This is a genomic window from Roseateles sp. P5_D6 (assembly GCF_054049415.1).
The window spans coordinates 220,890-274,725 of the sequence record NZ_JBFUMK010000005.1; the positions used below are offsets into that span (position 1 = coordinate 220,890).

The 53,836-nt window shown below is 68.3% G+C and carries 58 protein-coding genes, 1 tRNA gene and 1 riboswitch (1 of these 60 running past the window's edge); of the genes, 33 read left to right on the top strand and 26 right to left on the bottom strand.

Going from position 1 to position 53,836, the window contains the following annotated elements; translation table 11 throughout:
* The 5 genes from recN to ACXJKM_RS08725 all read left to right on the top strand — a co-directional run.
* Positions 1-106, top strand: partial view of a DNA repair protein RecN gene (gene recN / locus ACXJKM_RS08705; protein ID WP_457351669.1) — the 3' end only. It extends 1,589 nt beyond the left edge of the window; only the last 106 of its 1,695 coding nucleotides appear in the window; its start codon lies off the left edge, out of view; the stop codon is at positions 104-106.
* Positions 103-1,017, top strand: a complete 915-nt coding sequence (rapZ, locus tag ACXJKM_RS08710) for an RNase adapter RapZ (protein ID WP_457351671.1) — start codon at positions 103-105, stop codon at positions 1,015-1,017. Before recN ends, rapZ begins: the two co-directional genes overlap by 4 nt.
* A 77-nt stretch (positions 1,018-1,094) precedes the next feature.
* Entirely contained in the window at positions 1,095-1,484 is a 390-nt protein-coding gene (locus ACXJKM_RS08715) for a BlaI/MecI/CopY family transcriptional regulator (protein WP_457351673.1), read from the top strand.
* On the top strand, positions 1,481-3,202 hold the full coding sequence (locus ACXJKM_RS08720; RefSeq protein ID WP_457351675.1) for a M56 family metallopeptidase: 1,722 nt from the start codon (positions 1,481-1,483) through the stop codon (positions 3,200-3,202). Before ACXJKM_RS08715 ends, ACXJKM_RS08720 begins: the two co-directional genes overlap by 4 nt.
* A gap of 2 nt (positions 3,203-3,204) precedes the next feature.
* Entirely contained in the window at positions 3,205-4,332 is a 1,128-nt protein-coding gene (locus ACXJKM_RS08725; protein ID WP_457351677.1) for an FAD-dependent oxidoreductase, read from the top strand.
* Here the strand turns inward: ACXJKM_RS08725 and ACXJKM_RS08730 are convergent.
* The 4 genes from ACXJKM_RS08730 to mutM all read right to left on the bottom strand — a co-directional run bounded on the left by ACXJKM_RS08730 (position 4,329) and on the right by mutM (position 8,377).
* Positions 4,329-6,074, bottom strand: a complete 1,746-nt coding sequence (locus tag ACXJKM_RS08730; RefSeq protein ID WP_457351679.1) for a methyl-accepting chemotaxis protein — start codon at positions 6,072-6,074, stop codon at positions 4,329-4,331. The genes ACXJKM_RS08725 and ACXJKM_RS08730 overlap by 4 nt on opposite strands.
* 78 nt (positions 6,075-6,152) lie before the next feature.
* Positions 6,153-6,455, bottom strand: a complete 303-nt coding sequence (locus ACXJKM_RS08735) for a hypothetical protein (protein WP_057300647.1) — start codon at positions 6,453-6,455, stop codon at positions 6,153-6,155.
* A 3-nt stretch (positions 6,456-6,458) separates the two neighbouring features.
* A complete protein-coding gene (mutY, locus tag ACXJKM_RS08740) occupies positions 6,459-7,481 on the bottom strand; it encodes an A/G-specific adenine glycosylase (RefSeq protein ID WP_457351681.1) in 1,023 nt (340 codons plus the stop codon).
* Positions 7,478-8,377, bottom strand: coding sequence for a bifunctional DNA-formamidopyrimidine glycosylase/DNA-(apurinic or apyrimidinic site) lyase (mutM, locus tag ACXJKM_RS08745; RefSeq protein WP_457351683.1), 900 nt, complete (start codon positions 8,375-8,377; stop codon positions 7,478-7,480). Before mutM ends, mutY begins: the two co-directional genes overlap by 4 nt.
* Positions 8,378-8,419: 42 nt before the next feature.
* Between mutM and ACXJKM_RS08750 the strand changes: the two genes are divergently transcribed.
* The 6 genes from ACXJKM_RS08750 (at position 8,420) to ACXJKM_RS08775 (ending at position 13,479) form a co-directional block, all read left to right on the top strand.
* Positions 8,420-10,165, top strand: coding sequence for a tetratricopeptide repeat protein (locus ACXJKM_RS08750; RefSeq protein WP_457351685.1), 1,746 nt, complete (start codon positions 8,420-8,422; stop codon positions 10,163-10,165).
* Positions 10,162-10,674 carry an outer membrane lipoprotein LolB gene (locus ACXJKM_RS08755; protein ID WP_457351687.1) on the top strand — a complete coding sequence of 171 codons (513 nt, stop codon included), beginning with the start codon at positions 10,162-10,164 and terminating at the stop codon, positions 10,672-10,674. The genes ACXJKM_RS08750 and ACXJKM_RS08755 overlap by 4 nt, the downstream gene beginning before the upstream one ends.
* On the top strand, positions 10,671-11,564 hold the full coding sequence (gene ispE / locus ACXJKM_RS08760; protein WP_457351688.1) for a 4-(cytidine 5'-diphospho)-2-C-methyl-D-erythritol kinase: 894 nt from the start codon (positions 10,671-10,673) through the stop codon (positions 11,562-11,564). Before ACXJKM_RS08755 ends, ispE begins: the two co-directional genes overlap by 4 nt.
* Before the next feature lie 41 nt (positions 11,565-11,605).
* Positions 11,606-11,682: transfer RNA gene (locus ACXJKM_RS08765), tRNA-Gln, on the top strand.
* Positions 11,683-11,746: 64 nt separating this feature from the next.
* Positions 11,747-12,709 (top strand): ribose-phosphate pyrophosphokinase, encoded by a 963-nt coding sequence (locus ACXJKM_RS08770; RefSeq protein ID WP_056193791.1) that lies wholly within the window; start codon positions 11,747-11,749, stop codon positions 12,707-12,709.
* A gap of 149 nt (positions 12,710-12,858) precedes the next feature.
* Entirely contained in the window at positions 12,859-13,479 is a 621-nt protein-coding gene (locus ACXJKM_RS08775) for a 50S ribosomal protein L25/general stress protein Ctc (RefSeq protein WP_056193788.1), read from the top strand.
* A gap of 51 nt (positions 13,480-13,530) precedes the next feature.
* Here ACXJKM_RS08775 and ACXJKM_RS08780 read toward each other — a convergent pair whose 3' ends face one another.
* The 4 genes from ACXJKM_RS08780 to ACXJKM_RS08795 are packed head-to-tail and all read right to left on the bottom strand — an operon-like array spanning position 13,531 to position 22,591.
* On the bottom strand, positions 13,531-14,922 hold the full coding sequence (locus ACXJKM_RS08780; protein WP_457351690.1) for an efflux transporter outer membrane subunit: 1,392 nt from the start codon (positions 14,920-14,922) through the stop codon (positions 13,531-13,533).
* 3 nt (positions 14,923-14,925) lie between these two features.
* Positions 14,926-18,033: a multidrug efflux RND transporter permease subunit gene (locus ACXJKM_RS08785; RefSeq protein ID WP_457351692.1), complete on the bottom strand. Its 3,108-nt coding sequence runs from the start codon at positions 18,031-18,033 to the stop codon at positions 14,926-14,928.
* Positions 18,030-21,149 carry an MdtB/MuxB family multidrug efflux RND transporter permease subunit gene (locus ACXJKM_RS08790; RefSeq protein ID WP_457351694.1) on the bottom strand — a complete coding sequence of 1,040 codons (3,120 nt, stop codon included), beginning with the start codon at positions 21,147-21,149 and terminating at the stop codon, positions 18,030-18,032. Before ACXJKM_RS08790 ends, ACXJKM_RS08785 begins: the two co-directional genes overlap by 4 nt.
* Positions 21,150-21,151: 2 nt before the next feature.
* Positions 21,152-22,591: an MdtA/MuxA family multidrug efflux RND transporter periplasmic adaptor subunit gene (locus tag ACXJKM_RS08795; protein ID WP_457351696.1), complete on the bottom strand. Its 1,440-nt coding sequence runs from the start codon at positions 22,589-22,591 to the stop codon at positions 21,152-21,154.
* A gap of 82 nt (positions 22,592-22,673) precedes the next feature.
* On the opposite strand from ACXJKM_RS08795, the gene pth reads away from it, so the two are divergent.
* From pth to ACXJKM_RS08865, 14 genes are all read left to right on the top strand, one after another.
* Complete coding sequence (gene pth / locus ACXJKM_RS08800) at positions 22,674-23,306, top strand: aminoacyl-tRNA hydrolase (RefSeq protein ID WP_457351698.1); 633 nt, start codon at positions 22,674-22,676, stop codon at positions 23,304-23,306.
* On the top strand, positions 23,303-23,713 hold the full coding sequence (locus tag ACXJKM_RS08805; protein WP_457351700.1) for a hypothetical protein: 411 nt from the start codon (positions 23,303-23,305) through the stop codon (positions 23,711-23,713). Before pth ends, ACXJKM_RS08805 begins: the two co-directional genes overlap by 4 nt.
* A riboswitch (cobalamin riboswitch) is annotated at positions 23,709-23,946 on the top strand. (Overlaps the previous gene by 5 nt.)
* A 77-nt stretch (positions 23,947-24,023) precedes the next feature.
* A complete protein-coding gene (locus tag ACXJKM_RS08810; protein WP_457351702.1) occupies positions 24,024-25,904 on the top strand; it encodes a TonB-dependent receptor domain-containing protein in 1,881 nt (626 codons plus the stop codon).
* Between the two features lie 168 nt (positions 25,905-26,072).
* A complete protein-coding gene (cobU, locus tag ACXJKM_RS08815) occupies positions 26,073-26,624 on the top strand; it encodes a bifunctional adenosylcobinamide kinase/adenosylcobinamide-phosphate guanylyltransferase (RefSeq protein WP_056193770.1) in 552 nt (183 codons plus the stop codon).
* Positions 26,617-27,471: an ABC transporter substrate-binding protein gene (locus tag ACXJKM_RS08820; protein WP_457351704.1), complete on the top strand. Its 855-nt coding sequence runs from the start codon at positions 26,617-26,619 to the stop codon at positions 27,469-27,471. Before cobU ends, ACXJKM_RS08820 begins: the two co-directional genes overlap by 8 nt.
* The gene (locus ACXJKM_RS08825) at positions 27,471-28,451 is read left to right on the top strand and encodes a FecCD family ABC transporter permease (protein WP_457351706.1); all 981 of its coding nucleotides are present in this window, start codon (positions 27,471-27,473) and stop codon (positions 28,449-28,451) included. The genes ACXJKM_RS08820 and ACXJKM_RS08825 overlap by 1 nt, the downstream gene beginning before the upstream one ends.
* Complete coding sequence (locus ACXJKM_RS08830; protein ID WP_457351708.1) at positions 28,448-29,206, top strand: ABC transporter ATP-binding protein; 759 nt, start codon at positions 28,448-28,450, stop codon at positions 29,204-29,206. Before ACXJKM_RS08825 ends, ACXJKM_RS08830 begins: the two co-directional genes overlap by 4 nt.
* Positions 29,203-30,492, top strand: a complete 1,290-nt coding sequence (locus ACXJKM_RS08835; RefSeq protein WP_457351710.1) for a cobyrinate a,c-diamide synthase — start codon at positions 29,203-29,205, stop codon at positions 30,490-30,492. The genes ACXJKM_RS08830 and ACXJKM_RS08835 overlap by 4 nt, the downstream gene beginning before the upstream one ends.
* A gap of 3 nt (positions 30,493-30,495) precedes the next feature.
* Complete coding sequence (gene cobO, locus ACXJKM_RS08840) at positions 30,496-31,065, top strand: cob(I)yrinic acid a,c-diamide adenosyltransferase (RefSeq protein ID WP_457351712.1); 570 nt, start codon at positions 30,496-30,498, stop codon at positions 31,063-31,065.
* Positions 31,062-31,400, top strand: coding sequence for a DUF1636 family protein (locus tag ACXJKM_RS08845; protein WP_457351714.1), 339 nt, complete (start codon positions 31,062-31,064; stop codon positions 31,398-31,400). Before cobO ends, ACXJKM_RS08845 begins: the two co-directional genes overlap by 4 nt.
* Positions 31,397-32,308 carry an adenosylcobinamide-phosphate synthase CbiB gene (cbiB, locus tag ACXJKM_RS08850; RefSeq protein ID WP_457351716.1) on the top strand — a complete coding sequence of 304 codons (912 nt, stop codon included), beginning with the start codon at positions 31,397-31,399 and terminating at the stop codon, positions 32,306-32,308. The genes ACXJKM_RS08845 and cbiB overlap by 4 nt, the downstream gene beginning before the upstream one ends.
* The gene (locus tag ACXJKM_RS08855) at positions 32,305-33,279 is read left to right on the top strand and encodes a pyridoxal phosphate-dependent aminotransferase (protein WP_457351718.1); all 975 of its coding nucleotides are present in this window, start codon (positions 32,305-32,307) and stop codon (positions 33,277-33,279) included. Before cbiB ends, ACXJKM_RS08855 begins: the two co-directional genes overlap by 4 nt.
* A 73-nt stretch (positions 33,280-33,352) precedes the next feature.
* The gene (locus ACXJKM_RS08860; protein ID WP_457351720.1) at positions 33,353-34,795 is read left to right on the top strand and encodes a cobyric acid synthase; all 1,443 of its coding nucleotides are present in this window, start codon (positions 33,353-33,355) and stop codon (positions 34,793-34,795) included.
* Positions 34,796-34,806: 11 nt separating this feature from the next.
* On the top strand, positions 34,807-35,814 hold the full coding sequence (locus tag ACXJKM_RS08865; protein ID WP_457351722.1) for a S1/P1 nuclease: 1,008 nt from the start codon (positions 34,807-34,809) through the stop codon (positions 35,812-35,814).
* Here the strand turns inward: ACXJKM_RS08865 and ACXJKM_RS08870 are convergent.
* The 4 genes from ACXJKM_RS08870 to hisF all read right to left on the bottom strand — a co-directional run bounded on the left by ACXJKM_RS08870 (position 35,774) and on the right by hisF (position 37,993).
* Positions 35,774-36,061: a YfhL family 4Fe-4S dicluster ferredoxin gene (locus tag ACXJKM_RS08870; protein WP_056193738.1), complete on the bottom strand. Its 288-nt coding sequence runs from the start codon at positions 36,059-36,061 to the stop codon at positions 35,774-35,776. The two genes, ACXJKM_RS08865 and ACXJKM_RS08870, sit on opposite strands and share 41 nt — an antisense overlap.
* A gap of 124 nt (positions 36,062-36,185) precedes the next feature.
* A complete protein-coding gene (gene coaD, locus ACXJKM_RS08875) occupies positions 36,186-36,686 on the bottom strand; it encodes a pantetheine-phosphate adenylyltransferase (RefSeq protein WP_056193735.1) in 501 nt (166 codons plus the stop codon).
* On the bottom strand, positions 36,683-37,231 hold the full coding sequence (gene rsmD / locus ACXJKM_RS08880) for a 16S rRNA (guanine(966)-N(2))-methyltransferase RsmD (protein ID WP_457351724.1): 549 nt from the start codon (positions 37,229-37,231) through the stop codon (positions 36,683-36,685). Before rsmD ends, coaD begins: the two co-directional genes overlap by 4 nt.
* On the bottom strand, positions 37,232-37,993 hold the full coding sequence (gene hisF, locus ACXJKM_RS08885; protein ID WP_457351726.1) for an imidazole glycerol phosphate synthase subunit HisF: 762 nt from the start codon (positions 37,991-37,993) through the stop codon (positions 37,232-37,234).
* A 120-nt stretch (positions 37,994-38,113) separates the two neighbouring features.
* On the opposite strand from hisF, the gene ACXJKM_RS08890 reads away from it, so the two are divergent.
* Positions 38,114-38,719 carry a CHRD domain-containing protein gene (locus tag ACXJKM_RS08890; protein ID WP_457351728.1) on the top strand — a complete coding sequence of 202 codons (606 nt, stop codon included), beginning with the start codon at positions 38,114-38,116 and terminating at the stop codon, positions 38,717-38,719.
* A 7-nt stretch (positions 38,720-38,726) separates the two neighbouring features.
* Here ACXJKM_RS08890 and hisA read toward each other — a convergent pair whose 3' ends face one another.
* From hisA to ACXJKM_RS08925, 7 genes are read right to left on the bottom strand one after another with little or no spacing between them, the layout of a single operon-like run.
* Entirely contained in the window at positions 38,727-39,476 is a 750-nt protein-coding gene (gene hisA, locus ACXJKM_RS08895) for a 1-(5-phosphoribosyl)-5-[(5-phosphoribosylamino)methylideneamino]imidazole-4-carboxamide isomerase (RefSeq protein ID WP_457351730.1), read from the bottom strand.
* Positions 39,477-39,536: 60 nt separating this feature from the next.
* Positions 39,537-40,184: an imidazole glycerol phosphate synthase subunit HisH gene (gene hisH / locus ACXJKM_RS08900; RefSeq protein ID WP_457351732.1), complete on the bottom strand. Its 648-nt coding sequence runs from the start codon at positions 40,182-40,184 to the stop codon at positions 39,537-39,539.
* Complete coding sequence (locus ACXJKM_RS08905; protein ID WP_457351734.1) at positions 40,181-40,771, bottom strand: hypothetical protein; 591 nt, start codon at positions 40,769-40,771, stop codon at positions 40,181-40,183. Before ACXJKM_RS08905 ends, hisH begins: the two co-directional genes overlap by 4 nt.
* Positions 40,772-40,779: 8 nt before the next feature.
* Positions 40,780-41,394 carry an imidazoleglycerol-phosphate dehydratase HisB gene (gene hisB / locus ACXJKM_RS08910; protein WP_056193714.1) on the bottom strand — a complete coding sequence of 205 codons (615 nt, stop codon included), beginning with the start codon at positions 41,392-41,394 and terminating at the stop codon, positions 40,780-40,782.
* Complete coding sequence (hisC, locus tag ACXJKM_RS08915) at positions 41,382-42,458, bottom strand: histidinol-phosphate transaminase (protein WP_457351736.1); 1,077 nt, start codon at positions 42,456-42,458, stop codon at positions 41,382-41,384. The genes hisB and hisC overlap by 13 nt, the downstream gene beginning before the upstream one ends.
* Positions 42,455-42,883 carry a PIN domain-containing protein gene (locus ACXJKM_RS08920; RefSeq protein WP_457351738.1) on the bottom strand — a complete coding sequence of 143 codons (429 nt, stop codon included), beginning with the start codon at positions 42,881-42,883 and terminating at the stop codon, positions 42,455-42,457. The genes hisC and ACXJKM_RS08920 overlap by 4 nt, the downstream gene beginning before the upstream one ends.
* A complete protein-coding gene (locus ACXJKM_RS08925; protein ID WP_056193705.1) occupies positions 42,883-43,101 on the bottom strand; it encodes a hypothetical protein in 219 nt (72 codons plus the stop codon). Before ACXJKM_RS08925 ends, ACXJKM_RS08920 begins: the two co-directional genes overlap by 1 nt.
* A 109-nt stretch (positions 43,102-43,210) precedes the next feature.
* Between ACXJKM_RS08925 and ACXJKM_RS08930 the strand changes: the two genes are divergently transcribed.
* Positions 43,211-44,524 (top strand): GNAT family N-acetyltransferase, encoded by a 1,314-nt coding sequence (locus ACXJKM_RS08930; RefSeq protein WP_457351740.1) that lies wholly within the window; start codon positions 43,211-43,213, stop codon positions 44,522-44,524.
* Between the two features lie 14 nt (positions 44,525-44,538).
* Here the strand turns inward: ACXJKM_RS08930 and hisD are convergent, their stop codons facing one another.
* Genes hisD through ACXJKM_RS08955 form a run of 5 tightly spaced genes read right to left on the bottom strand, consistent with a single transcriptional unit; the run spans position 44,539 to position 48,450 of the window.
* Positions 44,539-45,846 carry a histidinol dehydrogenase gene (hisD, locus tag ACXJKM_RS08935; protein WP_457351742.1) on the bottom strand — a complete coding sequence of 436 codons (1,308 nt, stop codon included), beginning with the start codon at positions 45,844-45,846 and terminating at the stop codon, positions 44,539-44,541.
* Positions 45,843-46,499, bottom strand: a complete 657-nt coding sequence (gene hisG, locus ACXJKM_RS08940; RefSeq protein ID WP_457351744.1) for an ATP phosphoribosyltransferase — start codon at positions 46,497-46,499, stop codon at positions 45,843-45,845. Before hisG ends, hisD begins: the two co-directional genes overlap by 4 nt.
* Positions 46,496-46,738 (bottom strand): BolA family protein, encoded by a 243-nt coding sequence (locus tag ACXJKM_RS08945; RefSeq protein ID WP_056193694.1) that lies wholly within the window; start codon positions 46,736-46,738, stop codon positions 46,496-46,498. Before ACXJKM_RS08945 ends, hisG begins: the two co-directional genes overlap by 4 nt.
* 39 nt (positions 46,739-46,777) lie before the next feature.
* Positions 46,778-47,533, bottom strand: coding sequence for an ABC transporter permease (locus tag ACXJKM_RS08950; protein WP_457323447.1), 756 nt, complete (start codon positions 47,531-47,533; stop codon positions 46,778-46,780).
* Complete coding sequence (locus ACXJKM_RS08955) at positions 47,530-48,450, bottom strand: ABC transporter ATP-binding protein (RefSeq protein WP_056193688.1); 921 nt, start codon at positions 48,448-48,450, stop codon at positions 47,530-47,532. Before ACXJKM_RS08955 ends, ACXJKM_RS08950 begins: the two co-directional genes overlap by 4 nt.
* Before the next feature lie 143 nt (positions 48,451-48,593).
* Between ACXJKM_RS08955 and ACXJKM_RS08960 the strand changes: the two genes are divergently transcribed.
* The 5 genes from ACXJKM_RS08960 to ACXJKM_RS08980 all read left to right on the top strand — a co-directional run bounded on the left by ACXJKM_RS08960 (position 48,594) and on the right by ACXJKM_RS08980 (position 51,456).
* Positions 48,594-49,259, top strand: coding sequence for a TetR/AcrR family transcriptional regulator (locus ACXJKM_RS08960; RefSeq protein WP_457351746.1), 666 nt, complete (start codon positions 48,594-48,596; stop codon positions 49,257-49,259).
* Positions 49,260-49,273: 14 nt separating this feature from the next.
* Positions 49,274-50,047, top strand: coding sequence for a hypothetical protein (locus ACXJKM_RS08965; RefSeq protein WP_457351748.1), 774 nt, complete (start codon positions 49,274-49,276; stop codon positions 50,045-50,047).
* 127 nt (positions 50,048-50,174) lie between these two features.
* Positions 50,175-50,516, top strand: coding sequence for a hypothetical protein (locus tag ACXJKM_RS08970; protein WP_457351749.1), 342 nt, complete (start codon positions 50,175-50,177; stop codon positions 50,514-50,516).
* Between the two features lie 128 nt (positions 50,517-50,644).
* Positions 50,645-50,986, top strand: coding sequence for a hypothetical protein (locus ACXJKM_RS08975; protein WP_457351751.1), 342 nt, complete (start codon positions 50,645-50,647; stop codon positions 50,984-50,986).
* 110 nt (positions 50,987-51,096) lie between these two features.
* Entirely contained in the window at positions 51,097-51,456 is a 360-nt protein-coding gene (locus ACXJKM_RS08980) for a hypothetical protein (RefSeq protein WP_457325885.1), read from the top strand.
* A gap of 171 nt (positions 51,457-51,627) precedes the next feature.
* On the opposite strand, the gene ACXJKM_RS08985 is transcribed toward ACXJKM_RS08980, so the two are convergent.
* Entirely contained in the window at positions 51,628-53,067 is a 1,440-nt protein-coding gene (locus ACXJKM_RS08985) for a wax ester/triacylglycerol synthase family O-acyltransferase (RefSeq protein WP_457351753.1), read from the bottom strand.
* A gap of 97 nt (positions 53,068-53,164) precedes the next feature.
* Here ACXJKM_RS08985 and ACXJKM_RS08990 point away from each other — a divergent pair, with 97 nt between their 5' ends.
* Positions 53,165-53,416: an acyl-CoA-binding protein gene (locus ACXJKM_RS08990; RefSeq protein WP_457351755.1), complete on the top strand. Its 252-nt coding sequence runs from the start codon at positions 53,165-53,167 to the stop codon at positions 53,414-53,416.
* Positions 53,417-53,456: 40 nt separating this feature from the next.
* Here the strand turns inward: ACXJKM_RS08990 and ACXJKM_RS08995 are convergent, their stop codons facing one another.
* On the bottom strand, positions 53,457-53,783 hold the full coding sequence (locus ACXJKM_RS08995) for a polyhydroxyalkanoic acid system family protein (protein WP_457351757.1): 327 nt from the start codon (positions 53,781-53,783) through the stop codon (positions 53,457-53,459).
* Between the last annotated feature and the right edge of the window lie 53 nt (positions 53,784-53,836).

A 53,836-nucleotide genomic window follows, 5' to 3' on the forward strand; every position in this document is an offset into this window, starting at 1 on the left:
CGCCCGCATGCTGGGCGGCGAGCGCCTGTCGTCGACCAGCCTGGCGCATGCGCAGGAGATGCTGGACGCGTCCACGGCGATCAAGCCGCGCAAGGCCCGGTCATGAGCATGGACACGGATCTGCACGGCGACGTCGTGCTGCTGACCGGCATGTCCGGCGGCGGCAAGTCGGTGGCCATGCATGCCCTGGAAGACGCCGGCTATTTCTGCGTGGACAACCTGCCCGCGGAGCTGCTGCTGGACTTCCTACGCCTGGAGCAGCAACGCGGTGAACGCCGTGTCGCCATCGCGGTGGACGTGCGCTCGGCGAGTTCGCTGCCGCTGATGCTGCCGCTGCTCAAGGACCTGCGAGCCACCGGCGTGCCGGTGCGCTCCATCTTCCTGGACGCCAACAACGAGGCGCTGATGCGGCGCTTCTCCGAGACACGCCGGCCTCACCCGCTGCGCGAGGACCGCGACACCGGCTTCGGCGCGCTGGAAGGCGCGGCCGATGACAGCCACCGCCTGTTGCTGGACGCCATCAAGCTGGAGCGCGAACTGCTCGGCGGGCTCAAGGCCGAGTCCACCGTCATCGATACCAGCCAGCTGCGCCCGGCGCAGTTGCGTGCCTGGCTGGGTGATCTGGTCGGCCCGCACGTCGGCGCCAAGCTCACCCTGGTTTTCGAGAGCTTCGCCTTCAAGCATGGCGTGCCCAGCGACGCGGACTTCGTCTTCGACGTGCGCGTGCTGCCCAATCCCTATTACGACCGGGAGCTGCGCCCGCTCAACGGCCGCGATGCGCCGGTGGCGGCTTATCTCGCAGCCCAGCCCGAGGTCGGCCTGATGATGGGCCAGATCGCCGGCTTCCTGTCGCGCTGGCTGCCCAATTTCGCGGCCGACCAGCGCAGCTACCTGACCGTGGCCATTGGCTGTACCGGTGGCCAGCACCGCTCCGTGTATCTCGTCGAGATGCTGGCGCGCCAGTTCAGCCACCACGGCCATGTGCTGAAGCGCCACCGCGAGCTGGACGCAAGGTAGAGCCCCTCGCTCGGCCCGGTGGGAAGTTCAGAACAAATGTTCTAGACATCGCGTTCTAGAACGTTTATTCTGAACCCATGAGTCGAACCCCTTCCTCCAAGCCAACGGCGGCCGAGCTGGACCTGCTGCGCGTGCTCTGGCGCCTGGGCCCCGCCGATGCGAAGGCCGTGCACGAGGCCCTGCTGCCCGAGCGGCCCGACGCCACCTATGCCACCGTACTGCGCCAGCTGCAGGTGATGCACGGCAAGGGCCTGCTGACCCGCGACGAGAGCCAGCGCCCGCAGCTCTACGCCCCCGTGCACGCCCAGGACAAGCTGCAGCAGTCCCTGATGAAGGACTTCATCAGCAAGGCCTTTGCCGGCTCTGGCAAGGCCCTGGTGCTGGCAGCCCTGAAGAACCACGTCAGCGCCAAGGAGCGCGCGGAGATCCGCCAGTTGCTGGCTGGAAAGGGAGATGAAGCCAGATGAGCCTCGACATCGCCATGATTGCCTGGGGCTGGGCCCTCGTGAACTTCGTCTGGCAGGGCGTCGTCGTCGGCGCCGCCGTGGCCTTGCTGCTGGCGCTGATGCGCGGCGCATCGGCACGCTGGCGCTATGCCGTCTGCGCGGCCGGCCTGGGGCTTTGCCTGGGCCTGCCGCTGGCCCAGTGCCTGGACCTCGCACCCGCCGACGCCGAATTCATCGGCGAGCTGCCGCCGCTTGCTGAGCAGATGCCGGCCCTGGTCAGCGCCTGGGCCCTGGGCACGGCGCTGATGCTGGCGCGGCTGGCCCTGGGCCTGGCCTGGGTCGGCCGTGCGCGGCGGCGCAGTATGCCGGCACCGGCCGAATGGCAGGCGCGGCTGGACGCTCTCGCTCGACGCCTGGGCCTCAAGCGACCCGTCCCGCTGCGCCTGCTGCCCGACCTGGCCGGCCCCATCGCACTGGGCATGTTCAGGCCCTGCGTGCTGCTGCCTGCCGCCCTGCTCTCCCGCCTCCCGGTAGATCTGATCGAAGCCCTGCTGGCGCACGAGCTGGCTCATGTGCGGCGCTGGGACTACGCGGCCAACCTGCTGCAGAGCGCCGTCGAGGCCCTGCTCTTCTTTCACCCCGTCGTCTGGTGGCTGTCGGCGCGCATGCGTCATGAGCGCGAGCTGGTGGCCGACGAGATCTCGGCCGAGCTGCTCGGTGATTCACGCCGCCTGGCCCTGGCCCTGCACGCCCTTTCTGAAATGGATTGCTCCGATATGACTCCCTCTCCCGCGCTCGCCGCTCGCGGCGGCGACCTGCTTGCCCGCATCGAGCGCCTGCTCGCGCCGCGCCCCCAGGCCACGGGCTGGAAGCTGGCTCTGCCGGCCCTGCTGATCGCCGCGACCAGCTTCGTCGTGCAGGCCAAGGGCCGTGAGCCGGTCGAGCCGCCGCCCAGCCCCGTGGCCATCGAGGCCGAGGCGCCGCCGGTTCAACAACTGCGCCTGCCCGTCAATGCCAAGCACGTCGTCGTCATCGACGACGCCACCGGCAAGGTGCTGATGGCCCGTGACGCCGACACCGTCGTGCCGATCGCCTCGCTGACCAAGCTGCTGACGGCCATGGTCGTGCTCGACGCCAAGCTGGACCCGAACGAGAAGCTGCGCATCACCAGCGACGACGTCGACACGCTCAAGCACAGCCGCTCGCGGGTTCGCGTCGGCACGCAGATGAGCCGGCAGGCCGCGCTGGAGCTGGCGCTGATGGAGTCCGAGAACCGCGCCGCCGCGGCGCTGGCGCGCACCTTTCCCGGCGGAGAGGCCGGCTTCGAGAAGGCCATGCAGGCCAAGATCCGCGCGCTCGGCCTGAAGCGCACGGCCATCACCGACCCGACCGGCCTGTCGCCGGCCAATACCTCGACCGCCACCGAGATGGCGGCCATCACGGCAGCGGCGGCGCGCTACGGCGAGATCGAGCGCATCACCAGCGTCAAGAAGGCCAAGGTGCCGGTCGACGGCCGCCAGCGCGACGTGCGCAACACCAACCGGCTGGTCGGCGCCAAGGGCTGGAACATCCGCGTCTCCAAGACCGGCTATACCGAGGAAGCTGGCCGCTGCCTGGCCATGCGCATCCTGAACGGCAAGCGCCCGGTGACCGTGGTGCTACTGGACGCCGACGGCTCGGCCAATCGCCTGCGCGATGCAGCGCTGATCCGCAAGTCGCTGGCCCGCCAGGTTTTCTGATCGTGCAGCGCCGTCATTTGCTTGCGGCCAGCAGCGCCGCCCTGTCCTGGCCCGCCTTTGCGCTGGACTTCGCAGCCCCAGCGGCGCCGGCTGTGATGCGCGCCAGCGTGGACCGCATCGTCGACATCGCCGTCGGCATCCGCCCTTTTCGCGCCCAGGGGCCGCGCATCGAGGTCGAGAGACGCTTCGGCAAGACCGTCGTCCACCACTACGGCCACGGCGGAAGCGGTTGGTCACTGTCCTGGGGTTCGGCCCAGCGCGCACTGGCGCTGATCCAGTCGCGCGGCGGTCGCCCGGGTGAGCGCATCGCCGTCATCGGCTGCGGCGCCATCGGCCTGACGACGGCGCGCACCGCCCAGCAGGCCGGCTACAAGGTCAGGCTCTACGCCAAGGACCGACCACCCCGCGTGCACTCCTCGGCCGCCACCGGGCTGTGGACGCCGGACTCGCGCATCGTCACCAGCGAACACGCCAGCGAGGCCTGGACGGCCGATTGGGAAGCCATGGCGCGTGCCTCGTTCAAGGTGCACCAGAGCTATCTCGGCCTGCCCTCCGGCCCCGTCGAATGGCATGACGGCTATGTCGTCGCCGACGAGGGTTTCGATCAGGCCCTGCCCGGCCACATCGGCGAGCCCGACTATCCGGAGCTGTCGTCGCGCATCGCCGACCTGCGCCCGCAGGGCAAGGCGCTCTCGGCCGCGGAGCATCCTTTTCGCAAACCGCACGCACGCCGCTTCACGCAGCTCATCTTCAACATCCCGGCCTACCAGCGTCTGCTGCTGGACGACTTCGCCCGCGACGGCGGCGAACTCGTGCAGCGCGAGTTCCGCCAGCCGCGCGACTTTGCCCGCCTGCCCGAGCGCGTCGTCGTCAACTGCACCGGCGACGGTGCGCGCAAGCTGCTGGGCGACACCAGCATGACACCGGTGCGCGGCCAGACGGCTCGACTCATTCCACAGCCCGAGGTGGACTACGCGCTGATCTATCGCGGCCAGAACCTCGTCGTGCTGCCGCGCCGTGACGGCCTGCTGGTCGCGGCCATGGGTGAGCACGACTTCGGCAATGACGACCTGCGCCCCGACCGGGCCCAGAGCGAGGCCGCGGTGCAGCGGCTCGCCGGCCTGTTCTAGAAAGTCTCCCAATCGCCCTCGGCCTGGCTGGGCGCGGGGGCTGGCTTGGGCGCCGCAGTGACTGGTGCGGGCCTGGCTTGAACCGCGGGGCGCGGTGCAGGTTTGGGAGTCGCAGCGCGGGGCGCCGTGGCGGGTCGCGCTGCCGGCTTGGGCGTGCCGCGTGGCCCTGGCGCCGCAGCGCCCGCATCCACGCGGAAGGCCGCCACCGCCTCGGCCAGCTTGGCCGTCTGCATGCGCATGCTCTCAGCGGCGGCCGCTGTCTGCTCCACGAGAGCCGCGTTCTGCTGCGTGGCCTGGTCGAGCTGGCTGACGGCCGCGTTGATCTGGCCCACGCCTTCGCTCTGCTCTCGGCTGGAGACGGTGATCTCGCCGACGAGGTCGGTCACCTTGCGCACCTCGTTGACCATCTGGCCGATGGTTTCGCGCGCGGCCAGCACCTGGGCGCTGCCGCTCTCGACCTTGCTGACGCTGTCACCAATGAGGCTCTTGATTTCCTTGGCCGCCTCGGCGCTGCGCTGGGCCAGCAGGCGCACCTCGCCGGCCACGACGGCAAAGCCGCGGCCCTGCTCGCCCGCCCGCGCCGCCTCGACTGCCGCGTTCAGCGCGAGGATATTGGTCTGGAAGGCGATGCCGTCGATGGTGCCGATGATGTCGGAGATCTTGCGGCTGGAGGTGGAGATCGCGTCCATGGTCGTGACGACCTCACCGACAGCGGTGCCGCCGGCGCCGGCCACTTCGGAAGCATGGTTGGCAAGCTGGTCAGCCTGGCGGGCGTTGTCGGCATTGGCCTTGATCTGCGCGGCCATCTGCTCGACGGAGGCGGCCGTCTGCTCGAGGCTGGAGGCCTGGCTCTCGGTGCGCGCCGACAGGTCGGCATTGCCCTGGGCGATCTCGGCCGCTGCGACGCTGAGCTGGTCGCAGCCCAGGCGCACGCCCGACACCATGCGCGCCAGGTTCTGCGTCATCTCGTCCAGCATGGTCAACAGCTGGCCGAGCTCATCGCGCGAGCTGCTGTGCAGGCGCTGCGTCAGGTCACCGGCCGCCACAGCCTTGACTGCGTCGGAAGCGCGCTGCACGGGGCCGGTGATGGAACGGGTGATGGACAGGGCCGCCAACACGCCGATGACCAGGGCCACGAGCGATGCGATGCCGAAGATCCACAGCACGCGGCGGTAGGCACTCTCGGCGGAAGCGGTCGTCACGCCGGCCAGCTTCTCGTTGTAGTCCCACCATTTGCCGACGTTCTGGCGCAGCGGCAGGAAGACGGTGCGGGCGGCCCCATTCATCTCCCGGGCTGCCGTGCCCTGGGTCGGGTCGGCGGCACTCTCCTCTGAAGCCTTGAGGACTTTTTCCTGGCCCGCGAAATAGGCCTCGGCGCCCTCGCGCACCGTCTTCAGCAGCCCACGATCCTCGTCGTCGGCGGCCAGCAGCTCATAGTCCTTCAACCGCTGGCGGACGTCGTCGCGCGCCTTGACGATCTGGCCAGAGAGTTCCTTCTTCTGCTTGTCGTCGTCCGTCAGGATGTGCTGCTGCTCGTACCTCCGCGCGTCGGAGATCGCACCGTCGATCTGGTGAATGATGCGCAGCGACGGCAGGATGTTCTCGGGGTAGTACTCGGCGTAGTAGTTGATCGACTTCGCCAGCAACGTGCCGACAAAGGCCATCGCCAGCATCAGCGCCAGCAACACGAAGAACGCCAATCCCAGGCGCGTTCCGACGCGCAGATTCTTCAGTCCATCCACGGCTGTCCCCTTGTCGTTGTTCGAGGGACTGTGCCCCTTTCGCCGTGGGCAGGCAATGCGTGTGCAACCCCTGTTTTGTCAACTTTCAGACGGCTCGGCCTCGCCCAGCAGCAAGGCGAGCAGCACGGCGGTGCCGATGGGCATGAAAACGACGATGGCAATGAACCAAGGCATGAAGGCGCGGCCCGTACGGCGCACCAGCTGCATCATGAAAACGCAATGCATGGTGCCCGCCACGACGAGACCCAGACCCAGCAGGACGAGCCTGGACGCCGGCGGCTCGCCGTCCTGCGTGCTGCTGATGATCTGCCACAGGCACAGGCCGGCGACGAGCAGGGTGATGACTGCGTACTCGATGCCGCTCTTGATGTGTGGTTTCATGGCTCAGTCTCCCTCGATCAACTTCTTCAGCGGCGCAGGCAGCGCGTAATCCACCAGTTTCTCCCGCGCCACCCAAGTGCCGCCAGGAGTCATACCCTCAACTGCCCCGGCCCGCAGCGTGTGCAGCACCCAATCGAAGTGCGTCAGCGCGTGCTGCAGCCGCGGCAGCGTCTCCAGCTCGCCGCCCGGCAGGGCCGCTCGGGCGCTGGCCTCGTCATCAAACATCGGCAGCGTCCACAAGCCCGCCCAGACGCCGGTGTCAGGTCGCTGCTGCAGCAAGACCCGGCCCTCGACGCTCTCGACCCACAGCCACCAGTTCTCGCGACGGCCGCGCTTGAGCTTCCTGGTCTTGACCGGGAAGCGCGTCGGATCGCCCTCCTGCTGCCCGCGGCACATGGGCTGCACGGGGCAGAGCAGGCAGTCGGGCGAGCGCGTGCTGCAGATCGTCGCGCCGAGGTCCATCAGGCCCTGGGTGTAGCGGTCAACGTCGCGCTCGGGCAGCAGCTCGGTGGCACGGTCCCACAGCTTCTTCTCGGCGGCGCTGCTGGAGAGATCGCCGCTGAATGCCAGCACGCGCGACAGCACGCGCTTGACATTGCCGTCCAGGATGGCGACGCGCTCGCCAAAGCAGAAGGCCGCGATGGCTGCGGCAGTGGAGCGACCGATGCCGGGCAGCGTCTGCAGGGCTGCAGCCGTGCCTGGGAACTCGCCGCCATGCAGATCGGCCACGGCCCTGGCGCAGGCGTGGAGATTGCGCGCCCGGCTGTAGTAGCCCAGGCCGGCCCATTGCGCGAGTACTTCGTCCAGCGACGCCGCGGCCAGGTCGGTGACCTTGGGCCAGCGCGCCAGGAAGCGTTCGTAGTAGCCSAGCACSGTSGCSACCTGGGTCTGCTGCAGCATGACTTCCGACAGCCAGACGCGATAGGGGTCGCGCGTGTTCTGCCACGGCAGCGTGTTGCGACCATGGCGGCGCTGCCAGGCGACGACGGTCTTGCCGAAGTCGGCGCCCAGCGCTTCTGGTCTCATCGTTTCTGGCATTGGGGGCAGAAGAAGGTGGAACGTGCGCCTTGCACGATGCGCCTGATGGCGGTGCCGCAACGCCGGCAGGCGTCGCCTTCGCGGCCATAGACCTGCGCCTGCATCTGGAAGCTGCCGGCCACGCCATGGGCGTCGCGAAAGTCGCGCAGCGTCGTGCCACCAGCTTCCAGCGCCTGGCCGAGCACCGTGCGCACGGCCGCGGCGAGCTTGTCGGCGCGCGGGCGGCTCAGCTTGCCGGCGGGCAGACGCGGGTCGATGCCGGCCATGAACAGCGCCTCACAGGCGTAGATATTGCCCGCGCCGACGACGATGTCGCCTGCCAGCAGCGCCTGCTTGATGGACACGCGCCGGCCGCTGAGCGCGGCATGCAGGTGCAGGCCGTCGAATCGCTCGTCGAACGGCTCCAGGCCCAGGCTGCCGAGCAGCGTGGCCACCGGTTCGGCATCCAGCGACGCGCCCCAGACGACGGCGCCGAAGCGGCGCGGGTCGGTCAGGCGCAGCAGGCCATGGTCGGTATGCAGGTCGAAATGGTCATGCGCGCCTGGCGCCGGCGTTGCGTCAAGGAAGGCCAGCGACCCCGACATGCCCAGATGCATCAACAAGCCCCCGGCACTTGTCGGCCCCAAGGGCTGAGCGGCGCCCAGCCCGCCCCCCGAGGGGAGCAAGGCGATTTGGGGCGGCCCGGCATCGCCTTTTTCCAGCGGCAGCCACAAATATTTACCCCTTCTTTGCGTGCTGCCGACGCGGCTGCCGAGCAGGGTTTCGGGGTCCACGCCGAGTGGCCAGCGCAAGGGTTTTCCCAGCCGAAGGCCGGTCACCCGGGCCCCCTGGATGGCACCGGCAAAGCTGCGGCGCGTGACTTCGACTTCGGGTAACTCGGGCATGAGACGGAAATCATAATCAGGCCCTGTTCAGTCGGAGTTCGAATGCCCCTGCCCACTCGCCGCGTGATCGCCGCGGCCGCCCTGTTCGCCGCCCTGCAAGCCCACGCCCAGGATGCCGTCGCGCCGGCCACTCCCGCCGAGGCACCGACGAACTCGGCCATGGACGCGCCGCTGTTCTACCAACTGCTGATCGGCGAGCTCGAGCTGCAGAGTGGCCAGGCCGGCGTCGCCTTCCAGGTGCTGCTGGACGCCGCGCGCCGCACCGGCGACGAGGAGCTGTTCAAGCGCGTCGTCAACATCGCCGTGCAGGCTCGTGCGGGTGACCAGGCCCTGATGGCCGCACGCGCCTGGGCCGAGACAGTGCCAACCTCGGCCGAGGCGCTGCAGAACTGCGTGCAGCTGCTGGCCGTCATGAACAAGCCCGCCGAAGTACCCACGCCGCTGGCGAGCTTGCTGCGCGTTGCGCCCGCTCCGCAGCGCCCCGGGCTCATCCTCGCGCTGCCCCGTCTGTTTCAGCGCTCGCCCGATCCCAAGGCCGTGCTCATGGCCCTGCGCCCGGTGCTGCAGGCCCAGGCCGGCCCGCTCAAGCCCGCCGCCCTGTACACCGAGGCCCGCCTGTCCATCAATGCCGGCGAGAACGGGCGAGCACTTGGGCTGACCCGCGAACTCAACCAGCTCGTGCCCGACAACGACGACGCGATGCAGTTGGCCGTCGACCTCATGCCCACCGAGCCCCAGGCCGAAGGGCTGATCACCGCCAGGCTGCAGCAAACGCCCGAGCAGCATGCGCTGCGCCAAGCCTATGCCCGGGCGCTGATCCTGGCGCAGCGCCCGGCCGATGCCGCGCGCGAGTTCCGCCTGCTGACCGAGGCGACGCCCGACAACCCCGCCCCATGGCTGGCCCTGGGCGCCACCGAGCTGGAGCTCAAGCATGCCGCCGCCGCTGAGGCCGCCCTGCGCGAAGCCCTGAAGCGGCTGGACACGCCGGCCTCGGGCACCGATGCCGAGATCAAGGCCCGCGCCGAGGGCCGCCAGCAGGCCTGGCTGATGCTTTCCCAGGCAGCCGAGCAACGCGGCGACCTCAAGGCCGCCGAGGCGGCACTGCAAAAGGTGGACGGCAACGGACTGGAACTGCGCTACCGCCGCGCCAGCCTGCTGGCTCGACAAGGGAAGCTGCCTGAGGCCCGCAAGCTGCTGCAACCGGCGAGCGATGCCAGCGATGCCGAAGCCCGCGCCGCGCTGCTTGCCGAAGCCCAGCTGATGCGCGAGCAGCGCGACTACACGGCCTCACTGGCCGTCCTCAAGACTGCCACGACCCGCTTTCCCGCCGACGCCGATCTCGTCTACGAACAGGCCATGATGACCGAGAAGGCGGGCCGCTTCGATGAAATGGAGAGCCTCTTGCGCCGGGTCATCGAGATCAAACCCGACTATCACCACGCCTACAACGCCCTGGGCTATTCGCTAGCCGAACGCAATCTGCGCCTGCCCGAGGCCAAGGAGCTCATCGAACAGGCGCTGAAGCTGGCGCCGGGCGAGCCCTTCATCGTCGACAGCCTGGGCTGGGTCGAATTCCGCCTGGGCAACCTGCCCGAGGCCGCCAAGCTGCTGCGCCAGGCCCATACCGCCCGCCCCGACGCCGAGATCGCCGCCCACCTCGGCGAGGTGCTGTGGGCCAGCGGCGCCCAGGATGAAGCCCGCCGCGTCTTTGCAGAGGCCGCTCAGCGCGAACCCGGCAATGACGCCCTGCGCGAGACGCTGGACCGGCTGAAGGTCAAGCCGCGATGAGGCTGGCCGCCCTGCTCCTCGCGCTCGCCATTGCCGGCTGCGCGCAGTTGCCTCAGGCGCCGCCCGCTGGCCAGGAGTCCCGGCTCAGCGGCCGCATCAGCGTGACGGTGGCCGGCGATGCGCACAACCGTGGCACCGGCGGTGCGGCCAGCTTCGAACTGTTCGGCGGCCCGCAGGCTGGGCGGCTGGAGCTGACATCGCCGCTCGGCGCCCTGGTAGCCCGCGCGAACTGGCAGCCCGGCCGCGTCACGCTGCAGACGCCCGGCGACGAGCGCCGCTTCGACGACCTCGACGCATTGACCCGCGAGCTGCTCGGCGAGCCGGTGCCGGTTGCTGCGCTGTTCGACTGGCTGCAAGCCCGACCCTGGCCCGCCGCGCCACACCTCAAGACGACGAGCGGCTTCGAGCAACTGGGCTGGCGCATCGAACCCAAGCTGCCCGCCCTCGTCGCCACGCGCATGGCCGAACCCACCGTCACGCTGCGCGCCCGGCTGGACAGCGGCGAATGAAGGCGCTGTACGACCTGGCCGCGCCCGCCAAGCTCAACCTCTTTCTTCATGTGGTCGGCAAGCGGCCTGATGGCTACCACCTGCTGCAGTCAGTCTTTGTGCTGATCGATTGGGCGGACACATTGCATGTGGAGATTCGCTCGGACGGGCGGCTGCATCGCCATGATGTGCTCGCAGGCGCCCTGCCCGCCGATGACCTCTGCCTGCGCGCCGCTCGCCTGCTGCAAACCGATACCGGCTGCACGCTCGGCGCCGACATCCACCTGGAAAAGCGGCTGCCTGCCGGTGCCGGCATGGGCGGCGGCTCGTCGGATGCGGCGACGACGCTGCTGGCGCTGAACCGGCTCTGGGATCTGCGCCTGCCGCTGGACCGCCTGATAGCGCTCGGCCTGAAGCTCGGCGCCGACCTGCCCTTCTTCCTCGGCGGCGGCCCGGCCTTCGTCGAAGGCATCGGCGAAATCCTGCATCCACTGACCTTGCCCGAGCAGCGCTTCGCCGTGCTCAAGGGCCCGGCCGGGCTGGCAACCAAGGACATCTTTTCAAGCCAACTCTTGGCAAGGTCTGAAAACCTGGCTATAGTCGCGGGCTTTCCCGCCCTGGCTGGAACTGCAGAAAACCTGGTGAATGGCTTTGGTCACAACGACCTCCAGCCCGCCGCCGAAAGTATCAGCAGTGAAGTGCAAGACGCGGTAGCGTGCATGTCGAAGCAATTCGGCAACGCCCGAATGACGGGCTCAGGCGCTGCAGTGTTTTCAGTACTCGCCGGGAATGGAAAAGATGGCAATGACGACCAGTCCCTGGCGACATTACTGCGGGCCAGACCTGCGGAGTGGACCGGTCGAATCTGCCACAGCCTGGCTCAACACCCGCTCGCGGGCTGGGCCGGCTGACAAAGGTTTATAGGGTTCGGCCGCTCGGCCGGGTCCTGTGTAGGGGAGTCGCCAAGTTGGTYAAGGCATCGGATTTTGATTCCGACATGCGAGGGTTCGAGTCCTTCCTCCCCTGCCAAATGTTTTCCGTACTTCGCTGAACCGGCTGCGCATTCAGCGGGCCACTGACTCAAGGAAGCCCAGTGCTGCTCAACACGGTTCTCTTCACCGGCAACGCGAACCCGGTCCTCTCTCAGGAAATGGCCACCCATCTCGGTCTCGAGCTGGGCAAGGCCGTCGTCGGGCGTTTCTCGGACGGCGAAGTCGCCGTCGAGATCCAGCAGAACGTGCGTGCGCGTGACGTCTTCGTCATCCAGCCCACCTGCGCGCCGACGAACGAGAACCTGATGGAGCTGCTGATCATGGCGGACGCGCTCAAGCGCTCCAGCGCCCGTCGCATCACCGCCGTCATCCCCTATTACGGCTACGCCCGCCAGGACCGCCGCCCACGCTCCACCCGCGTGCCGATCTCGGCCAAGGTCGTCGCCAACCTGCTGGAAACCGTCGGCGTCGAGCGTGTGCTGACCATGGACCTGCACGCCGACCAGATCCAGGGCTTCTTCGACATCCCGGTCGACAACATCTACGCGTCGCCCGTCCTGCTGTCGGACCTGAAGAGCCGCAACTACAGCGACCTCGTCGTCGTGTCGCCGGACGTCGGCGGCGTGGTGCGCGCCCGCGCCCTCGCCAAACAGCTCGGCTGCGACCTGGCCATCATCGACAAGCGCCGCCCAACCGCCAACGTGTCCGAAGTGATGCACGTCATCGGCGAGATCGACGGCCGCAACTGCGTGATCATGGACGACATGATCGACACCGCCGGCACCCTCGTGAAGGCGGCCGATGTGCTGAAGGCGCGTGGCGCCAAGAGCGTGTTCGCCTATTGCACCCATCCCATCCTGTCGGGCCCGGCCATCGAGCGCATCGCCAGCTCGCAGCTGGACGAAGTCGTCATCACCAACACCATTCCGCTGACCGACGCGGCCAAGGCCTGCAAGAAGATCCGCCAGCTGTCGGTGGCCTTCCTGTTTGCCGAGACCATCCGCCGTATTTCCGACGGCGAGTCGGTCACCTCCCTTTTCTCGGAACAAAACAACAATTTCTAGCCAGTCCGAGTAGGGTCCCTCCCGCAAGCGGGGCCCTCCCAATCTCTCGGAGCAGAACAACAACTTCTGTTTCGAGTTCGCCGCGGTCGCAAGACCGCATTCCCAACGGTGCCTGGTCGCGGGTGCCGTTTCTCTTTTTGGAGAAAACCATGAAGTTCGTCGCTTTTGAGCGCAAATTGCAGGGGACCGGAGCGAGCCGCCGCCTGCGCGTGGCCGGCAAAGTGCCCGGTATCGTTTTTGGCGCTGGTGAGCCCGTCATGATCGAACTCGATCACAACGCGCTGTTCCACGCCCTCAAGAAGGAAGCCTTCCACAGCTCGCTGCTGGACATGGAACTGGCTGGCGCCACCACGCAAGTGCTGCTGCGCGATTTCCAGATGCACCCGTACAAGCCGCAAGTCCTGCACTGCGACTTCCAACGCGTGGACGCCACGACCAAGATCACGAAGAAGGTGCCGCTGCACTTCATCGGTGAAGACACGTCGCCGGCCGTCAAGACCGACCACTGCACGGTCAACCACGTCGTGACCGAGCTGCTGATCACCTGCCTGGCCAAGCAACTGCCCGAGTTCATCGAGGTGGACCTGTCTGGCTTGACCCAGGGTCACTCGCTGCACGTCAACGACATCAAGCTGCCGGAAGGCATCAAGGTCGTGACGCACGGCAAGCCGAACCCCGTCATCGCGACGCCGATCGCGCCGGTTGCTGAAGAAGTCATCGTTGCCGCCGCTCCGGTGGTCGACGACGGCAAGAAGAAGAAGAAGAAGTAATTTCTTCGAGGCTTCAAGCCAAAGACGAGGGGCTCCGCAAGGAGCCCTTTTTCATTGCGCCGGCAGCCGGCCGCCCAGGTTCTTCAGCAGCAGATTGGCCGCCACCAACTGGCGGTTGCGCGCAGACAGCAGGTTGGCTTCAGCCGATAGCAGCGAACTCTGCGCCGCACTGACGTTCAGGAAGCTGACCGTGCCGGCGCGGTACTGGGCCAGCACGATGTCGAGGTTTCGCTGGGCGGCCTCGAAAGCGTCACGCTGCAGGGCCAGCGCGGCGCCGGATTCGGCGAACTGCACGAGGTTGTCCTCGACCTCCTGGAACGCCGTCAGCACCGCCTGGCGGTAGTTGGCGGTAGCGGCATCGGCCGAGGCGCGAGCTTGGGCTGAAGCCAGCTTGCGTTGGCCGCCGTCAAAGATCGGCTGCGCCACGGCCGCACCGATGCTCCACAGCAGATTTGGCGCCGAGATCAGGTTGGACCAGGACGAGCCGCGGTAGCCGGCGCTGGCCGACAGGTCGATTGCGGGGAAGAAGGCCGCATCGGCGATGCCGATCTGCGCATACGCCGCCTTCTGGCGGGCGCGCGCGGCGGCGATGTCGGGGCGCTGGGCCAGCATCGTCGACGGCACCAGGTCGGGTACCGGCGGCAGCTCGGGCAGGTGAGAGCTGGGCAGCAGCTGGAACTGCCCCGGCAGCTTGCCGACCTGGGTGGCGATGGCGTGCTCAAGTTGCGCGCGCTCGGTGCGCATGTCGCTGAGCTGCGACTGCACGCTGCGCAGCTGGGTGCGAGCCTGCAGCACATCGGTCTGCGCGACGACGCCGCCGGCATAGCGGGCCTCGGTCAACTCCAGCGCTCGCTGGTTGGCGGTCACGGTGCGCTCCAGCAGCGCCTGCTGCGCCTCGGCGGTGCGCAACGCGAAATAGCTTTGCGTCAGCGTCGCCTGCGCCGACAGGCGCAGCGCGGCCAGATCGGCTTGGCTGGCCTGGTAGTTCGCGCCGGCGGCCTTGACGCCTTCGGCGAGGCGCCCCCAGAGATCGATCTCCCAGGCCGCGTTGGCCGTCAGCGAGTTGTTGGTCGACACGGTGCGCTGGCCGTTGCCGTTCTCGGCCGTGGCGGATCGGGTGCTGCCAGCGCCAACGGACAACGTGGGAAAAATGGCCGAGCGGCTGGCTGCAAGCACCGCGCGGGCCGATGCAACCTGGGCCAGGGCCGCGGCAAGGTTCTGGTTGCCGACGACGAGGTCGGCTTGCAGGCTGTCCAGCACCGGATCTTTGAACATCGTCCACCAGGCCTCGGGCACGGCGACCTCGGGCGCCACGCGCCGCCATTCGGTCGAGCCCGTGAAGTGCTCGGGCGGCGGGGCTTCAGCAGGCGGGTGCTGCGAGGTCACGGCGCAGCCGGCAAGCAGCAGGGCGATGGTCAAGGGAGCAAGGGCAGTCTTCAGCATGGCTTAGGTCGCGGTCTGGATGACAGCTGCACGAGCAGGCGCGCGCTTCTTGCGGCTCAGCCTGTCCATGCAGCAGAACACGACGGGCGTGGTGTAGAGGGTCAGCAGCTGGCTCAGCAGCAGGCCGCCGACGATGGAGATGCCCAGCGGCACGCGCAGCTCGGCGCCTTCGCCATGGCCCAGGGCCAACGGCACGGCACCGAAGACGGCGGCCACCGTCGTCATCAGGATAGGGCGCAGCCGCAGCAGGGCCGCGCGGTAGATGGCGGCACCCGGCGACAGCCGGCTGCCGCGCTCATCGGCGGCATGCTGGGCCGAGATGGCGAAGTCCAGCATCATGATGGCGTTCTTCTTGACGATGCCGATCAGCAGGATGACGCCGATCAACGCAATGATGGTGAAGTCGGTCTTGAAGGCCATCAGCGCGAGCAATGCGCCGACGCCCGCCGAGGGCAGCGTCGACAGGATGGTGATCGGGTGGATGAGGCTCTCGTAGAGCATGCCCAGCACCAGGTAGATGGTCACGATGGCCGCGAGGATGAGCAGGGGCTGGGACTTGAGGGACGCCTGAAAGGCCTGGGCCGTGCCCTGGAAGCTGCCGCGCACCGACACCGGCGCGCCGCTGCCGGCCACGGCGTCATTGATGGCGACGACCGCATCCGACATCGACACGCCCTCGGCCAGGTTGAAGCTGATGGTGCTGGCCGGCGTGCCGCTCTGGTGGTTGACGGACAGCGGCGTGTTGGTCGTCTCGACGCGCGCCACCGCCGACAGCGGCACCTGCTGGCCGGCGCTGCTGGTCAGCATCAGGCGGTCCAGGGTCTGCGGGCTCTGCAGCCAGACGGGCGCCAGCTCCATGACGACGCGGTACTGGTTGAGCGGGTTGTAGATGACGCCGACCTGGCGCTGGCCGAAGGCGTTGTTCAGCGTGCTGTCGAAGGCGCCCATCGTGATGCCGAGCCGTGCCAGCGCGTCACGGTCGACGACGAGCGACGTCTGCGTGCCCTTGTCCTGCTGGTCGGTATTGACGTCGGTGATCTCCGGCACCTCGGTCAGCGCGCGGCGGATGCGCGGCTCCCAGGTGCGCAGGTCTTCCAGGCTGTCCGACTGCAGCGTGTACTGCAGCGAGGCGTTGGCCTGGCGGCCGCCGATGCGGATGTCCTGCACGGGGGCCATGAACATGTTGGCGCCCGGCACCTTGGCGAGCTTGGTGCGCAGCCGGTTGATGACGGCGTCAATGCTCTCGTTGCGCTCGGCCTGGGGCTTCAGGCTGATGAACATGTTGGCGCTGTTGCGCTGGCCGCCACCGGTGAAGCCGGTGACGTTGGCCACGGCCGGGTCGGCGCGCACGATGTCGTGGAAGGTGCGCAGCTTGAGCTGCATGGACTGGAAGGAGCTGGCCTGGTCGGCCTGCACGCCACCCGTCATCAGGCCGGTGTCCTGCTGCGGGAAGAAGCCCTTGGGGATGGTCATGTAGAGATGCACGTTCAGCGCGATGACGCCGGCCAGCACCAGCAGCGCGACGGGCTGGTGGCGCAGCGTCCAGCGCAGGCTGCGGCGGTAGCCGCGCATCAGCGCGCGCTGCAGCCGCGCCAGCCGCTGGCCGAAGCGGCCCGGCTTCTTCGCCTCGGCCTGGGGTTTGAGCAGCGTTGCGGCCATCATCGGCGTGGTGGTGAGGGACACGACCATGGACACCAGGATGGCCACCGACAGCACGACGGCGAACTCGCGGAACAGGCGCCCGACGATGCCGCCCATGGCCAGGATGGGGATGAAGACGGCAATCAGGCTCAGCGAGATGGAGACGACGGTGAAGCCGATCTCTCGCGCGCCCTTCAGCGCCGCCTCGCGCGGCGGCACGCCGCGCTCGATGTGGCGCGAGATGTTCTCGAGAACCACGATGGCGTCATCGACAACAAAGCCGGTCGCCACCGTCATCGCCATCAGCGACAGGTTGTCGATGCTGTAGCCCAGCAGGTACATGAAGCCGCAGGTGCCGGCCAGAGACACCGGCACGGCCACGGCCGGCAGCAGTGCCGCGCGGAAACGCCGCAGGAAGATGAAGACGACGACGATGACCAGGCCGAAGGAGATCGCCAGCGTGCGCTGCACCTCCTTGATGCTGCCGCGGATGGTCGACGTGCGGTCCATGACCACGTCGACATTGATGGCCGGCGAGATGGAGGCGCGCAGCTGCGGCAGCAGCGCCCGCACGGTGTCGACCGTCTCGATGATGTTGGCGCTGGGCGCCTTGTTCAGGATCAGCAGCACGGCGGACTTTCCATTGGCCAGGCCATCGTTGCGCAGGTCCTGCACGCTGTCCTCGACGGAGGCCACGTCGCGCAGCTGCACGGCGGCGCCGTTCCTGTAGCTCAGCACCAGCGGCGCGTAATCGCTGGCCAGACGGGCCTGGTCGTTGGCGGTGATCTGCCAGTAGCGGTCGCCGCTCTCCAGCTGGCCCTTGGGGCGGTTGGCGTTTGTGGCAACCACGGCCGCCCGGACCTGCTCCAGCGACAAGCCCTGAGCCGACAGCTTGTTCGGGTCCAGCTCGATGCGCACCGCCGGCAGCGCACCGCCACCCACGCTGACCTGGCCGACGCCCTCGACCTGCGACAGCCTCTGCGCCAGCACCGTGGAGGCCGCGTCGTACATCTGACCGCGCGTCAGCGTGTCCGACGTCAGCGCGACGATCATGATGGGCGCGTCGGCCGGGTTGACCTTGCGATAGGTCGGGTTGCTCGGCATGCCGGTGGGCAGCAGCGCCCGCGAGGCATTGATGCCGGCCTGCACGTCACGGGCGGCGCTGTCGATGTCGCGGCTGAGGTCGAACTGCAGCGTGACGCGGCTGCTGCCCAGCGACGAGGACGAGGTGATCTCCGTGACGCCGGCGATGCTGCCGAGCGTCCGCTCCAGCGGCGTGGCCACGGTGGCGGCCATCGTGTCGGGGCTGGCGCCGGGCAGGGAAGCGCTGACCGAGATGGTCGGGAACTCGACCTGCGGCAGCGGCGCGATGGGCAGCAGCAGGTAGGCGATGGCCCCCGCCAGCGCCAGGCCGCAAGTGATCAGCGCCGTGCCGATGGGGCGCTCGATGAAGACGCGCGACAGGTTCACGCCACGGCCTCCTTCGCCTGGCCGCGGCGCTTGAGGCGCGCGGCCACCGATGCGAAGCCCAGGTAAATGACCGGCGTCGTGAACAGCGTCAGCAGCTGGCTGACGATGAGGCCGCCGACCATGACGACGCCCAGCGGGTGGCGCAGCTCGCTGCCCACGCCGGTGCCCAGCATCAGCGGCAGCGCGCCGAGCAAGGCGGCCATCGTCGTCATCAGGATGGGCCGGAAACGCAGCAGGCAGGCCTCGAAGATGGCGTCGCGCGGCGTCTTGCCATGGTCGCGTTCGGCCTCCAGCGCGAAGTCGATCATCATGATCGCGTTCTTCTTGACGATGCCGATCAGCAGCACGATGCCGATGATGGCGATGATGTCCAGGTCGAGCCGGAAGGCCAGCAGGGCCAGCAGGGCACCGAGGCCTGCAGACGGCAGCGTGGACAGGATGGTCAGCGGGTGGATGGTGCTCTCGTAGAGCACGCCCAGCACGATGTACATCGTCACGATGGCCGCGAGGATGAGCAGCAGCGTGCTCGTCAGCGACGCCTGGAAGGCCAGGGCCGCGCCCTCGAAGCGGGTCTCGACGCTGAGCGGCAGCTGCAGCGCGTCGACCTCGGTGCGGACGGCCTTCACCGCTTCGCCGAGCGACGCGCCGGGCGCGAGGTTGAAGGAGATGGTCGACGACGGGAACTGCGCGACATGGTTGACGGCCAGCGGCGCCAGCTTCTCGCTGAAGCGCGCCACCGAGCTGAGCGGCACCTGCACGCCGCCGGCGCCGGGCACATACAGGCGCCGCAGGCCGTCCAGCCCCTGGCGGTATTCGGGCGCCACTTCCAGCACGACGCGGTACTGGTTGCTCTGCGTGAAGATGGTGGAGATCAACCGTTGGCCGAAGGCGCTGTACAGCGCACTGTCGATGGCCGCCACGCTGACGCCCAGCCGCCCGGCCGCGTCGCGATCGATGTCGACATAGGCTTGGAGCCCCTTCTCCTGCTGGTCGCTGGCCACGTCGGCGATCTGGTGCAGGCCACGCAGGCGCTCCAGCACGGCGGTGGTCGAGCGGCTCAGCTCGGCGGCGTCGGGCGAGCTCAGCGTGAACTGGTACTGCGTCTTGGCGATGCGGTCCTCGATGGTCAGGTCCTGCACCGGTTGCAGGTACAGGGCAATGCCGGGCTCGTCGGCCGCCGCATTGGCAATGCGGCGCGCGACCTCGGCGGCGCTGGCACCACGCCCCTCCTTGGGCTTGAGCGAGATCTGCAGCCGGCCCTGGTTCAGCGTCGTGTTGCCGCCGTCCACGCCGATGAAGGAGGACACGCTGTCCACCGCCGGGTCCTTCAGCACGCGCTCGGCCAGGCGCTGCTGGTGCTCGGCCATGGACCCAAAGGAGGTGGACTGCGCCGCCTCGGTGATGCCCTGCAGCTGGCCCGTGTCCTGCACCGGGAAGAAGCCCTTGGGCACCAGCAGATAGAGCACGCCGGTCAGGCCCAGCGTGGCGATGAAGACGACCAGCGTCGCCGCCGAGCGGTCCAGCACCCAGTTCAACATGCGGCCATAGCCGGCAATGATGTCGTCGAAGGCCTTGCCCACGCGGCGCCACAGCCAGCCGTGGTCTTCGTCGTGCTCGTGCTTGAGCAGGCGCGCGCACATCATGGGTGTCAGCGTCAGCGACACGAAGGCCGAGATCAGGATGGACACGGCCAGCGTGATGGCGAACTCGTGGAAGAGGCGGCCGACGACGTCGCCCATGAAGAGCAGCGGGATCAGCACGGCGATCAGCGACACCGTCAGCGAAATGATGGTGAAGCCGATCTGCTTGGAGCCGGTCAGCGCGGCGTCATAGGCGCTGACGCTCTCCCCGCCCTCTTCCATGTGGCGGGCGATGTTCTCGATCATGACGATGGCGTCGTCCACCACGAAGCCCGTGGAGATCACCAACGCCATCAGCGTCAGGTTGTTGATCGAGAACCCCGCCATGTACATGACGCCGAAGGTGCCCACCAGGGACACCGGCACGGCGACGGCCGGGATGATGGTGGCCGGCAGGCTGCGCAGGAAGACGAAGATGACGCCGATGACGAGGACGATGGCGAACAGCAGTTCGTGCTGCACATCGGTCACCGAGGCGCGGATGGTGGTCGTGCGGTCGCTGAGCAGTTGCACGTCCAGCGATGCCGGCAGGCTGGCCTGCAGCTGCGGCAGCACGGCGCGCACGCGGTCCACGGTCTCGATGACGTTGGCCCCGGGCTGGCGCTGCACGTTCAGGATGACGGCCGACACGCTGGATTTGCTGGCCTGGCCGGCCCAGGCGGCCAGGCGCAGGTTCTCGGCGTCGTCCACCAGCTGGGCCACGTCCTTGAGGCGCACCGCATTGCCGTTCTTGTAGGCGATGACGAGGTTGGCGTACTCGGACGCGCTGCGTAGCTGGTCGTTGGCGTCGAGCGTCGAGGCCCGCAGCGGGCCGTCGAAGCTGCCCTTGGACTGGTTGACGTTGGCGCCCGAGATGGCCGTGCGCACATCGTCGATGGACAGGCCGAGCGAGGCCAGCGCGCCCGGGTTGGCCTGGATGCGCACGGCCGGCCTCCGCCCACCCGCGATGCCGACCAGGCCCACGCCCGGCACCTGCGAGATCTTCTGCGCCAGGCGGCTCTCGACGAGATCGTGCACGCGCGTGATGGGCAGGGTCGCGGAACTGATGGCGATGGTCAGCACCGGCGCATCGGCCGGGTTGACCTTGCTGTAGACCGGCGGCATCGGCAGGTCGCTGGGCAGCAGGTTGCTGCCGGCATTGATGGCCGCCTGCACCTCCTGCTCGGCCACGTCCAGGGCCAGGCTGAGCTCGAAGCGCAGCGTGATGACCGAGGCCCCGCCCGAGCTGGTGGACGACATCTGCGCCAGGCCCGGCATCTGGCCGAACTGGCGCTCCAGCGGGGCGGTGACCGAGGACGTCATCACGTCCGGGCTGGCGCCGGGGTAGAGCGTCGTGACCTGGATGGTCGGGTAGTCGACCTCGGGCAGGGCCGACACCGGCAGCAGCCGGTAGGCCAGCGCGCCGGCCAGCACGATGGCCAGCATCAGCAGCGAGGTCGCGACCGGCCGCGCGATGAAAAGGCGTGACGGGTTCATGCTCACTGAGCCGGAGCAGAAGCGCGGTGCTGCTGGATCCAGGTACGGCGGTCCTCAGCGCTCATGGCCTTGAGCTTGTCCACCATCTCGGGCGGCACGCGGTCTGCCCAGCGTGGGCGCTCGCCGTCGGTGGCACTGGCAGGGCTCGCACTCGCGGCGGCACCCGCCACTGCGCTGGCGGCGCTGGCACCGGCGCCGCGCCCACGGCGTCCGCCAGGGCCAGAGGCCCCAGCGGCCGGCACCTTGATGACCTCGGCCTTGCCGCCGTCACGCAGGCGGTCGGCGCCGTCGGTGACGACCTGGTCGCCCTCCTTCAGGTCGCCCTGTACGGCCGTGAAATCGCCGTCGGTGGCCAGGGTCTGCACCTTGCGCAGCGCCACCTGGCCGTCGGTCACGACGTAGATATAGATGCCCTGCGAGCCACGCTGCACGGCCGCCGTCGGCACGACGAGGACGCCCTTCAGCGTGTCCAGCTGCAGGCGCACATTGACGAACTGGTTGGGGAAGAGACCGCCGTCCTTGTTGTCGAACAGGGCCTTGACCTTGATGGTGCCGGTGGTGGCGTCGATGGCGTTGTCGGTGCTGGCGACGCGGCCCTCGGCCAGCTTGGTGCGGCGCTCGCGGTCCCAGGCCTGCACGGGCAAGGCCTGCTTGTCGCCCAGCTGCTGGCGGATGCGAGGCAGGCGCGCGTCCGGCACGGCGAAGACGACCGCGGCCGGCTGGATCTGGGCGATGGTCAGCAGCCCGTTGGCGTCGCCGGGCGTGATGTTGTTGCCGAGGTCGGCCTGCTTCAGGCCCGCCTGGCCGGCGATGGGCGCGGTGACGCGGGTGTAGGACAGCTGCAGCTTGGCGTTGTCCACCGCCGCCTGGTCCGACAGCAGCGTGGCTTCGAGCTGGCGCACGAGGGCCTGCTGGGTGTCGAGCTGCTGGCGCGGCGCAGCCTCCTTGGCGACGAGGTCCTTGTAGCGGGCAAGGTCGGCGCGGGCGTTCTCCAGCTGGGCCTGGTCGCGCGCCAGCGTGCCCTGGGCCTGGTCGCGGGCGATCTCGTAGGGCTTGGGATCGATGAGGGCGAGCACCTGGCCGGCTTTCACCGGCTGGCCCTCGTGGAAATAGATGGCCTTCAGCTCGCCGCTGACCTTGGCGTGCACCACAGCGGTGTTGGCCGAGGCGATGCTGCCGATGGCGTCGACGACGACGGCCATGTCGCGCTTCTGCACGGCGGCCACCGTGACCGGCTGCGGCCCGCTGCGGCCAAAGCGCCCGCCCGCGGGCCGGCCCGACCCGCCGGCACCGGATGCAGCGGACGCCGCACCTGCCGGCCCGTCAGCGCCGCCTTCGCCGCCCCGGCCCTTCCACCACCACGCCGCGCCCGCAATGACGATGACGACGGCTACCGCGACCCAGATCCAGGTTTTGCTGCCCTTGGATTCCTTGTTCTGCATTCGGTCCACTCCTGGTTGCAGCCAAGTTTCCCGGCCGAATGTAGCTGCAGCATTGCTGGGTCTCAAAGCTACGATCATGGTCATGATCAAGCTGATGGTGGGCCTGGGCAATCCAGGTGCCGAGTACGAAGACACGCGCCACAACGCCGGTTTCTGGTGGATTGACGGCCTGGCCCGGGGACTCAAGGTGAGCCTCGCGCCCGACAAGGCTTATCACGGGCTGGTGGCCCGCGTGAACCAGGCGCCGGGCGCCAGCGGCCCGATCTGGCTGCTGCAGCCAATGACCTATATGAACCTGTCCGGCAAGTCGGTCGCGGCGCTGGCGCGCTTCTTCAAGATCGCGCCGGAGGAGATCCTCGCCATCCATGACGAGCTGGACCTGCCACCCGGCGAGATGAAGTTCAAGAAGGGCGGCGGCGACGGCGGCCACAACGGCCTGAAGGACATGCGGGCTCAGCTTGGCAGCGGGGACTTCTGGCGGCTGCGGCTGGGCATCGGCCACCCGGGCCACAAGGATGAGGTGGCCGGCTATGTGCTGCGCAAGCCGCCGCTGGCTGAGCGCCAGGCGGTGGAGGACTGCATCGAGAAGAGCTACGGCGCCGTCGAGCTGATGTTGCGCGGCGACATGGACAAGGCGCTGGCCAAAATTCACGCCAAACCGCCGCGGCCCAAGCCGCCCAAACCCCAGCCGCCAGTAGACACTCCGGCCTCATGAAGCCTCTGCTGCTGATTCTGGCCCTCGCACTCGCACTGCCTGTTCTGGCGCAGACCCAGACGCGCCGCGCCCAGGTCTACCGCTGCGGCCTCGACGGTCGCGACCTGCGCGACTCGCCCTGCCCCGGCGGCAGCGCGGCCAGCAGCGTCGACTACGACCAGCCCAGCGCCGCCGACAGCAAGGCGGCGCGCGACCGCCACTTCGCGGACTCCCGGCAGGCTGCGGTCCTGGCCCAGTCCCGCCGTGCCAGCGAGGCCGAGGCCCGCCACCTGCGCGCCCAGGCCGTCGGCCTGCAGGCACCGCCGCCGCCCGCCCAGGCCGCCAGCGAGCCGCAAGTCACCCACCTCAAGCCGCCGAAGACGGCCAAACCGCACAAGCCTTCCGCCGCGGCCAGCCAGCCTCGATAGAATCCGCGTCGTTGGTGCTCGCGCCCGGCCTCAAGCCAGGTGCAGTTCAACGGGAATCAGGAGGGGGAGCCACCACGTGGCCAACCTAACCTGAGCTGTCCCCGCAACGGTAAGTGGACGAGGCCTTGGCGCCTCACTGTTCGACCACATAGCCACTGGTGCGTGCACCGGGAAGGCGTCGAGCAGAACTCAAGTCCATCAGCCCGGATACCGGCCAACGACGGGGCCGCCTCGCGCACTTGCGCGGTGGCCGTTTTTCAGCCTTGCTGCGGGGGTCAGCGCGGCTGGGTGTTCGTTCGCGTCTCCTCTCATGTCTCATTCCCTCCTCGCGGCCCGTCGGTCGCTGCTCGCCCTGGCCGTGCTGGCCCTGGCTTCGTCCGCCCACGCCCAGAACAAGCTCGACACCGTCGTCACCACCGCCGCGCGCACGCCCCAGCGCCTGTCGGAAGTGCTGGCCGACCTGACCGTCATCACCCGCGCCGACATCGAGCGCCAGGCCGCCGCCAGCGTGGCCGACCTGCTGCGCAACAACGGCTGTGCCGAGATGGTCCGCAACGGCGGTGCGGCGTCCACGACCAGCCTCTTCCTGCGCGGCGCCGATACGCGCCACACGCTGGTCCTCGTCGACGGCGTGCGCATGGACTCGCAGTCCACCGGCGGCGCCAGCTGGCAGGGCATCCCGGTTTCGCAGGTCGAGCGCGTGGAAGTGCTGAAGGGACCGGCCAGCGCCATCTATGGCTCGGATGCCGTCGGCGGTGTCGTGCAGATCTTCACCCGTAAAGCAGGAGGGAATGGCGGCGGCAAGATCAGCGCCGATTTCGGCGTGGGCCTGGGCACCCAGGGCACGATGAAGGCCGACGGCGGCCTGTTCGGCAGCCAAGGCATCATCGACTTCGCCTTCACCGGCGCCATCGAGGAGAGCGACGGCTTCAACTCGACGATCGACGTGCCCGGCTCCTTCAGCTACATCCCTGACCGGGACGGCTGGCGCAAGTACCAGGGCACGGCTCGCATCGGCGCCCAACTGGCCGAGGGCCATCGCGCCGAAATCATCGTCATCAAGAACCACGCGAACGCGCAATACGATTCCTCCAAGTCCCGGCCCCTCGTGGATGACCACAGCGTGCAGGACACCGACGCCACCCGTCTGGCCTGGACGGCACAATGGGCGCCGGCCGTGCAGACGCAGCTCAGCTATGGCGAATCGCGCGACCGTTACCAGACCGACCCCTCGCCCTATCTGACCATCACCAAGGTCAAGAACCTGGCGCTGACCGGCTCCTATGTGCTGGGCCAGGGCCAGCAGATCAACTTCCAGGGCGAGCGCATCGAGGACAAGCTGGAGAACAGCGGCCTCGTCACCGCCGGCGTGGGCAAGCGGCACCGCAATGCCGTCGGCGCGGGTTACCTGCTCAATGCCGGTGCCTTCAGCCTGCAAGCCCACGCCCGCCACGACAACGACAGCCAGTTCGGCAGTGTCGACACCGGCACCCTGCTGGCCGGCTATGAGGTCGTGACCGGCCTGCGCGTCGTCGGCTCCGTCGGCAATGCCTTTCGCGCACCGACCCTCTACCAGCAGGGCACGGTCTACGGGCCAGACCTCAGCAAGCCTGGCGTCAAGCCGCTCGAAGCCGAGCGCGGCCGCAATGTCGAATTCGGCCTGAAGTACGGCGTTGGCGACACCGAGCTCACGGCCACGGCCTACCGCAACCGCGTCAGCAACCTCATCATCTTCGGCGCCGCCGGCAGCTGCCAGAGCGCCTTCGGCTGCTATCAGAACGTGGCGGCGGCCCGCCTGCGCGGCGTGACCCTGGCTGGCAATACCAAGGCCGGCAGCGTGAACCTGCGCGCCACCATGGACTTCCAGAAGCCCACCGACGCCAGCACCGGGCTGCTGCTGGCTCGCCGCGCCAAGCGCCTGGCCACGGTCGGCGCCGACACCGAGCTGGGCGACTGGGTGCTGGGCAGCAGAGTGCAGGCCTCCGGCGCGCGCTGGGACAACGCCGCCAACACGCGCAAGCTGGGCGGCTATGGCCTGGTCAACTTCAACGCGCAGTACAAGATCCGCAAGGATCTGAAGCTGCAGCTGAACCTGGACAACGCCTTCGACCGCGAGACGTCGACGGCCTATGGCTATGCGTCGGCACCGCGCACGGCGTTGATCAGCCTGCGCTGGAGCCCAAGCTTGTGAGCCCCTCGCCCAAACTCGCGCCGCTGAACGCGAGCGAGTCTGGTCGGTCCCCCAAGGGGACGGCGATGCTTGCCGGATCGACCGGCAAGCACATCGCCCAAGGCGGGCCGGCTTGGGAGCGGCCCGGCGCTCAGCCCGCAAACTCCGGGTACCTGACAAACACATGAAGTGAACAACGCTCACGAACTCATCGTCGGCGGCCAGCGCAGCGGCAAGTCGCGCCGGGCCGAGAAGCTGGCTCTGGGCTGGCCCGGCCGCGTGGTGGTCATCGCCACCGCGCTGGCGGCCGACGACGAGATGCGTGAGCGCATCGCCCATCACCGTGCCTCACGGCCGGCAGGTTTCGAGACTGTCGAAGCCCCGCTGGTCCTGAGCGCGGCCCTGCAACAGGTCGACGACGCCAACACCCTGGTCGTTGTCGATTGCCTGACGCTGTGGCTCGTGAACTGGCTGATGCCGATGAGCGGCGCGCCCGATGCGGCCGGCTGGCAGGCCGAGCGCACCGCGCTGCTTGATCTGCTGCCGCGCTTGAAGTCGCCCGTCGTCTTCGTCTCCAACGAGGTCGGCTGGGGCGTGTCGCCGCTGGGTCGAGAGGTGCGCGACTACATCGACGAGCTTGGCCGCCTGAACCAGGACGTCGCGCGCCTGTGCGGCCGATTGACACTGATGGTCGCGGGCCAGGCCTGGACACGACCCGTCGAGGATTCGAACCATGCTTAGATTGCTTGCCCTGCTGCTGATCTCTGTCGTGCTGCCCGCAAGCGCTGTCGAGATCAAGGACGACCTCGGCCAGACCACCGTACTGGTCGCACCGCCGCAGCGCATCGTCAGCCTGCTGCCSTCGCTGACCGAGACCGTCTGCGAGCTTGGCGCCTGCGCGAAGCTGGTCGGTGTCGACCGCTATTCCAACTTCCCCGCCTCAGTGAACGCCCTGCCCAAGGTCGGCGGCATGGAAGACACCAATGTCGAGCTGATCGCGTCGCTCAAGCCCGATGTCGTGCTGGTGGCCGTGTCCTCGCGCGTGGCCGAGCGGCTGCGCGCCTTGGGCCTCAAGGTCGTCGTTCTGGAGCCGCGCAGCTACAAGGACGTTCAGCGCGTGCTGAACATCATCGGCCAGGTGCTCGGCGTGCCTGATGCCCAGCGCGTCTGGCGCCATATCGAGGCCGGCGTCGCCGCGGCGGCCAGCAGCGTGCCAGCGTCGGCGCGGGGCGTGCGCGTCTACTTCGAGGTCGCCCCCGGCATCTGGGCCGCCGGCGAGTCCTCCTTCATGGGCGAGACGTTGACCAAGCTCGGCGCCGGCAACATCATCCCGGCGTCGCTCGGCCCCTTCCCCAAGATCAACCCCGAGTTCGTCGTCAAGGCCAACCCGGCCTTGATCATGATCGGCCAGCGCGGCTCCGAAGGCCTGACCCAGCGCCCCGGCTGGGACCGCATCGACGCCGTCAAGCGCGGCCGCATCTGCATCTTCAAGCCCGAGGAGGGCGACATCCTCACCCGCCCGGGGCCGCGCATGGCCGAGGCGGCGCAGATCATGGCCCGCTGCCTGCGCGAGAAGGGCGCCTCGTGATGAACATCCGCCCCGGGCTGCTGCTGACGCTGCTGCTGCTCGTTGGTGCCGTCGGCGTTCTGGCCGGCGTGGCGGTCGGCAGCACCGGCTGGGCCGACCTCGGCGACGACAGCATGGGCATCATCCTGTGGGAGATCCGCCTGCCGCGCTCGTTGGGCGCCTGGTGGGCCGGCGCCCTGCTCGGCATGGCCGGTGCGATGTCGCAAGGCCTGTTCCGCAACCCGCTGGCCGATCCCTATCTGCTGGGCAGCGCCTCGGGCGCCGGCCTGGCGGTGGCCATCGCGCTGGCGCTGACCGGCATCTCGCCCCAGACCTCGTCGCTGCTGGCCCATGTGGGACTGACCGGCATCGCCTTCGTCGGCACGCTGGTTGGCGTGGGCCTGACGCTGATCCTGGCGCGCGGCGTCGAGCAGACGCTGCGCCTCTTGCTGGCCGGCGTCGTCGTCGGTGTCGTGCTGAACGCGCTGACCGGCCTGGCCACGCTGTGGGCGCCCGACATCCTGCGCGCCATGCAGGCCTTCCTGCTCGGCAACACCGGCCTGCTGGGCTGGAGCAGCGTCACGGTGATGACCGCCAGTGGCATCGCGGCCCTCGTCATCGGCCTGCTGGCCAGCCCGGCCCTGGATGCGCTGACGCTGGGCGAGGCCACCGCCGCGTCGCTGGGCGTGCGCATGGGCCTGATGCGGCTGCTGCTGATCCTGGCCTTTGCGCTGGCCACGGGTGCTGCCGTCGCGCAGACCGGCATCGTCGCCTTCGTCGGCCTCGTCGCACCCCACCTCGTGCGCAGCCTCTGCCCCATGCTTCACGGCCGGCTGATCCTGATGTCGGCCGCGGCCGGCGGCGCCCTGCTGCTGGTGGCCGATGTGATCGCGCGCGGGTTGATGCGACCGCAGGAGCTGCCCGTCGGTCTCGTCACCGCGCTGCTGGGCGGCGTCTATCTTCTTGTGCTGATGCATAGACGCGGAGCGCCCAAGCGATGAATGCCCTGCACGCCCGCATCGCCCGCGTCCGCATCGACGGCCGCGACCTGATCAGCGACATCGATCTTGCCTTGCCCCAGGGCCGTTGGACGGCCATCGTCGGCCCCAACGGCGCCGGCAAGTCGACGCTGCTGCGCGCCATCGCCGGCCTGCAGCGTTGTGAAGGCAATGTGCTGCTCGGCGGCAAGCCGCTCAATGACTGGCCGTCCCGCGAGCGCGCCCGCCAACTGGCCTGGATGGGCCAGCAGGAGACCGGCGCCGACGACCTGACGGCCCAGGACGTCGTGCAGCTCGGCCGCCTGCCGCACCGGCCGTGGCTGGCGTCGCCCACTGCCGCCGACGAGGCCGCCGTACGGGCCGCGATGCAGGCCACGCAGAGCTGGGACTGGCGCGAGCGCCGTCTCGGTTCGCTGTCGGGCGGCGAACGCCAGCGCGTGCTGCTGGCGCGCGCCCTGGCCGTCGACGCGCCGCTGACGCTGATGGACGAGCCCCTGGCCCATCTCGACCCGCCCCACCAGGCCGAATGGATGGCCCTGGTGCGAGAGCGCGTCGCCGCTGGCCACAGCGTCGTCAGCGTTCTGCACGAGCTGCATCTCGCGCTGCAGGCCGACCATCTCGTGCTGATGGCCGACGGCCGCATCGTGCACACCGGCGCACCGGCCGATGCAGCCACGCATGCAGCGCTGAAGCGCGTCTTCGGCCCCAGCCTGCACATTGCACAGATTGAAGGCCGCTGGGTCGCCCTGCCTTTATGACCTCTTGCGCCGCCCTCTTCATCAGCGCCCCGTCCTCGGGATCGGGCAAGACCTGCGTCACTGCGGCGATTGCGCGCAGCCATGCACGGCGCGGCAAGCGCGTGCGCGTCTTCAAGACCGGGCCGGACTTCCTTGACCCCAGCATCCTCGAGCGCGCCAGCGGCCGCCCGGTCTACCAGCTCGACCTCTTCATGGGCGGCTTCGCCCACTGCCAGGCCCTGCTGGCCGAGGCCGCGCGCGAGGCTGACCTCATCCTCATCGAAGGCGTCATGGGCCTGTTCGACGGCAACCCGAGCAGCGCCGACCTGGCCGTCGCCTTCGGGCTGCCCGTCGTCTGCGTCATCGACGCTTCGGCCATGGCCCAGACCTTCGCGGCGCTGGCGACGGGACTGCAGCGCTTCAGGCCCGAGCTGCACCACTGCGGCGTCATCGCCAACCGCATCGGCAGCGCGGCACATGGACGCATGCTCAGCGAAGGCCTGCCGGACGACCTACCGCTGATTGCCGCGCTGCCGCGCGAGCCCAAGCTCATCCTGCCTGAGCGCCATCTCGGCCTCGTACAGGCGCTTGAGCAGCCGAGGCTGGATACACAGCTCGATGCCTGGGCCGATGCCTGGGAAGCCGGGCTGCGGCCTGGCTTGGCCTTCAAACCCCAGGCCTTTGAGGCGAACACTGAGCCGCCGCTGCCACCGCTGCTCCAGGGCCGCCGCATTGCCATCGCCCGCGACGCCGCCTTCGGCTTCATCTACGCAGCCAATGTCGACCTGCTCCGCGCCCTGGGCGCCGAACTGTCCTTCTTCTCGCCCATCCGCCATGAGGCCCTGCCGGTTTGCGATGCGCTCTGGCTGCCCGGCGGCTACCCCGAGTTGCATGTCGAGGCGCTGGGTGCCCACCCCACGCTGGCCGCAGCCCTGGCCGGCCATGTCGCCGCAGGTAAACCGCTGCTCGCCGAATGCGGCGGCATGCTGGCGCTGCTGGACTCACTGACTGACGCGGCCGGTGATACTCACCGCATGGTCGGCGTCATGCCCGGCCGCGCCCATGTGCAGCACCGCCTCGCGGCTCTGGGCCTGCAGGCCATCGCCTGGCCCGAAGGCCCGTTGCGCGGCCACAGCTATCACTACTCGACGCTGGAGACGCCGCTGGCGCCGATCGCCACCGCCAGCAACCCCAACGGCGGCAACACCGCCGAGGCCCTCTACCAGCAGGGTTCGCTGCGCGCGAGTTATGTGCACCACTACTTCCCGTCCAACCCCGAGGCGATTGCCGCCTTTTTCGGGAGCTGAAGCATGGAAATCGAGAAACCTCCCGTCGACCGCGAACGCGTTATTCCCAGCGGCGAGCGCCGTGGCCTGGTGATCGTCCACACCGGCGACGGCAAGGGCAAGAGCACCGCCGCCTTTGGCCTCGCACTGCGCGCGCATGGCCGCGGCAAACCGGTGCGCATCTACCAGTTCATGAAGGTGCCCAGCGCCCGCTTCGGCGAGCACCGCGTGTTCGAGCAACTGGGCGTGCCCATCGAGGGCCTGGGCGACGGCTTCTCTTGGAAGAGCAAGGACCTGGAGCACTCCGCCGAACTCGCCCGCGAGGGCTGGGGCCGCGCCGAATCGGTCATCCGTGCGGGCGACCACTTCCTCGTCGTGCTGGACGAGATCATGTACCCGCTGCGCTACGGCTGGCTGGCGTTGGAGACGGTGCTGGCCTGCCTGCGCGAGCGCCCGCCGCATGTGCACGTCGTGCTGACGGGGCGTGGCGCGCCGACCGAACTGATCGAGCTGGCCGACACGGTCACCGAGATGGCGATGATCAAGCACCACTACAAGGCCGGCGTACCGGCGCAGCGGGGGATCGAGGATTGAGCGCCCTCATCATCTGCACCACCTGCGCCGATGGCCAGGGCCAGGCTCTGCTGGAAGCCGTCGAAAACGAGGCGCTGGCACGCGACTGGTTGCTGCCCGTTCGGGGACAAGCCTGCGTGGCTGCCTGCAAGCAGAGCTGCACGGCGGCCCTGCAAGGCCCTGGCAAGCACAGCTATCTGTTCGGGCAGCTCGCGCCCGACGCCGCCAGCGTCGACGCGCTGCTGTCGGTGGCCGCCCAACATTCGGAGCCGGGTGACGGCCTGCTGGCCTGGGACCGCCGGCCTGATCGACTCAAGGGCGGCCTGGTGGCCCGCCTGCCACCGCTGGGCATATGAACCTGCTGCTGCCGCTGGCCATGATGGTGGCTCTGCTGGTGGATCGCCTGGGCGAGCCGCCGAGCTGGGCCCATCCTGTCGTCGGCATGGGGCGCTATCTTGGCCTGTTCAAGCTGACGAAGCTACCGCCAGCCGTCGGCTTCATCGCCGGCGCGCTGGCCTGGCTCGTCGGCGCCGCGATCGTCGCTTTCATCGCGCTGTGGCTGGAGGGCTGGGTGCTGCTTTTGCTGCAGCCTTGGCATTCACCGCTGCGCCTCGTTGGCGCTGCCTTGGCTGTCGGCCTGCTGCTCAAGCCACTGCTGGCATGGCGCATGCTGGCCGAGGAGGCGCTGGCCGTGGAAGCTGCATTGAATGAATCGCTGGAAGCTGGACGCGCGCGGCTGTCGCGCCTGGTCAGCCGCGACACGTCGGCGCTGACCGAGACCGAGGTGCGCGAGGCCGCCATCGAGACGCTGGCTGAGAACCTCAACGACTCGGTCATCGCGCCGCTGTTCTGGTTCGCGATTGCCGGCCTGCCGGGCGCGGCCATCTACCGCTTTGCGAACACGGCCGATGCGATGTGGGGCTACCGCGACGCGCGCGAATGGTGCGGCAAATGGGCCGCGCGGGCCGACGACCTGCTGTCATGGCTGCCGGCCCGGCTGACGGCGCTGGTACTGATGCCGCCCTCCTTCGCCCGGCTGCCACGCGAGGCCCGGCGCACGCCCTCCCCCAACAGCGGCTGGCCCATGGCCGCGATGGCACTGCGGCTGGGCCGGCGCCTGTCCAAGCCCGGCGTCTATGCGTTGAATGCCGAAGGGAGCCCCGTGCAGGCCGGCGATGTGCACGCTGCCCGCGCCGTCGCCCAGCAGGCCGTCTTTGCCGGTGCCGTGCTGCTTGCCGCGCTCGCCTGGGCGTTGAGGGCATGAACGCGCCTATGCTGCCCGAGCATGGGGGACCGGATGAGGGTCCGCCAGCAGCACACGACTTCTCGACCAATGCCAGCCCGCTGGGCCCGCCGCCGACGCTGATGAACGCCGTGCAAGCCGCCGACCGTCAGGCCTACCCCGACCCGAACTACCGCACGCTGCGCCGCCATCTCGGTGACGCGGACCTGGTCCTGCCCACGGCCGGTGGCGCAGAGGGCATTCGCCGGCTGACGCTGGCGGCGATGTTGACGGGTCGCCGCGAGGTCTGGGTGCCGCAACCCGGCTTTGGCGACTACGCCCTCGCCGCCCAGGCGTTGGGCCTGCCGGTGAAGCCCTATGCCGCACCCGCCGACATCCGACCGACGGCGCCGGCCCTGGTCTGGATCTGCGAGCCTTGCAACCCGACCGGCGCCAGCGTGCCGGTATGGCCGCAGCTCGATGCCCTGGTCGTGATCGACCACGCCTACGAGCCGCTGCGCCTTCACGGCGACAGCCCTGCCCTGCCGCCCGGAGCCTGGCAGCTCATCTGCCCCAACAAGGCCCTGGGCCTGACCGGCGTACGCGCGGGCTATCTCATCGCGCCAGCCGCCGACCCGGTCTGGTCCCGTGCGTTGTCGCTGGCGCCGAGCTGGGTGCTGTCGGCCGAGGGCGTGGCCATGCTGATGCACTGGCACAGCGACGACACGCAAGCGTGGCTGGCCAAGGCCCGCAATCAGCTGCGTGAATGGACGGCACAGCAGCGCGCGATGCTGGCTGGCCTGGACTGGCTGCAGCGACCCAGTTGCACCCACTTCTGGCTGGCTCGCCCACCGCGATCTGACATCGCGACCCGGCTGCGCGAACGCAGCATCCGCGTGCGCGACGCAACCAGTTTCGGCCTGCCCGGTTGGGTGCGCGTGTCAGCCCAACCTCCCGCCTCGCAGCAGGCGCTGCAGCAGGCCCTGCTTGAAATCGAAAGCGAAGACTCATGAGTGCAGCGCCGGGCCGTCCCAAGCAAACTCGCTCCCGCTCGGCGGGACAGGCCGTAGGCCGAAGGGTGCATCAATGATCAGCAAAGCAGTCATGGTGCTCGGCACCACCAGCGGCGCGGGCAAGAGCTGGCTGGCCACGGCCCTGTGCCGCTGGTATGCCCGCCAGGGGCTCAAGGTCGCGCCCTTCAAGGCCCAGAACATGAGCAACAACGCGCGCGTCGTGCCCGGCTTGAACGGCCTGATGGGCGAGATCGGCTCGGCGCAGTACTTCCAGGCCCTGGCCGCCAACCGCGTGCCCGAGGTGCGCATGAATCCGGTGCTGCTCAAACCCGAGGCGGATACGCAGAGCCAGGTCGTCGTGCTTGGCGAAGTGGACCCGGCCATGGCCAACATCCCCTGGCGCGAACGCAGCGCCCTGCTGAAGCCCCGCGCCCGCGCGGCCCTGCACGAGCTGATGCGGGAGAACGATGTCGTCGTCATCGAAGGCGCGGGCTCGCCGGCGGAGATCAACCTGGCGCCCAGCGACTACGTCAACCTCGGCACCGCTCGCGACGCCAACGCCGCCTGCCTGATCGTCACCGACATCGACCGCGGCGGCGCCTTCGCCCACCTGTACGGCACCCACCAGCTGATGCCCGATGACGTGCGCGCCCAGGTGCGTGGCTTCGTGCTGAACCGCTTCCGCGGCGACGCCGGCCTGCTGTCGCCCGGGCCCGAGCAGCTCGAGCACCTGACCGGCGTGCCCACCATCGCCACGCTGCCGATGTGGCGGGGCCACGGCCTGCCCGAGGAGGACGGCGTCTTCGATGAGACGACGACCGGCAGCGGCCTGCGCATCGCCGTCATCGCCTACCCGCGCATCTCCAACCTCGACGAATTCCAGCCGCTGCGCCAACTGCCCGGCGTGCGCCTGAGCTGGGCGCGCGAGCCCAAGGATCTGGCCGGCGTGGACTGGATCATCCTGCCCGGCTCCAAGTCCACCGCCGCCGACCTCGCCTGGCTGCGCGCGCAAAAGCTCGACGCCGCCATCAACAGCCACCGCGGCCGCGTGCTCGGCATCTGCGGCGGCCTGCAGATGCTGGGCGAGGCGCTGATCGACCCGCATGGCCTGGACGGCAATGCGCCGGGCCTGGGCCTGCTGCCGCTGGTGACCGTCTTCGAGCCCGAGAAGCTGCTGCGCAGCGCGGAGTTCAGCTTCTCCACGTCGCTGGACGGCGGCTGGCAGGCCCTGGCCGGTGTGCAGGCCAGTGGCTATGAGATCCGCCACGGCCGCACCCAGCCCCACGCCGGCCTGCCGCCGCCGCGCGTGGCGCTGCGCAATGCCGCCGGCGAGGCGGTGGGCTGGCAGGCCGGCCAGGTGCTGGGCGTCTACGCCCACGGCCTGTTCGAGCAGCCGGCCGTGCTCAAGGCCCTGTTCGGCCAGGCTGGCCGGTCGCTGGATGCCGTCTTTGATGGGCTGGCGGACTTCATCGACCTGCACTTTCAACCGGGCAAGATTGCGGGCTTGATCGGCTGACGAATTTCCGCATGCGCCGCCTCCTTGCCACCGCCCTGCTCGCCCTGCCCCTGGCCGCCCACGCCTGGGGTTCTGACGGCCACCAGACCGTCGCGACCATCGCTGCCGGCCTCATCAAAGGTACCCCGGCTGAAGCCCGCGTCGCCGGGCTGCTGGGCGACATGCCGCTTTCGCTGGCCTCGATCTGGGCCGACTGCGTGAAGGGCATCGCGCCCAGCCAGGGCTATACCTATCCCGCGCCGGGCAAGTACCCCGCGTGCGCCGCGCTGGAGACGCCCGCACGCATCGCCGAGATGGCCGACTACGTGCGCCGCAACGACCGGCAGTGCCAGTTGGGTCTCGACGAGGACAGCTGCCACAAGCAGACCCACTACGCCGACATCGCCGTGCAGCGCGGCCGCTACCTACCGAAGGTGACCGGCACGCGCCCGGATGACGTCGTCGGCGCGCTGCGTGCGGCCATCCTGGTGCTGCAGGGCAAGCCCTCGCCCGGTCAGCCCAACTTCAAGAACCAACGCGAGGCCTTGCTGGTACTGGTGCATCTGGTGGGCGACATCCACCAGCCGCTGCACGTCGGCAGCGTCTATCTCGACGCCCAGGGGCAGCGTGTCGACCCCGACAAGCAGGGCTTCGATCGCGCCAGCTTCACCATCGGTGGCAACAGCTTGCTGCTCGATCCGGCAATAACGGCGGGATCGAAGAACTTCCATTCGTACTGGGACAACGTGCCTGAGGAATTCAGACCCCAGCATGTCGATGCCGACTGGCTGGCCGAGGCGCGCCAGGTTGGTGCCGACCCAGGCGCCGCGGTCGACTGGCCGCCCCACTGGGCCACGCAGTCACTGGAGCAAGCCGGACGCGTCTTCGACGGGTTGAAGTTCTCGGCCAGGCAGGACTCGCAGTGGGACATCGAACTGCCCGGCGGCTACGGCGCCAGGGCAGACGCCATCAAGCGCCAGCAGCTGACGCGCGCAGGAGCTAGGCTGGCCCGGGTGCTGCAGGCAGCGTTCCCGCGGTAGCCGCGGCGGTGAGGCGTTGATACTTCTGCATCAAGGTCTCCCGGCTCTCGATATGGGCCGGGTTGATCGGGATGCACGCGACTGGGCAGAGCATCACGCACTGCGGCTCGTCGAAGTGGCCGACGCACTCGGTGCACTTGCTCGGCTCGATCTTGTAGAACTCCTCGCCCATCGAGATCGCGTTGTTCGGGCAGGCGGGCTCGCAGACGTCGCAGTTGATGCATTCGTCCGTGATCATCAACGCCATGGAACACCTCCATCGGCCTGGCGGACGAATACGGCAAGCGCCTGCATGCGCTCGCCGCGCGTGGCGGGGCAAGGCATGCCTTGCCGATTCCCGCCCCGCGTGTTTGTGATCATCAGCGCCATCGTCAGCCCCCCTTCCTGCAGCGCTCGTTCAGCCGCGCCAGTACCCCGGGCGACACAAACTCCGCCACCTCGCCGCCCAGCGTCGCGATCTCGCGCACGAAGGTGCTGGACGTGTACTGGTGGTGTTCGCCGGGCGTCAGGAAGATGGTCTCGACCTCGGGCATGAGCTTGCGGTTCATGCCGGCCATCTGGAACTCGTATTCGAAGTCGCCACCGGTGCGCAGGCCACGCACGACGACACGGCCGGCGTGGGTGCGCACGAAGTCGCGCAGCAGACCGTCGAAGGCGATGACCTCGACATTGCCCAGCGGTGCCGCCACTTCCTGGGCCATCGCCAGCCGCTCGTCCAAGGAAAACATGGTCTTCTTGTGATGGCCGACCGCCACCGCCAGCACCAGGCGCTCGAACATCGCGGCCGAGCGGCGCATCAGGTCCTCGTGGCCCAGCGTGATCGGGTCGAAGGTGCCTGGGTAGATGGCCGTGATGGTGGTGCGGGTCGTCATGCGGCCGGATTGTCCTCGCGCCGCAGCAATTGGTAGTGCACGGCGCCGGCTCGGCCCTGGCGCCAGGTCGTGAATCCGGCCGGGGGAGCGATCTCGCCCGGGGATTCGACGTAGATCAGCCCGCCTTCGGCCAACAGCGGCATGGCAGCAGCCAGCGCGCGGTCGAAGAGGTTGTCGGCGAACGGCGGGTCAAGAAAAATGAGGTCGAAGCGGTCCGCGCAGGCCGTCATCCAGTTCAGCGCATTGGCCCGGTGGATGGTGATGGCCGTGGCCTGAAGGCGCTTCTGACTGGCCCGCAGCCCGTCTACCAAGGCCGCCTCGCGCTCGATCATCACCACCGCATCCGCCCCGCGTGACGCTGCCTCGAAACCCAAGGCCCCGCTGCCAGCAAACGCATCAAGCACCCGCCAACCGTCGAGCGTCTGCCCCAACCAGTTGAAGAGGGTTTCGCGAATGCGGTCCGACGTGGGGCGCAGCCCAGGCAGGTCAGGCACGGGCAGCTTGGAGCGTTTCCACTGGCCGCCGATGATGCGAACTTCGCCCATCTACTGGCGGACCGGAATCCCGCGCGCCGCCATCAAAGCCTTGGCCTCGCCCACGGTGTGCTCGCCGAAGTGGAAGATGCTGGCGGCCAGCACGGCGTCGGCGCCGCCCTTCGTGATGCCATCGGCGAGGTCGTCCAGCGAGCCCACGCCGCCCGAGGCGATGACGGGCACGGGCACGGCGTCGGACACGGCGCGGGTCAATTCGAGGTCGAAGCCGCTCTTGGTGCCGTCGCGATCCATGCTGGTCAGCAGGATCTCGCCAGCGCCGAACTCGGCCATCTTGCGGGCCCAATCGACGGCGTCAAGGCCGACGTTCTTGCGGCCGCCGTGGGTGTAGACGTCCCAGCCCGAACCATCCGCGCGGCGCTTGGCGTCGATGGCGACAACGATGCATTGGGCGCCGTACTTGTCGCTGGCGGCACGGATCAGGTCGGGGTCGGCGACTGCCGCCGAGTTGAAGGACACCTTGTCGGCGCCGGCGTTCAGCAGCCGCCGCACGTCGGCCACCGCGCGCACGCCGCCGCCCACGGTCAGGGGAATGAACACCTTCGAGGCGACGGCCTCAATGATGTGCAGGATGAGGTCGCGGCCGTCGCTGGTGGCGGTGATGTCGAGGAAGGTCAGCTCGTCGGCGCCCTGCTCGTTGTAGCGCGCGGCGATATCCACCGGATCGCCCGCATCACGCAGGCCGACGAAGTTGACGCCCTTGACCACGCGGCCGGCGGTGACGTCGAGGCAGGGAATGATGCGTTTGGCAAGCATGACGGGGATACGGAAGCGAGGGCTGAATTATTCCCTCGATGGTTAGGGGCTTCGCGGCGGAACCGAACTGGCGCTCAATCCGTAGCTTCGCAAGTTCCACCACCACAACAGGAGATGACGATGAGACTGACCTCCCCCGCCCTGCTCGCCGCAACCCTCGCCCTGGGCGCCGCCGCTGCCTCGGCTCACCCGGTGACCTATATCGGCACGCTGAGCAACCTCGGTGAACCTGCCGCGGCGGCCGGATCGCTCGGCACGGGCACGGTCAGTGTGATCTTCGATGACGACACCTTCTCGATGAAGGTGAACGTGACCTTCAGCAATCTGACCGGCAGTGTCACGGCCAGCCATATCCACTGCTGCACGGCGGCGGCCGGGGGGGGCTCGGCGGGCGTCGCGACGCCGGTACCGAGCTTCCCGGGCTTTCCCTCGGGCGCGGGTGTCATGTCGGGCACCTATTCGATGACCTTCGACATGACGCAGACATCGAGCTGGAACCCTGCCTTCGTCACGGCCAATGGCGGCAATGTGTCGAGCGCCTTTGCCGCCTTCGCGACCGGCCTGGCCGACGGCAAGGCCTATCTGAACATCCACTCCACGCTGTCGACCGGCGGCGAGATCAGGACCTTCCTCGTGGCTGCACCGGTACCTGAGCCCGAGACTTACGCGCTGATGCTGGGCGGCCTGGGCGCGCTGGCCCTGCTGGCCCGCTGGCGCAGGCGCTGAGAGGCTCTCAGCCGGCCGCTGCGATGAGTTCGTCCGCCCGCACCTGGGCGGCCGTGAAGTCCAGCGCGCCGGTGTAGATGGAGCGGCCGCAGATGACGCCCTCGACGCCGTCGCCCATGACGGCGCACAGGCGTTCGATGTCGGCGATGTCCGAGAGACCACCCGAGGCGATCACCGGGATGGTGAGCGCCTGGGCCAGCTTGACGGTGGCCTCGATGTTGATGCCGGTCAGCATGCCATCGCGGCCGATGTCGGTGTAGATGACGCCTTCGACGCCGTAGTCCTGGAATTTCTGCGCCAGGTCGATGACCTCRTGGCCGGTCAKCTTGCTCCAGCCGTCGGTGGCRACCTTGCCGTCCTTGGCGTCCAGGCCSACGATGATGTGGCCGCCGAAGGCCGTGCAGGCGTCYYKCAGRAARCCGGGGTTCTTGACSGCKGCGGTGCCGATGATGACGTAGCKCAGGCCRKCGTCMAGGTAGCGCTCGATGGTGTCSAGGTCACGGATGCCGCCGCCGAGCTGGATGGGGATCTCGTCGCCGATCTCCTTGATGATGGCCTTGATGGCCGGCTCGTTGACCGGCTTGCCCGCGAAGGCGCCGTTCAGGTCCACCAGGTGCAGGCGCCGCGCGCCGGCATCGAGCCAGCGGCGCGCCATCGCGGCGGGGTCTTCGCCGAAGGTGGTGGAGTCGTTCATGTCGCCTTGCTTGAGGCGGACACAGCGACCGTCTTTCAGGTCGATGGCAGGGATCAGCAGCATGGCCGGGGGCTGAGGGGCTGGAGGGAAAGGAAGGCGGGAGGCAAGAAAGTGCAGACCCGTTCAGGGCTTCCAGTGCAGGAAATTGCGGTAGAGGGCGAGGCCCAGCGCGGCACTTTTCTCGGGGTGGAATTGGGTCGCAAAAATATTATCCCGGGCCACCGCACAGGTAAAGCGAGCACCGTAGTCGGTCTCGCCGGCGCTGTGTTCCGGCAACGCAGTCGTCGCGTAGAAACTGTGCACGAAGTAGAACCAGCTCTCGTCCGGGATGCCATCCCAAACAGCATGCGCCCGCGGTTGGTGCACGCGGTTCCAGCCCATCTGCGGCACCTTGAAGCGGCTGCCGTCTTCCTGCAGCCGGCCTTCCAGGCGGAAGCGCTGCACGCGGCCCGGGATCAGCCCCAGGCCGGGCGTGTCCTGCTCCTCGCTGTGATCCAGCAGCATCTGCATGCCAACGCACACGCCCAGCAGCGGCTTGGTGGCGGCGGCTTCAAGCACGGCTTCCTTGACGCCCGAGTCGGCCAGCTCGCGCATGCAGTCGCGCATGGCGCCCTGGCCAGGCAGCACGACTCGCTCGGCGGCGCGCACCACTTCAGGGTCGCAGGTGATGGCCACGTCGAAACCCTGGCCCTCGGCGGCATGGATGACAGCTTGAGACACCGAGCGGAGGTTGCCCATGCCGTAGTCGACGACGGCAACGGTGCGGGTCATGGCTTCCCCCGGGACAGGTCGACCAGCGCATTGCCCAGTGCCGTCACGGCGGGCTCGGACACGGCTTTGTCGACGCCGGGGAAGGTGGTGCGAAGCTTCCAGATGGAGCCACCGCCACTCCACAGCTGCACATAGCTGCGCAAAACTTCCTTCTCGGGGCGGTCGATCGTGGCCCAGCCCACCAAGACCTCGGTTCGGCTCTGGCCGTGGTTCTCATATTGCGCGACGACGTCGCGCACCTTGGTGTCGGGGTAACGCTGCTGCCAGCCTTTGACGATGCCGCTCATCGCGGACTTGAACTCCTCCAGCAACCGGGGATCTCGCGCAACGTCCTCGACGCGACCCAATTGGGCCTGGTAGATGTAGACGTCGGCCCACATACCGCTCGGATGCTTGTAGCGGATGCTGCAGCCGCCGCCGGGCATGGTGGCTTCGAAGCCATGGGTCATCATGCGCTCGAAGCCCGGGCCCAGCGTCTGGGGCATGTCCTCCTGGGTGCCTGGCCGCGGGCAAGGCTGCCCTTCCTGCGCCATGGCGCCCACGGCCAACAGGCCGCTCAACGCCAGCGCCGCGAGGCTGCGGAGCAAGGCGCGGCTCACAGCGAGCCCTTGGTCGACGGGATCACGCCTGCGGAGCGCGGGTCCGGCGTCGTCGCCATGCGCAACGCGCGGCCAAAAGCCTTGAACATGGTTTCGGCCTGGTGGTGGGCGTTGTGGCCCTTCAGGTTGTCGATGTGGACCGTGGCCAGCGCGTGGTTGACGAAGCCCTGGAAGAACTCGAAGGTCAGCTGGGTGTCGAAGGCGCCGACGCTGCCGGCCGTGAACTTGCAGTCCATGTGCAGGCCCGGGCGGCCGGAGAGGTCGATGACGACCCGCGACAGGGCCTCGTCCAGCGGCACATAGCTGTGGCCGTAGCGCGTCAGGCCGGCCTTGTCGCCCACGGCCTTGGCGACGGCCAGGCCCAGCGTGATGCCGACGTCCTCGACGGTGTGGTGGCCGTCGATGTGCAGGTCACCCTCGCAATGGATGTCCAGGTCCATCAGGCCGTGGCGGGCGATCTGGTCCAGCATGTGGTCGAAGAAGCCGATGCCGGTCTGCAGCTTGGACTGGCCCGTGCCGTCCAGGTTGACGCGCACCGTGATGCGCGTCTCGCGGGTGTTGCGAGTGACTTCGGCGATGCGCGCGGTTGTGGAGGCGTTCAGTTCAGACATGCTTGAATCGCTTGGAGCAGCAGGGTGTTTTCGTCGGGCGTTCCGACCGTGATGCGCACACAGTTCGCTAGCAGCGGGTGCATGGCCGAGACGTTCTTGATCAGCACGCCCCGGGCCCTCAGCGCCGCGAAGGTGGCGGCGGCGTCCTGAACCCTGGCCAGGATCATATTGCCCTGGCTTGGCCAGGGTGTGACACCGGGCATGGCCTGCAAGGCGCTGAAGAGGCGCTCACGCTGCTGGCGCAGCTCGGCGGCCTGGGCGGCGTACACGTCGGCATGCTCCAGCGCAAAGAACGCCGCTTCGGCGTTGAGCACGCTGATGTTGTAAGGCGGGCGCAACTTCTCGATCTGGCCGACCAGCTCTGGCGCGCCCAGCAGGTAGCCGATGCGCACGCCGGCCAAACCGAACTTGCTCATGGTGCGCATGACCAGCACATTGGGCTGGCGGGCCATCAGCGCCAGGCTGTCGGCGCTGGCGAAAGGCTGGTAGGCCTCATCCATGACGACCAGGCCCGGCGCGGCTTTGGCAATCCGCTCGATGACGTCGGCGTCCCACAGCGTGGCGGTCGGGTTGTTCGGGTAGGCCAGGTAGATCAGCGCCGGCTGGTGCCTTTCGATGGCGGCCAGCATCGCCGGCTCATCCAGCTCGAAGTCGTCGGCGCGCAGCGGCACGCCGACAAAGCCCAGTTGCTGCTGGCGCGCCAGGGCCTCGTACATGACGAAGCCCGGCACCGGGGCCAGCACCGTGGCGCCGGGCTTGGAAACGGCGATGGTCAGCAGGCCGATGAGTTCGTCCGAACCGTTGCCCAGCGTGACGCCCACGTCATCGGCCACGCCGGCATGCCGGGCCAGCGCGCGGGCCAGCTCGGCGGTGCGCTCGGCCGGGTAGCGGTTCAGCGCCACGGCGCCGAGGCGCTCACCCAGGGCCTGCTGCAGCTCGGGCGGCAGGCGGTAGGGGTTCTCCATCGCGTCCAGCTTCAGCAGGCCGGTGCTGGGCTGCACGACGTAGGCGTGGGCCGCGCGCACGTCGGGGCGGATCTGGGCGAGGGCTTGGTCGAGGCTCATGGGGCAGTCACGATGGGGTTGAACACCTGCACGCTGTCGAAGACGGCTTCGTGCGGCAGGGCCAGGCTGAGCAGTCGAGTGCAGCCCTGCGCCTTGGCGCTGGCGACGACAAGGGCGTCGGCGAATGGCAGGCCGAAGCGGCTTTCCAGCGACCAGGCGGATTCGACAGTCGCCTGGTCCGTCGCCCACGGACGCCAGTGCTGGTAGCGGCGCACCTCGGCACGCGCATCGCCTTGCGGCATGGGCGGCGTGACCTGGCGCGTGGCCAGCAGGTAGAAGTCGTTCAGCACCTGCACCGACACCCGGCCGGTGCGGGTGGCCCACAGCTCGCGCAGCCAGGCCAGCACCTGCTCGCGCTCAGCGGGGCGGGCGCCGTCCTCGCTGAACAGCAGCACGGAGGTGTCGACGAAGACGGGATCCGCCATCAAAGCACCTGCCTGCCGGGATAGGGCTGCCCGTCGGAGGCCCAGGACCGCTCGCGGTGCAACCAGTCCTGCAACGCCCGCTCGTAGGCGTCGTCGTGGCGCATCTTCTCGCCCAGCAGTTCCCCCAGCAGGCGAGACACGCTGGTGTTGCGCCGCGCGGCTTCCAACCGGGCCCATTCGGCCACGGCGTCATCCATGGACACGGTGACGTTCTTCATGGCATCAAGCGTATCACACGAAGTTCGTGTTGCACGAACTTCGTGTCCAAATACCTCCCGCTTGAATCGATTGAGTTAGCCTTTGCATCCCGTTGTCACTCCACCATCAATGCCCATATCGCCCCTCGCCAAGAAGCCCCTGCAGGCCACCGTGGCCAAGCTCAAGCGCACCGGCCGCGCCCTCGGCAAGCTCAAGCCCCAGGTGGTCAACCCCGTCCAGGCCCTGCAGGACATCAAGGCCAGGCGCGTCGCGCGGCGCACAGCCTCGGGCCTGCAACTGGTGCTGGCCGACCGCATCGACTTCCTGAACCCCTTGCATTGGGATGCACTGGCGGCGCAGACCCTCTTCCTGTCGCGCGACTACCTGCGCGTGCTGGAGCAGCATGCACCGGACAACATCGAGCCGCGCTACGCCATGGCCTATGCCGATGGTGCGCCAGTCGCGGCGCTACTACTGCAGCGCGTGGCCGTCGGCGGCGCCCAGCTGCGCAAGCCCGGCAGCAAGAAGCTGATGGATGCACCCATGGCCGGGCTCAAGGAGCATCTGCTGGTCTGCGGCAACCTGCTCGTCTGGGGCGCGCGCGCCATGGCCCTGGCGCCGCATGCCGATGAGGGCCAGCTCTGGCATGGCGTCTGCGAAGCCATCTACCGGCTGCGCCGCGCCGACAAGCTCGACGGCCAGTCCGACCTGGCGCTGATCAAGGACCTCGGCATGGCCGCCCAGAACGTCTCACCGTCACTGCGCCTGCTGGGCTATCGCAGCGTCGACACCGAACCCGACATGGTGCTGACGGTGCGCCCCGAATGGCGCAGCTGGGACGACTACCTGGCCAGCATGACCTCGGGCTATCGCAGCGCGGCCAAGAAGCTGCTGAAGGACTGCGCCGCGGCCGGCCTGACGCTGCGCGAGGCCAGCGCCGAGGAGCTGCTGGCGCGGGCCGACGAGCTGCATGCTCTCTATGGCCAGGTCCACCAGGCCCAGGGCCTGCGGCTGGCAACGCTGACGCCAGGCTATCTGCCCGCCATGGCCGCCGCCCTGGGCCCGCGCTTCCGCTGCCGTGTGGCCGAGCATGCCGACGGGCGCTGGCTGGGCTTCGTCACCAGCGTGCACGACGGCGACACGACGTTGGGCTACTACATCGGCTACGACCGCGCGGCCAATGCCGAGGCACCGATCTACCTGACGCTGCTGCAGTCCACTGTGCAGGACGCGATCGCCTTCGGTTCGACGCGGCTGAGCCTGGGCCGCACGGCGCTGGAGCCCAAGGCCAAGATGGGCTGTAGACCTGAGCCGCTGAGCTGCGCGGTGCGCCACCGCGTGTCGGCGCTGAACTGGATCACCACCGCGCTGACCAAGACGGCCGAGCACGATGAGCCGCCGGAGCGCAGCCCGTTCAAGGCCGCGCCTGTCGACGCGGCCTAGCTTTCAGCTGTGGGTCACTTCAGTCGAAGTTCGGCTGCGCGTGCATGGGCCTGCAGGCCTTCGCCGTGGGCCAGCTCGCTGGCGATGCGGCCGAGTGTCTGCGCGCCCTCGGCGCTGACTTCGATGAGGCTGCTGCGCTTCTGGAAGTCGTAGACGCCCAGCGGGGACGAGAAGCGCGCTGTGCCGGCCGTGGGCAGTACATGGTTGGGGCCGGCGCAATAGTCACCGAGCGACTCGCTCGTGTAGGCGCCCATGAAGATCGCGCCGGCGTGGCGCAGCAGCGGCTCCCAGCATTGCGGCTCGGCGGCGCTGATCTCCAGATGCTCGGGCGCGATGCGGTTGCTGATCTCGCAGGCCTCTTCCATCGAGCGCGTCAGGATCAACGCGCCGCGGCCGGCCAGCGACGCGCGGATGACGGCCTCGCGCGGCATCTCCTCGACCAGGCGCTCCATGCTGGCGCTGACGGCATCCAGGAAGGCGACGTCCGGGCTGAGCAGGATGCTCTGCGCCAGTTCGTCGTGCTCGGCCTGGCTGAACAGGTCCATCGCCACCCAGTCGGGCGGTGTCGTGCCGTCGGCAATGACGAGGATCTCGCTGGGGCCGGCAATCATGTCGATGCCGACCTGGCCAAACACATGCTTTTTGGCCGAAGCCACATACGCATTGCCCGGGCCGGTGATCTTGTCGACACGCGGGATGGTGGCCGTGCCGTAAGCCAGCGCCGCCACGGCTTGTGCGCCGCCAATGGTGAACACGCGATGCACGCCCGCCACCGCTGCGGCGGCCAGCACCAGCGGGTTGCGCACGCCGTCCGGCGTGGGCACGACCATGATGATCTCGCCGACGCCCGCGACCTGTGCGGGGATGGCGTTCATCAAGACACTGCTCGGATAGGCCGCTTTGCCACCCGGCACATAGATGCCCACGCGGTCCAGCGGCGTGACCTTCTGGCCGAGCAGGTTGCCGTCCTCGTCGCGGTAGCTCCAGCTGCGGCCGCAGGCTTCCAGTTGGCGCTCGTGGTAGGCCCGCACCCGCTTGGCTGCAGCCTGCAGGGCGGTGGCCTGGGCCGGCGTGATCGAGGCCAGCGCGGCCTGCAATTCGGCTTGCGTGATCTCCAGCGCGGCGACGTTGTCGGCCGTCACGCGGTCGAAGCGCGCGGTGTAATCCAGCACGGCAGCGTCACCACGCTCGCGCACATCGGCCAGGATCTCGGCGACGCGGCCTTCGATGGCGGCATCGTCCGCCGCCGACCAGTAGCGCAGGCGTTCGAACTCGGTATCGAAGTCGGGCGCGGCGGTGGAGAGTTGGCGAACGAGTTTCATGCAATGGCCGAGGCAAAGGCGTCGATCAGCGGGCGCAGCGCGTCGCGCTTGAGCTTGAGCGCGGCCTGGTTGACGACGAGGCGGGACGAGATGTCCATGATCTGCTCCACCTCGACCAGCTTGTTCGCCCTCAGCGTGCCGCCGGTGGAGACCAGGTCGACGATGGCCTCGGCCAGGCCGGTCAGCGGCGCCAGCTCCATGGAGCCGTAGAGCTTGATGAGGTCGACGTGCACGCCCTTGTCGGCGAAATGCTGGCGGGCGATCTCGGTGTACTTGGTGGCAACGCGGATGCGCGAACCCTGCTTCACCGCAGCGGCGTAGTCGAAGTCGGCGCGGGTGGCGACGCTCATGCGGCAGCGGGCGATCTTCAGGTCCAGCGGCTGGTAGAGGCCGTGGGAGCCGCCCTGGGCCAGGGCCTGCTCGTGCAGCACATCGCGGCCGGCCACGCCGAGGTCGGCGCCGCCGTATTGCACATAGGTCGGCACGTCGCTGGCGCGCACCAGCACGACGCGAACGCCTTCGCGGTTGGTCGGCAGGATCAGCTTGCGCGAGGTTTCGGGGTCTTCCAGCACCTCGATGCCGGCGGCGCGCAGCAGCGGCAGCGTCTCTTCGAAGATGCGGCCCTTGGAGAGAGCGAGGGTCAGGCCGCTCATTGGGCACTCCACTCTTCGGGGCTCAGCGTCTTCATCGACAGCGCATGGATCTGCTCGCGCATGCGCTCGCCCAGGGCTGCATAGACACGCTGGTGGCGCTTGATGCGCGAGAGGCCGTTGAACTCGTCCGACACGATGGTCGCGAAGAAGTGGCGGCCGTCGCCCTCGACTTCGAGATGCGCGCAGGGCAGGCCTGCGGCAATGAAATCGCGCACTTCTTGCGGGGTCGGGTCGGCCATCACGGGTCCTCGGTGGAAACCCGAGATTCTAGAGACGGCTTAGCTTCTGATCTTGTAGCCGCTCTTCAGCAGCGATAAAGCGAGGCCTGCCGTGACCGCGAAGCTGACCCCGACAACGCCCAGGCTGAGCCAAGGCGACACGTCGCTGACCCCGAAGAAGCCGCGGCGGAAGCCGTCGATCATGTAGAAGAAGGGGTTCAGGTGGCTGATGCCCTGCCAGAAACCGGGCAGCGAGTGCACTGAGTAGAAGACGCCCGACAGAAACGTCATCGGCATGATGATGAAGTTCTGAAAGGCGGCCAACTGGTCGAACTTCTCGGCCCACAGGCCGGCGATCAGGCCCAGCGTGCCCATCAGGCCGGCGCCCAGCACCGTGAACAGCAGCACCCACAGGATGTTGTCCAGGCCCGGCGGCGCAAACCAGGCGGTGACCAGCAGCACGCCCGCCCCCACCGCCAGCCCGCGCACGACGGCCGCGCCGACATAGGCGACGAACCAGGCCGACGGCGACAGCGGCGTCAGCAGCAGGAAGATGAGGTTGCCGGTGATCTTGCTCTGGATGAGGCTGGACGAGCTGTTGGCGAAGGCGTTCTGCAGCACGCTCATCATCACGAGACCGGGGATCAGAAACTGCGTGTAGCCGACGCTGTCGTAGACCTTCACATGGTCTTCCAGCGTGTGGCCGAAAACGAGCAGGTACATCACCGCCGTCAGCACCGGGGCGCAGACCGTCTGGAACGCAACCTTCCAGAAGCGCAGGACTTCCTTCTTGAAGAGGGTGGAAGCACCATTCATGCGTGCTCTCCCTGCATGATTTCAAGAAACACGTCTTCGAGATCGGCGCGACCGATCTCCAGGTCTTCGATGGGAACTCCCTGTCCGCGCAGCTCGGCCAGCGTCGTCTCGACCTCATGGGCGTCATGCGCCGTCACCTGCACGATGCGCCCCGTCACCCGCGCGCGCGCTGCGATGTCAGGCGGCAGCGCGGCATCCGTCTTGAAACGCAGCATCGTGGACGCCGTACCCGCCAACAGCTGCGAGGTGCGGTCCAGTGCCACGATGCGGCCGGCCTTCAGCATGCCAATGCGTTGGCACAGGGCTTCGGCTTCTTCGAGGTAATGCGTGGTCAGCAGCACCGTGTGGCCTTCCTTGTTGAGGCGGGCAATGAACTGCCACAGCGTCTGGCGCAGTTCCACGTCCACGCCGGCCGTGGGCTCGTCCAGCACGATGACGGGTGGGCGGTGCACCAGAGCCTGGGCGACCAGCACGCGGCGCTTCATGCCGCCCGACAGCTGGCGCATATTGGCGTTGGCCTTGTCCGTCAGGCCCAGGTTGTGCAGCAATTCATCGATCCAGTCATCGTTGCCGTGCACGCCGAAATAGCCGCTCTGGATGCGCAGCGATTCGCGCACGCTGAAGAAGGGGTCGAACACCAGTTCCTGCGGCACCACGCCCAGCGCCTTGCGGGCGGCGGCGTAGTCGTCCACCACGTCATGGCCCATGACGCGCACACGGCCTTCGGTGGCCTTGGCCAGGCCGGCCAGCACGCTGATCAGCGTCGTCTTGCCGGCACCGTTGGGGCCTAGCAGGCCGAAGAACTCACCGCAGTGGATGTCGAAACTGACGCCGTCCAACGCCTTCACCTGCCCTCCCCGGTATGTTTTCTTGACGTTCTCGAAGGAGATGGCGGGCGGGGAGGCTGAATTCGGCATGGGGCGCGATTCTAAAAGTCAGCCCTATTTCGGTGCCGATCACTGCCAGAATGACCCGATGACCTGTGCGCCCCCATGCTCATTGCATTCACTGTGCCCCGAGGGGGTGCGTCATCCGCTCTGGGCGGCCGCGCGCTCCTGACATGCCCACCCCCAAACGCCCCCGCCGCACCGCCGAGCGCATCCTGGAGGTCACGCTGGACCTCTTCAACCGCTTCGGCGAGCCGAATGTATCGACGACGCTGATCTCGGCCGAATTGAAGATCAGCCCGGGCAATCTCTACTACCACTACCCGGCCAAGGACGAACTCGTCAACGCGCTGTTTGGCCGCTATGAGGCGGAGCTGAACGAGCTGCTCGCCGCGGCCGACAACGTGCGCAATGTGGAGGACGCGTGGCTGTTCTTCCACATGCTCTTCGAGCTGATCTGGAAGCACCGCTTCCTCTACCGCGACCTGAACGACCTGCTGTTCAAGAACCGCCGCCTCGAAACCCATTTCCAGACCCTGCTCGCCGCCAAGGAGCAGGCGATGCGCCATGTGCTGTCGGGGCTGCACCTGGGCGGCGCGCTGAAGATGGACCTGCGCGAGGCGGCGCCGACGGCCAACGCGATGGTCGTGGTGGTGAGCTACTGGCTGAGCTACGAATACGTGCGCGACCCGCGCCATGCGCTGGAGCCCGACCGCGCCGGCGCAGCGCTGATGCGTGGCGCCTTCCACGCGCTCTCCCTGCTGCTACCCTACCTTGAGCCTGCGTCCAAGGAACACCTCTTCAAGCTCGCCGGCCAATACCAATCATCACAACCCTGATGGAGACAAAAGCGATGGCCAAGTGGACTGCCTTCCCCTACGACAACAGCGCCTTCGTCTACACGCCGGCCACGCTGAAGAAGCACTGGGCGCGGCTGCATGCCGGTGACGCCGAGCCCCTCCCCAAGGACGCCGCGGTGCTGCAGGCCTGGATCCAATTCCATGCTGGTGACTTCCAGGCCGCCTACGACGCGGGCCTTGCCGCCGGCGGCGCCGGCATCACGGTCGCCAACAAGGCCCAGGGTATCTACGCCAACTATCTCGAGAAGAAGGAGAAGGTGAAGCTGGAGATGTTCCTGGAGATCGCGGAGCGTGCCGAGGCGCAGCAGGCCGAGGAGCCCAAGAACCCCAACGCCTGGTACTGGCAGGCTTACGCGATCGGCCGCTACGGCCAGGGCATCAGCGTCGCCAAGGCGCTGGCGCAAGGCCTGGGCAGCAAGGTCAAGAACGCGTTGGAAACCACCATCGAACTCGCGCCCAAGCACGCTGACGCTCACATCGCGCTGGGTGCCTTCCACGCCGAAGTCATCGACAAGGTCGGCAAGCTGCTGGGCCGCACCCAAGGTGCAGACACGGCCACCGGCCTGAAGATGTTCGAGCAGGCCCTCAAGCTCAACCCGGCCAGTGCCATCGCCATGATCGAACGCGCCAACGGCCTCGTCATGCTGGAGGGCGACAAGCGCATGAAGGAGGCCGAGAAGCTGTACGCCGACGCGGCCGCCTGCGAGGCGATGGACGCGATGGAGTTGCTCGACATCGAGCTGGCCAAAGAGGAACTTGAGGAGTAATTCACGGTACCGATCGCAGATCGTGACGGAGTTCACGACCCGATCTCCCGTGCCTCCGGGGGTGCAAGTCAGCGCGTCGCGGCGTAAGCTTCGTCCCCACCAGCCACCCCCCACACGAGACCGCGCCATGAAGTTCCTGATCCCCGCTTTCGCTGCCGTCACCGTCTTTGCCGCCCAAGCCGGCAACAACGCCACGCCCGAGCAGGCCGAACTGCGCGCCGAGTGCGCCAAGAGCTACACCGACACGAGCAGCGTCGCCACGCCGGTCGCGTCCAACGAATATCAGTTCGTCTACGCCAACGGCAAGTACAAGGGCGAAGCCAAGCCCGGCAAGCTGCTGGCTTGCACCGAAGGCCAGTACGCCGCCTACCTGGACAAGGCCGACCCGGCCAAGGTGATGGCCGCCTACCCGACGGCCGCCGGCCGCCCGACCGCCGCCAAGAAGAAGGCCGAGCCCTTCCGTCTGTAAGCCGTCCATGAATCGCTGCTGATTGTTTCAAAGCGTCAGCCAGCAAGGCGCCCTGCGGGGCGCCTTTTGTTTTTCCGGCGCGGCCGACCTAATGTTGAAAGTCACTGGACTTTCCAAGGAGCCACGCCGTGAAGATCCTCATCGCCACCCTGGCCTGCCTGGCCGGCACCGTTGCCCTCGCAGATGACGCTGACGTGCACAAGGCCCGTTCCGAATTGCGCACCGGCTGCGCGCAAAGCTACGCCAGTTTCAGCGCCCATCACCCAGCCGGCAATGCGCCCGAGTACCGCGGCGACAAATACCCCGGCGACGCTCAGTACTACGGTGACGCCAAGCCCTGCACCGAAGAGCAGCTCGCGGCCTATCTCGACAAGGCCGACCCTGCCCTCGTCATGCGCGCCTACCCTTCCGCCGCCGGCCGCCCCAAGGCCAAGAAGCCGGCCACAGCGCCTTCCGCGCCCAAGGGCTGAGTCCGATGCAAAGGCGCCTTCGGGCGCCTTTTGATTGGTGCAGTGCGGCGTGCATTTGCTTGCACTTAGGCGTAGCCTTGGGCTCACCTTGAGCAGCAAGGAGGTCCGCCATGAGAACCCTCGCAGTCACCATTGCGTCTCTGGTCACCGCGCTGCCGGCCTTCGCGGCCGACACACCGGCCAGCCACGCCCAGGCCGTGTTGCACGATGGTTGCGCCCAGGCCTATGCCAGCCACGTCGCCACCTACTACGCCGCCGGCGCGGTGGCGCCGACCTTCACCGGCGAACGCCCCAAGGGCGACCACCGGTACTACAACGACGCCAAGCCCTGCGACGAAGCGCAGTTCGCGTCCTATCTGGAAAAGGCCGACCCGGCCACGGTGACGATGGCCTATCCCACCGCTGCCGGCAAGGCCAAGCCCAAGAAGGCCAACGCCGTCACGACGGCGGCGGTGCCCAAGTCGAAGTGAGCAGGCCCCTCGCTCAGTCTTGCCCGGCTGAACGCAGGCAAGCCTGATCGGTCCCCCGAGGGGACGGCGATGCTTGCGGCATTGAGCCGCAAGCACATCGCCGAACGGGCCGGCTTGGGAGCGGCCCGGCGCTCGGCCCGACGACCATGCGATGACCAAATGAGAGCAATCTCAGGCTGCATCCTGCCCCCACGGCATCATCAGCGCCAGCATCAGCAGCTTCTCGAACTCCGGTGCAAAGTTGGCGATGATGGCCTCGGGGTCGGGGCACAGGCCGGTGTCGGTGATGAGGCCGAACTGCACGCGGCCGGCGTAGGTCAGGATGCTGACGCCCATGCCGATGTCGCCCGACTGCGGCACCCAGAACATCACCTTCTCCACCGTCGAGCCGCAGAACTTGAGCGCCTCGGCCGGGCCCGGCACATTGGTCATCACCGCCGTCGCCTTCTTGGCGAAGAGGTTGAGCATCGCGTGCTGCACGGGCTTGATCAGCAGGCCGGCGACAGACAGCAGGCCGAAGGCCATCACCGGCTGGAAGCTGCCCTTGAGCTCGCTCATGCGCGCGCGCACCGCGAACAGCCGCTCGATGGGGTTGGCGATGCCGATGGGCAGCACCAGCGGCACCAGGCCGAAGCGGTTGCCGAGTTGCCAGGCCTGCTCCAGCGGGCGCAGATTGACCGGCACCATGGCGCGGATCTCCTTGCCCGCCGGGTCGTCGCCCTTGTCCGCCAGGTAGCGGCCGATGGCGCCGGCCGCGCAGGCCAGCAGCACGTCGTTGATGGAGGCGCCCAGGGCCTTGCCGACCGCCTTGACCTCGTCCAGCGCCAGGCTGTCGTCCCAAGCCACGGTCTTCTTCGAACCGGGCTTGCCCTTGAGGCGGGTCGGCGAATCGTCGGGCATCAGCGCGAAGGCGGCCACGTCGGACACGGCCTGGTAGCCCATGCGGGCCATCTCCAGCGACGAATCCATCGGCGTGTCACCACGCATGGCCAGGTCCACGCCCTTGGCCACACCCTTGCCCGTCATGCCGATGGCCTTGACGGTCAGGTTGCTGATCGGGCGCAGGAAGGCGTCGAGCAGCCAGTCGGCCTCACCGGGCTCTTCAACATCTTTTGCCGCGCGCTTGGGCGGCGCCTTGCCGCCATCGGTGATGGACAGCATGACGGCGATCAGCGCGATGCCGTCGGCAATGCAATGGTGGATGCGGGCAATCAACGCGCTCGTGCCGTCGCCCATGTCCTCGATGAGCTGGAACTGCCACAGCGGGTGGGCTGGGTCCAGCGCTTCAGAGCACAGCTCGGCGACGCGCTCGCGCAGCACCTCGTCACGGCTCTGGCCGCGCAGGGGCAGCGGCACCTCGGCGACGACGTGGCGGGCGATATCGAAATCCTTGTCGGCCACCCACTGGGCACCCAGCAAGGCGTCCTCGACGACCTTCTGCCGGAAGCGTGGGTACTGCAGCAGCCGTTCGGCCACGCGTTCGCGCAGCGCGGCCAGCGTGATGCCGGGGCGGATGGACCAGACCCCGACGATCATCATCAGGTTGGCCTCGGTGTCCATGCGCAGCCAGGCGGTATCCACCTTGGACATGCGTTCGCTGCTGGGGCCCATGCGTCTCCTCGGATTCGTTATTGGCCGGGCCTAAACTCGGCGGCCCGTCGGTCGATTGTCATGAGAATCGACGCCCCAATCAGCCTGGAGAACCCCCGTGAGCCTGAAAGACCAATTCGAAGCCGCTGTCGCCGACTCCAAGAACCTGGCCGAGCGGCCGGACAACATGACGCTGCTGAAGCTCTATGCGCTCTACAAGCAGGGCAGCGCCGGCGACGTCGACGGCAAGCGCCCCGGCTTCACCGACATGGTCGGTCGTGCCAAGTGGGACGCMTGGAACRASCTCAAGGGCACGAGCACCGATGACGCGATGCAGCAGTACATCGACCTCATCGAATCCCTGAAGTAAACCGGCGCCGTCGGCGCCCAAGAACCGGCTGGGCCTGTGCTCAAGCCGGTTTCTTTTTGGCCGGTGCCTTCTTCTTGCCGGCCGCCAGCAGCGCATCGAGTTCCTTCTCGATCTCGCCCTCGATCGTCTTCTTGAAGGCGCCGAGCAGGAAGCCAAGCTGGGCCACCAGGTCGAAGTGGTCGGCCGCCACGCTCAGCTCGCCCTTGACGCCGGAGCGCGTGAACTCCACGGTGTCGCCGTCGTCACCCTCATGCACCGTGCATTCCATGTCGAACTTCTCTTCGACCTGCTCGGCCCATTTCCAGGCAATCTCGCGGGCCTTCTTCAGGCCCAGGTCGTGGTCTCGGTGAATGCGGATCTCGGCCATCAGCGGCTCTCCGTTGTCTCGTGCACCCCACTCTAAGCGAGAAGGGCGGTGCC

Coding starts and splice junctions, on each gene's coding strand:
- ACXJKM_RS08890 (WP_457351728.1), top strand. CDS start 38,114: ATGAGACTGACCTCCCCCGCCCTGCTCGCCGCAACCCTCGCCCTGGGC.
- hisB (WP_056193714.1), bottom strand. CDS start 41,394: ATGTCTGAACTGAACGCCTCCACAACCGCGCGCATCGCCGAAGTCACT.
- ACXJKM_RS08870 (WP_056193738.1), bottom strand. CDS start 36,061: ATGGCGTTGATGATCACGGACGAATGCATCAACTGCGACGTCTGCGAG.
- rsmD (WP_457351724.1), bottom strand. CDS start 37,231: ATGGGCGAAGTTCGCATCATCGGCGGCCAGTGGAAACGCTCCAAGCTG.
- ACXJKM_RS08865 (WP_457351722.1), top strand. CDS start 34,807: ATGCGCCGCCTCCTTGCCACCGCCCTGCTCGCCCTGCCCCTGGCCGCC.
- ACXJKM_RS08790 (WP_457351694.1), bottom strand. CDS start 21,149: ATGAACCCGTCACGCCTTTTCATCGCGCGGCCGGTCGCGACCTCGCTG.
- coaD (WP_056193735.1), bottom strand. CDS start 36,686: ATGACGACCCGCACCACCATCACGGCCATCTACCCAGGCACCTTCGAC.
- ACXJKM_RS08920 (WP_457351738.1), bottom strand. CDS start 42,883: ATGGCGGATCCCGTCTTCGTCGACACCTCCGTGCTGCTGTTCAGCGAG.
- hisC (WP_457351736.1), bottom strand. CDS start 42,458: ATGAGCCTCGACCAAGCCCTCGCCCAGATCCGCCCCGACGTGCGCGCG.
- ACXJKM_RS08985 (WP_457351753.1), bottom strand. CDS start 53,067: ATGGGCCCCAGCAGCGAACGCATGTCCAAGGTGGATACCGCCTGGCTG.
- ACXJKM_RS08960 (WP_457351746.1), top strand. CDS start 48,594: ATGCCCACCCCCAAACGCCCCCGCCGCACCGCCGAGCGCATCCTGGAG.
- rapZ (WP_457351671.1), top strand. CDS start 103: ATGAGCATGGACACGGATCTGCACGGCGACGTCGTGCTGCTGACCGGC.
- pth (WP_457351698.1), top strand. CDS start 22,674: ATGATCAAGCTGATGGTGGGCCTGGGCAATCCAGGTGCCGAGTACGAA.
- hisF (WP_457351726.1), bottom strand. CDS start 37,993: ATGCTTGCCAAACGCATCATTCCCTGCCTCGACGTCACCGCCGGCCGC.
- ACXJKM_RS08825 (WP_457351706.1), top strand. CDS start 27,471: ATGAACATCCGCCCCGGGCTGCTGCTGACGCTGCTGCTGCTCGTTGGT.
- ACXJKM_RS08830 (WP_457351708.1), top strand. CDS start 28,448: ATGAATGCCCTGCACGCCCGCATCGCCCGCGTCCGCATCGACGGCCGC.
- ACXJKM_RS08755 (WP_457351687.1), top strand. CDS start 10,162: ATGAGGCTGGCCGCCCTGCTCCTCGCGCTCGCCATTGCCGGCTGCGCG.
- ACXJKM_RS08855 (WP_457351718.1), top strand. CDS start 32,305: ATGAACGCGCCTATGCTGCCCGAGCATGGGGGACCGGATGAGGGTCCG.
- ACXJKM_RS08780 (WP_457351690.1), bottom strand. CDS start 14,922: ATGCTGAAGACTGCCCTTGCTCCCTTGACCATCGCCCTGCTGCTTGCC.
- ACXJKM_RS08795 (WP_457351696.1), bottom strand. CDS start 22,591: ATGCAGAACAAGGAATCCAAGGGCAGCAAAACCTGGATCTGGGTCGCG.
- ACXJKM_RS08720 (WP_457351675.1), top strand. CDS start 1,481: ATGAGCCTCGACATCGCCATGATTGCCTGGGGCTGGGCCCTCGTGAAC.
- ACXJKM_RS08750 (WP_457351685.1), top strand. CDS start 8,420: ATGCCCCTGCCCACTCGCCGCGTGATCGCCGCGGCCGCCCTGTTCGCC.
- ACXJKM_RS08810 (WP_457351702.1), top strand. CDS start 24,024: ATGTCTCATTCCCTCCTCGCGGCCCGTCGGTCGCTGCTCGCCCTGGCC.
- hisG (WP_457351744.1), bottom strand. CDS start 46,499: ATGAGCGGCCTGACCCTCGCTCTCTCCAAGGGCCGCATCTTCGAAGAG.
- ACXJKM_RS08925 (WP_056193705.1), bottom strand. CDS start 43,101: ATGAAGAACGTCACCGTGTCCATGGATGACGCCGTGGCCGAATGGGCC.
- ACXJKM_RS08965 (WP_457351748.1), top strand. CDS start 49,274: ATGGCCAAGTGGACTGCCTTCCCCTACGACAACAGCGCCTTCGTCTAC.
- ACXJKM_RS08715 (WP_457351673.1), top strand. CDS start 1,095: ATGAGTCGAACCCCTTCCTCCAAGCCAACGGCGGCCGAGCTGGACCTG.
- hisD (WP_457351742.1), bottom strand. CDS start 45,846: ATGAAACTCGTTCGCCAACTCTCCACCGCCGCGCCCGACTTCGATACC.
- ACXJKM_RS08860 (WP_457351720.1), top strand. CDS start 33,353: ATGATCAGCAAAGCAGTCATGGTGCTCGGCACCACCAGCGGCGCGGGC.
- ispE (WP_457351688.1), top strand. CDS start 10,671: ATGAAGGCGCTGTACGACCTGGCCGCGCCCGCCAAGCTCAACCTCTTT.
- ACXJKM_RS08930 (WP_457351740.1), top strand. CDS start 43,211: ATGCCCATATCGCCCCTCGCCAAGAAGCCCCTGCAGGCCACCGTGGCC.
- cobO (WP_457351712.1), top strand. CDS start 30,496: ATGGAAATCGAGAAACCTCCCGTCGACCGCGAACGCGTTATTCCCAGC.
- ACXJKM_RS08970 (WP_457351749.1), top strand. CDS start 50,175: ATGAAGTTCCTGATCCCCGCTTTCGCTGCCGTCACCGTCTTTGCCGCC.
- ACXJKM_RS08995 (WP_457351757.1), bottom strand. CDS start 53,783: ATGGCCGAGATCCGCATTCACCGAGACCACGACCTGGGCCTGAAGAAG.
- hisH (WP_457351732.1), bottom strand. CDS start 40,184: ATGACCCGCACCGTTGCCGTCGTCGACTACGGCATGGGCAACCTCCGC.
- ACXJKM_RS08775 (WP_056193788.1), top strand. CDS start 12,859: ATGAAGTTCGTCGCTTTTGAGCGCAAATTGCAGGGGACCGGAGCGAGC.
- cbiB (WP_457351716.1), top strand. CDS start 31,397: ATGAACCTGCTGCTGCCGCTGGCCATGATGGTGGCTCTGCTGGTGGAT.
- ACXJKM_RS08950 (WP_457323447.1), bottom strand. CDS start 47,533: ATGAATGGTGCTTCCACCCTCTTCAAGAAGGAAGTCCTGCGCTTCTGG.
- ACXJKM_RS08945 (WP_056193694.1), bottom strand. CDS start 46,738: ATGGCCGACCCGACCCCGCAAGAAGTGCGCGATTTCATTGCCGCAGGC.
- ACXJKM_RS08980 (WP_457325885.1), top strand. CDS start 51,097: ATGAGAACCCTCGCAGTCACCATTGCGTCTCTGGTCACCGCGCTGCCG.
- ACXJKM_RS08805 (WP_457351700.1), top strand. CDS start 23,303: ATGAAGCCTCTGCTGCTGATTCTGGCCCTCGCACTCGCACTGCCTGTT.
- ACXJKM_RS08955 (WP_056193688.1), bottom strand. CDS start 48,450: ATGCCGAATTCAGCCTCCCCGCCCGCCATCTCCTTCGAGAACGTCAAG.
- ACXJKM_RS08735 (WP_057300647.1), bottom strand. CDS start 6,455: ATGAAACCACACATCAAGAGCGGCATCGAGTACGCAGTCATCACCCTG.
- mutM (WP_457351683.1), bottom strand. CDS start 8,377: ATGCCCGAGTTACCCGAAGTCGAAGTCACGCGCCGCAGCTTTGCCGGT.
- ACXJKM_RS08835 (WP_457351710.1), top strand. CDS start 29,203: ATGACCTCTTGCGCCGCCCTCTTCATCAGCGCCCCGTCCTCGGGATCG.